Below are 57671 nucleotides of genomic sequence, written 5' to 3' on the forward strand. Positions count from 1 at the left end.
GTTGGCACTGTTGGCACTGTTGGCGCTGTCGGGTGCGGCCTCCGCGCTGGCCGACACTTCAGGCTGGCGTGCCGTGCCTGATTTCACCCAGTCGGCTACGTGCTTCCAGGCCTCCACGGGCACATCCGCGAACTCGGTCGAACGCATCATCTCCGGATACTCGGCGAACGGCGCCACGTCGACGTCAACGCCAGCCTCCCCAAGTTGCCGAGCCATTGCCGCGACTGGCGATGCCGCATCTGGCCACGCATCGAGCAGCAGCACGCGACGGGCGGGCACGACGTCATCGAGCCGCATCGCCTGGATGGCGGCGATGGTCGCGGCGGACAGGCGGAAGCTGAGCACGTCCTGCTCGCCGGCAGGCGTGGGAGGTACCTCGAGTTCGGGAATCGTGCTGTTGCGCCAGCCCGCATGCAACGCGCGAAGCTCCCGCAGATACAAGCGGCCGTTGACGACAGGGGCCAGCATGACCACGCCGCTGACTTCCGGCCCGCGCGCGGCGGCAAGCGCGGCGAGCGACGCCCCCAGGCGAAGCCCGCATAGCACCACCCGGGTGACGTGCGTCTGCCTGCGTAGGGCCGCGACGGCCGCCGCGATATCCGCCAGCGCGCCGCCGAACATGTCCGCGCCGGGCTCCAGATCGGCGGAATCTCCTGTGCCACGGTAGTCAAAGCGCAGCACCGGCACACCAGACGCCGCCAGCGCATCGGCCAGATGCCGCCACGCGCGATGGGACCACAGCATCTCGTGGCCCTGCGGCGCGCACATCACCACACCCGTGTCGCCCCCAGCCTCATGCAACCACCCCGCGCAGCCTTCGAACACGACCCTTCTCATGGGTCCTCCCGTTGCAATGGACGGGGTGCCCACGCCAGCCCGCCTCCGCGATGTCGCCCAGACCGGCGTCCGCAGAAACGGGTACGCACCCCGCCGGGCCAGGCCCGTCAGCTCGTTGTTGTCTTGTCTTCCACGGCAGGGACGTGGGCAATCTGCCGGACCGCTGGCATGACCGTAGGCATGCCGAGATAGGGATTCATGGTGCCGAAGCCGACGCGGTTGCTGCGCTTCGGCATCACGCCGTTGAGAATGCCGCCCGAGAGACTGGCCCCGGCGCGGGTCAGGCGCTTGATGGTTTCCTCGACCTGCGACGGCAGCGTCGAATCGGCGCGCAGCACGAGCAACGTCGCGCCCACGACATTGGCGACGAGCATGGCATCCGCCACGGCCAGAACGGGCGGGGTATCGATCAGGACGAGATCGAAGCGCTCCGCACCGGCACGCAGGCAATCGGCAAAGGCAGGACGCATGAGCAGTTCCGACGGGTTCGTAGGCGGCGCGCCGGCAGGCAGGATCGACAGCCCATTGACGACGGTTGGCCGTGCCGCGTCGACCAGCGTGGCGCGGCCGGCCAGCACTTCGGCCATTCCCGGACCCACCGGCTGGCCGAACCAGCTCGACACCCGCCCGCGGCGCAGGTCCGCATCGACGAGCAACACGCGCTGGCCCGCTTCGGCGAACAGCACAGCCAGGTTGACCGAGACAAACGTCTTGCCCGCCCCTGCGGTGGGGCTGGTCACGGCCACCACCTTGTTGCTGCCCTCGCGACGCAGGAAATGCAGTGCCGCGCGCACGCTGCGCAGGCCCTCCACGGCCATCGAATGCGGCGCGTTGCGGGCCAGCAGGTATTGATCATGCAAACCCCAATGGCCCGGCTCGGCATCGCTGGCCCCATGCGGCAACGCCTGCGCGACCTGGCGCCCGGGCTCCGGCGCCTGCAGCGCCAGCATTGTCCCGATATCCTGGTCCTTCGCCGTCAGCAGCCGCTCCAGTTCCACCTGTTCGCGGCTGTACGCGACATCGCCGAGCATGGCCAGGCCAAGCGTCTCCTCGGCATCATTGGCGGTGGCCACGGCCGGCTTCATGCGCTGGCGCACCGAGACCACGCACATCGCCAGGCAGATGCCCAGCAACCCGCCGCCCATCGTGAGCGGCGCGGTGCCCACGCCGATTGGCGAGACCGGTGTCAGCGCGATGTCGACCACGCGGGTCTGCCGGGTGCTGTCGAGCTTGGCCAGCGAGAGCTGTTCGAGCCGGTTGCGCAAGGACATGTACATGTCCTCGGCCACCTTGACGTCACGCGTCAGGGCCACGGATTCGCGCTCGGAGACCGACAGCGTCTGCATCCGGGTATCCAGCTCCTTGCGGTCCCGCGTGAGCTGCTGGATCTGACTGTCCATCGTCCGTACTTCGTTCGACTCTTCCGTGAAGCGCTGCAGCAGCTTGGTGCGGTCGAGCTTGAGCTGGGCGATCTGCTTCTGGTAGTCGATGCTGCTGTTCAGATACGACTGGGCGTCCTGGCTCGGCTGCATCGATCCCGTGCGCGAGCGGTAGCGCGTGAGCGCCGCCTCGGCGCGTTCGAGCTCGTCCTTGACGCGCGGCAGTTCGCCGCTCAGGAAGGCCAGCGTGGAGGCGGCTTCGTCGCGGCGCGTCTCGGCCTGCCCGGTAATGTAGGAATCGGCGATGCCGTTGATCAGCGCGGCTACCGCGGTACGGTCACTGCTCTGCCACGCGATGCGTACCGTGCTGGTATCGCTGCCGTCGCTGCCGATGCGAAGTTCCCGCGCCACGGTATCGATCGTCTGCGCCGTGTCGTGCCGTGTGATAGTGAATCGCGTGCCCGCGCGCGCGTCGATGCGCGACACCAGAATGGACACGCCATTCTCTTCGACACGGCTGCCGATCTTGCCATCGGTCACGAGCTCGCCGTCGAGCGTCAGGCGATAGGCATCCCCAGGCAGCACTTCGAGCGTCATTGGTACGTTGAGCAGGCGCTCCGGCACGTCCAGGGTGCGGATGTCGACCCGCTCGCCACCCCACGCGTAACCGAGCCGCTCTGGCCACGGTCCCCGGAGCTTGCCCGCCTGCGCGAAATGCGCGGCCACGCCGCCCAGCAATGGCGCGCGCAGCGGCTCGACGGAGATGTACAGGCGCAGGCGCTCCACCACCGGGCCGACCACCGCGCGGCTGCGCAGCATCCCCACGTCGAACGGTTCGGTGTGCTGCGTGGTTCCCGAGCCGTCACCCTTCTGATAGATCTGCACGAGCGTGTGGGCATCGTAGAGATTGGGACGGGAAATACCGATCATCGCGGCAATCGTGGCGCCAATGACGCCAGCCGCGACAATCCAGCCGGCATGGTCCATCCATGCGCGCAAATGGCGCCCCCCCTTGCGCGTGGTGCTGCTCCCTGGCGCCGGCATTGCGCCGGCAGATGACATGGTGCTCACGAAATACTCCCCTGACGCCTGGCTGGCTCCCGGTGGCCATCGCGCACCGGGGGCTGCGGGACTACTTGCGTCCGTAGTTGTCCTCGACTCTGACGATGTCGTCCTCCCCCAGATACGCGCCCGACTGCACCTCGATGATTTCCAGCGGCGTCTTGCCGGGATTTTCGAGTCGATGCAGCGTGCCGATCGGGATATAGGTCGACTGGTTTTCGGTAAGAATGCTGGTGGTCTCACCGCAGGTCACCCGTGCGGTGCCGCGCACGACGACCCAATGCTCCGCGCGGTGGTAGTGCATCTGCAGGGAAAGGCTCGCACCAGGCTCGACGACGATCCGCTTGACCTGGAAACGGTCGCCATGGTCGATGGAGTCGTAGCATCCCCACGGCCGGTGTACCTTGCGGTGATTGACGATCTCCGCGCCATGCTCCTGCCGCAGCCGCTGCACCACGTTCTTGACGTCCTGCACGTGGTGCTTGTCGACCACAAGCACCGCATCGGCGGTTTCCACCACTACCACGTCCTGCACGCCCACGCACGCGATCAGCCGGCCCTCCGAATGGGCCAGGCACGAACTCGCGCCGTCGAACAACACGCGGCCACGGCCGGCATTGCCGGCGTTGTCCTTCGTGGCGATATCCCAGATGGCCGCCCACGAGCCCACGTCCGACCATCCGGCATCCATTGGCACGAGCATGCCGGGGATACCGCGCAGCCCGTCGAGCTTTTCCATCACCGCGTAGTCGATCGAATCAGACGGACAGGTGTCGAACGCCTCTTGTCCGATCCGGAACACATCGTCCTTGCCGCTATCACTGGGCTGGCCCGTCTCGTAGGCCGCGCAGCAACGGGCGTGCATCTCTGGCTGGAGTTGCATCACGGCCTTGAGCCACACCGATGCCAGCACGACAAAGATGCCGCAGTTCCACCAGTACTCGCCCGAGTCGACGTAGTGCTGCGCCAGCTCCAAGTGTGGCTTCTCGACGAACCGCTCGATCAGGAAGCCACCCGGCGGCACCGGCACGGCGGCGCGGATGTAGCCGAAGCCTGTTTCCGGCGCGGTGGGACGCACGCCCAGCGTGACGATCGCACCGCGCTCCGCGTGCAGCACAGCGGCGGCGATGGCATCACGGAAGGCATCGCTATCGGTCACGCTGTGATCGGCCGGCGTGGCCACCAGCACAGCATCGCCACCTTCGCCAGCCGAAGCCATCGCGTGCAGCGCAGCCATGGTCAGCGCGGGCGCGGTATTGCGGCCGCACGGCTCCGAAACGATGCGCGCGCGCTTGCCCTTGCGCTTGAGCATGTCGGCGACCATGAAGCGATGCTCCTCGCCGCATACGACGATCTGCGGCGCCTCGACACCCGCCGGACGGCCAGTGCGCGCGGCGACGCCTTCCAGGCGGGCCGCCGTGGCTTCCAGCAGCGTATCGTTGGCCACCAGGTTGAGCAACTGCTTGGGATACTGTTCGCGCGACAGCGGCCAGAGCCGCGTGCCGGCACCACCCGCAAGGATGACCGGCTGAATCACCGGCCGCTTCACAGGCTGGATCACAGGCATGGAGGTTGCCCGTCCTGGCGCCAACACCGCTGGCGCCTCTACCTGCGCCTGCACCATGACAGGTGGCAGGATCTTCCTCTCCCGGCTTCGCACTCTCATCATGCCCCCGCCTCTACGCAGATATAGGTTCGCAAGTTAGTTCCGGACCGCTGTCCGGACGGATGCCGCCAGTGTAGAAATTCAGCCCGCGCCATCTCTGTTCGATTCCGCACACGCTCGCCGGCGGGGCCGTGCGGCACGGCCGCGCATCTCGCCGTTCTGTGGCCCAGCGTACCGATGCGCGCGCGCGTTGTCGCTGCAATAGCGCTGATTGCGCCCTTGCCGGCCACGGCGGGCAAAGCACAACAGGCATTCGAACCTTGCGGAGAATCGACATGGAGCGCGGTACTGAAACTGTCCTGGGGACGCTCGCGGGTTGCGGCGGAGCGGACTCTCCGGCAGCCATCGCCCCCGCGAACACGCGGCCGGGCGGCCTGCACGGCGAAGACGCGATCTGGCAGGAAACCAACTGCTACATGGACCTGTGGATCGAACTGCTCTACGGCTGGGGACTGGACCCGCGCGCCGCGCTGGCGTTCACGGTCACCCAGGACTTCGAAGGCGACCACTTCACGTTCTTCAAGTATCCGCAGGCCGATATCGAGCAGCTTTATGGCACTGTCGTGCAGGAGATGGCCGTCTACGACACGCTGGAGGCACACGTCGCCGAGCAGGTCGGTCGTGGCCATACCGTGCTGGTCGAAGTCGACAGCTACTACCTGCCCGATACACGCGCCACGGCGTACCGTCGCGGGCACGTAAAGACCACGATCGCCGTCGACCAGATCGACACGGCGGCCCAGCGGCTCTCGTACTACCACAGCGTGGGTTACTACACCGCCGAAGGCGAGGACTATCGCGGATTGCTGCGGCTCGATCCTGCCCTGCGCGACAACGGGGACGTGCTGTTTCCGTACGCCGAATGCGCCAAGCGCGTGCGGACGCCGCTGCAGGGCGCGGCACTGGCGAACGCCGTGGCCGTGCAGATGCGCCGGCATCTGGGCCGGCGTCCCGCGCACAACCCCGTATCGCGCTGGCGCGAGGCGTTCGGCGATCAGGTCGGCAACGTACTGGCGCGTGGCGATGCGTACTTTCATCACTATGGATTCAACCTGCCGCGCCAGCTCGGCGCGAACTTCGAGATGCTGGGCCACTGTCTGACCTGGCTCGGCGAGCACGGCTATCGCGTGCCGGCATCGGCGACCCGTGGCGCGGCGACGATCGCGTCGGAGTGCAAGGTATTGCAGTTCCGGCTCGCGCGCGCCGTGGCGCGTGGGCGCCCCGACCTGTGCGCAGAGACACTGGACACGCTGGAGGCGGCCTACTCGGAGGTCATCGAAGGGTTGCTGCAATCGTTCGGCAGCATCGATCCGGCGCATTCCTGAACCCCTCGTCGTGAAAGAGGGCCGACACGCCTGGCGCGCCGGCCCTCTCCCCTGCTCCATCCCCATCCCGAGGCGATGTATCAGGCGTGCACGTCGGCCAGCGCTGGCAGCAGGCGGTCGTACTCGCGCTTGACCAGCTTGTAGCACTCGCATGAATGCTTCTCCAGGCCGCAGCGATCCAGCACGGTGATATGGCCGCGGCTATGGTGGATCAGTCCAAGGTCCTCGAGCTTGCCGGCGGCTTCGGTCACACCTTCGCGGCGCACGCCGAGCATGTTGGCGATGACCTGCTGCGTGATCACCAGTTCATTGGTGCTCATGCGGTCGATGGCCAGCAGCAACCAGCGGCAAAGCTGCTTGTTGAGCGAGTGGTGGCGGTTGCAGGCGGCGGTCTGCGCGATCTGCGTCAGCACGGCCTGCACATAGAGCAGCGTCACGCGCTGCAGCGCGGGCAGCTGACCCAGCTCGGAACGCAGCACACGGGCCGGAATCCGGTATGCGAAGCCCGGGCTGCGCACTTCCACGCGACTCGGCATCGTGTCGCCACCGGTCACCACGGGAATGCCCACCAGCCCCTCGTTGCCGACGGCCGCGAATTCGACGGTAGCGCCGTCTTCCAGCAGTGACAGCAGCGAGACCACCGACGTGGTCGGAAAATAGACGTGGACGATACGCTGACCCGAGTCGGTCAGCAGTTCGCCGGCACGCAGGCGAACCAGCTCGAAGTGCCTCGACAACGCTTCCCATTCATGGCGCGGCAATGCGTTGAGCAAGTGATTGACATGCAAGTCCGACCGATGCGTGATCATTTTTAATTCCTCCTTCTGATCCCGAAGCGGCTTCGGAACGCATCCCGCGCCAATCCAAGCGCCCAGGATACGTGACCCGGTTTCGCCGCTCCACCCGTATTCGATTGATGGCGCAAGCCGGCAGCCCTGAGGCCGCCACCCGTTTTCTCCGCCGGGGTTCGGCCCCGACTGGCTGTGTTGTTGCTGGCTCTATTAAGTGCTATGCCGCACAGAACCGACAGTAGGCGAACGGTTGGGTCGGCCAGTCATGCTTTGGTAGGTTGGATGGAGGAAAACGGTGGAGGTGCATGGTGTACGCATAGGCGGCACCCGCGCGGGGCGCACCCGGTGACAGATGCGCCCGCCGCGCCAGCGTTGGGCTGGCGGGAAAGGTTGAAGTGGGATGAAGGAGGTTGAGATCAGCCGTCGTAGCTGACCGGGCGGGAAGCATTGAGTGCCGAAACTTCGCCCGAAGGGATGGCGCTGGCGCCGCTGGTGACGCCGGCGTCATGCATCAGGCGGATGCGCCGCGTTTCACCCGGGCCAAGGTGGAACCAGTCGGTCTCCGGCTGCAAGGCATGGTCCACGATATGGACCCACCGCGCGAAGCGCCGCGTTCCCACCGTGAGCCACCATTCGTCGCCTTCGCGCGCCACGCTGGCCTGCAGTTCCGGCTCGCGCAGCGCAGCGGCGCGGCGATCCGGGAGATACACCGACTGACTGAGTGGCGAACCGAGCGGCGAACCAAGCGGTGAACCGGGTGGCTGATTGAGCAACCCGTTGTCCTCATCCATTGGGTGTAGCGTGGCGATGACCACGTCGTGCGCGGGCGGGCCAAACCGGTAGGCGTAGGTGAAATCGAAGAAATGATCGAACATCTCCGCCGCGGCCAGCCTGCGTGTCTCGCGTGGTGCCAGCGTGAGCGTCTGCTCGGCCCGTGCCGCCACCGCCTCGCCATCGCGCAGGCAGCGCAGCGTCAGACATACGGTGCGTGGCGTGGCGGATTCGTTGATCACGTGCGCGTGCAGGCCATTCAACCCTTCATCCGTCAGGATGACCTGCAGCGGCTGCCATACCTGGCGCAACGCATGCCATGCGGACTTCGGCCGCGCGCGGGCATCGACGATGCCCCATCCGGCGCCTGGCATCAGATCCTGCAACTGCCAGACCAGTCCGCCCTGGCACGTGGACCCCGCACGGCGCCATTCACCGAAGACCTCCGTCATGATCTCGGCCACGACCGCGCGCGACAGCGCCAGGTATCGTTCCGGCTGCTCGTAGCGCAGCCGGGGCGGATCAACATCGAACAGATCCCGCAGATAGAAATCGCGGATGTCCTCGAAGTCCCAAGCCGCGCCTGCGTCACGCGGCACACGCGCCTTCCAGCGCGGATCATGCAGCGGTTGGGACAGGCCCGCCTCGGAAAGCGTGCGCGCGCACGGCACGTTCGCAAAGGCCAGGCATTCCGAGGTGAAACGGACGTTTGCCATCCGCGCATCGGACAACGGGCGCTGATAGGCGCCCACGCCGTAGTAGTGACTGACGCCCGTATCGGGCTGGAACGGCCACGCGCCCTCGCTCGGCGAATTGCGCACGTAGATCACGTCGGGCCGATGCTCGCGCACGAGCGACGGAATCAGTTCGTCGAACAATGGCTGGCGCCAGACGTTGCGCGGCGTTCCCATCATCGCGGCCTGCTGTTCCGACTCGCTGCCACCGCACAGCACCGCAAGGCTGGCGTGCGCCCGCGTGGACGTCAGCCACTGCGCCACTTCGCCCGCGGCATCGGCCATCAGCGCCGGGCTGGCGCTGGACTCGCTGCCATAGTCGAAGTTGGCGAACATGAAGTCCTGCCAGACCATCAGGCCGAGCGCATCGCACTGGCGATAGAACGCCTCTCCCGGATAGCAGGTGACGCCACTGACGCGAACCATATTGGCCCCGGCATCGCGCGCGAGTTGCAGCCAGCGTGCCACGGACGCGTCCGTATCCGCCAGCCCCGGGAGATCGTGACTCGACACACAGGCGCCACGGCAGAACACGCGCTCGCCATTGACGCGCAGCGCGAACGCGCCTTCGTCGCCGGAGCGGTCCTCGGTGATCGTGCGGAAGCCAGTATGCCCACACGCGATTCCATGCGCGCCGATAGTCGCCTCGACGCGGTACAAGGCGGGTTCACCATGCGTATGCGGCCACCAGCGCTGCGCCTGCGCCACGCGCAGCGTGCCGGCAAGCGAATGCCCGCCGACGCGGCGCAATTCGCCCTGCCACACTGTGTGGTCGGGGCCGATGGCCGCGAACGTTCCGTGCTCTGGCGCCGGCCCCGGAAAGTGCAACTGAAGCACCACGACGCCGTCATCACCATCCAGATGACTCGACAACTCGGCGCGCACGCCGTGTGTGACGTCTGCGCCCGTCGGATCGAGCAGTTCGATGTCGCGCCACGGCCCTACCGCATGAACGGGCGGGCACCAGCCAGGCATATGACCAAGCAGCGTGGTGCGCACCGCGCGCAGCGTCGGCGGCACGATCATGCGCGGCTTCCAACGTACCGGCCCGCGCTGCGTGCGCAGCCACGGGTGCATCGCGCGGAAGCAAAGGTGCAGCACGTTGTCGCCGGCCAGTTCCACCTCCACCTGATGTGCGGTGAACATGTGCCGCGCGGTCAGCACCTTCGTGCCGTTGAGCCAGACCTCTGCCAATGTCGCCAGACCATTGAAGCGCAGCAGCCGGCGTCCGTCGCCCTGAAATCGAAGCTTGTACCAGTAGTCGTGCTGATGCAGTGGCGGCGGCGCAGCCTCGTCCCAGCGGCCTGCGGCACGCAAGGCGCTAGCGACGGTACCCGGTACCGGTGCCGGCAGCCAGTGTCCGCCATCGCCGAGTTCGCCCGGATGCGCGACCGCGTTCGCGAACGTTTCCAGCAGGGTCCAGTCGCCTTCAAGCCGTGCATCGGCCACGGCTACGCCTGGGCGCAGTATCGGCAGCAGAGCCGGCTCCGGATCGCGCGCAGTCATGAGACGGTCTCCCCGAAGCACGCGGCCAGTGCCGGCACGGTGCCCTGGTAAGCGGCCTCGAGCTGCGCCAGGCAATCCTGGCATCCGTCGGGCTTGTGGCTGATCACGGCACGCATCAGGCGGAACTGCATCACCATGGCTTCCGACGCCATCGTGTAGCAGGCTTCGGCCACCGTATCCGGCACCACCTTTCCGTTCATCACCAGCCAGCGCACGTAGCGGCCCATCAACTCGAAATTGGCGCCGAGCTGGCGCAACACGCTCGCGGCGTAGATCTGGAAGTTGGGCTCGCCGCGCGACATCAGTTGCTCGAGGTGTGCCGGAAATGCCTCGCGGAAAGCCTTGATCGGATTCTGGCGCGGACGGCGGGCCAGATGGCTGCGCAGCAGGTCCATTGACGCCCGCAGCAAGGCATCCTCCGCCTGCGCGGCAAAGCGGCGGCGCACGACCTCCGCCTGCGGAAACGACGCGGCGCCCCAGGACGACTCACCATCGGGGCTCCGAAAGATCGACGCGTAGTCGTCGCCGCTCGCGGTGTGATACCCGTCGTGATGGTAGTAGCCCACGGCCGTGGCCTCGGGCACCAGCACGTCGATCGCAATGCAGGACCGCGCGTGCTGCCGCCGATACGCGCCGGTCGGCTGCGGCAATTGATAGTTATCGACCTCGAGCAGCACCACGTTGCCGCGATTGGTCTGCGCGGCCACATGCGTTTCGAGTCTGCCGTAGGTCGACAACTCGTCCTTGACGATGCCGTAGAGCAGTTCGAGGTCCGCTGATGGAATATTCAGCGATGTGAACTGGTCACCCTCGAAATCGAGGGTGACCGTAAATGGCAATGCGGCGATGGGCTCAAGCTCCCATCCATGCAACAACTCGATCCAGAGATCGATATGGCGGTTGGCATGCGACCACACGGGGTTGCCCCCGTGCAGCGCATAGGCTCCGCCGCGCGTGCGCACCTTGCCATCACCGTACATTTAGACGCCTCCCAGCGTTTCCCTTACTGCCTGAGGCCACTTGGCTGGGTCCAGTCCATGGTGCTTCAGAAGCGCCAGCACCAGCCGTTCGATACCGAAACCGACGCAGCCCGTGTGGGCGACGCCACCGTCGTGCAGTCCGATATGCCAGAGCGCGCCGAAGTGATCCATGTGGTAGTTGAAGCTCATGCAGGCCGTCGGCGGCGCGCCGTCGTTCACCGGGATCAGCAGTTCGAACTTGAGTTTCAGTTCGCGCTGGCTGTCGGCCACGATCTTGCCGCCGCGCCCGAAGAACGGGTCATTGGCCACGTCGACTTCCACCGGAAGCTGCAAGGCCCGGCCGAACGCCAGCCCGCGCTCCATCCACAGCTCGCGGAACGCCACGATCCGCTCGGGGGACCCCAGGCAGACGTACTCGCGCTGCCGGAACAACTGCATCCGGGTAGGCTCCAGCGACGGTTCGTGCCGATAGCAGTACGACATCACGTCGACGATCTTGCCCTCGGCGGGCAGCGGGCCACGCTTGCCGATGACGGGATAGATCGGGTAGCAGGCGGCGGGCGTCATCACCACGCCCGTGAACTGCTGCTGATCGGTCCAGTCCTGCTTGTCCTCGAGCCGCGCCAGCAGTTGTCGATGCCCGCGATCGTCGCCGCAGAAGCTGTGGATCGTGCCGGCAAGCTGCGGAAAGCTCTTGAGGTACTCGCTGGTTTCAAAATCATCCTTGCCGATCGCTGGCGGGAAGCGCAGCACTTCGGCGTTCTGGTCCGCGCCAATCCGCGTGAACGCGGCATTCAGGCCGTCGGCGATGCCTTCGAACACCGCGCTGCGGCCGTAGAGGCCACGCACGCCAGTCTGGATTAGCAACCCCGCTGCCAGCAGCGATTCGAGGAACGTTGGCGGTTGCGCGGCCATTGGGTCCGCGCCACCGGCCGGACGTGCCTCGGTGAGAGTGTGTGCATCCATGGATGCCTCCTTCAGGAACGATCGGCCAGCAGCAGGTTCGCTGTGTTGGTCTGAATGCGATCGTTGTTGATCATCAGCGGCGCCGACCACAGATCGCGCAGGTGGCGTCCCAGGCTGAACGGCGTGCCGTGCTTGTAGCCCGCCATGCCGCACACCAGCAGCGCCTGCTGCACGACTTCCAGTGCCATCGTCGACATCGCCGTCTTCAGACCGTTCATCTCGGCCGCCAGCGCGAATGCGGCGGAAACCGAAGCGCCCGCATGGCGGCTGCGCTGATGCGCCAGCGCCAGATCCACGCGGCCTTCCATCATCTGCAGCAGGCTCACGGCTTCTGACACACGCGATGCGGACGGCGGCAACTGGCCCGGACGCGCGCGCGCCTGTCCCTGGAAGAAGGTCTTGGCGCGTGATACGGCATCGCTGGCGATGCCGAGCCACAGCGAGCTCCAGAGGATGTGGGAGACCGGCGTCATGGTGGCGTCGGCGATCTCGCCGAACGGCACCGGCAGCACCTGGTCCACCTGGCCGGTGGCTTCCAGCCGGAAGCCATTGCTGCAGGTGCCGCGCATGCCGAGCGTGTCCCACGCATTCAGGCCTTGCAGCGTGTAGTCGGACTTCAGTGCGCACACCAGCACCTGATCGGACGGCGAGGCATCCGCATTGCGACGCGCGGTAATCAGGATGCCGTCGGCGTGGGCGCCATAGGAAATCGTCGGCGCCATCTTCAGCAGGTGGAAACGATCGCCATCCACGTTGACGGCGCAGCCGCTGCTACGCAGCGCGCCACCAATCGCCTCTTCGGACGTGGCGGACGCCAGCAGCAATTGCTCGCCGGCGATGCGTGCCAGCAGGTGTTGATGCCATGGGCTGCCGGTGCCGTGATCGAGCAGGCACGCCACCTGGATCTGGTGCATCGCATAGATCATGCCGGTGGACGCGCAGGTCTCGCCCAGCACCTTGCAGATCGCGGCCACCGTAGCCAGCGACGCGCCGCTGCCGCCGAGCACGGCCGGCACCATCGCGCCGAGCAGGCCCTGGTCGCGCAGGACTTCGAACGCTTCGTGCGGAAAGCGCGCTTCCTGATCCACGGCGTCGGCAAAGCGCTGCGCGACCGTTGCGGCCTCGCGCGCGGCGGCCAGCAATGCATCGCTGGCCATCACGCCGCCCGCGTCGGGGTTGGCGTGCGCCAGCGTAACCTTCGCTCCGGTGTTCATGCTGCCTCCTGCTGCTGGCGAATGGCTTCCACCGCGGCCGCCAGCGAGTCAACGCTGCGGAATAGCTGGCGCGTCAGCATCTGATCCGGGATCTCGATATCGAACGCGTTTTCCAGCGCCAGCATCACATGCACGGTGGCCAGGGACGAGAGTCCCGCCGCGTAGAGATCGTCGTTGTCAGCCAGGGTGGCCAGCGGTACATCTAGCCGGGCCACTTCGCCCAGAATATTGCGGATGGTTGCTTTCATTCGTAGTCTCCGATTGCGTTGACGGGCTCCATTCCATGGGTTTTGCGTGGTCGTTTCGGTGCGATTTCGCACCAAACCGCTCACGCGGCGGCGTCTACCCCTCTGTGGGTCTCTTTATTGTTGGTTCAGTAAGCCGTGGTGCCGGTCCAGCCATGCAGCGCGGTGCGCAGGATGATCCGAAGGTCGAGCTGGAACGACCAGTGCTGGATGTAGTAGATGTCGAACTCGATGCGCTTGCGCATCTTCTCGATCGTGTCCGTCTGGCCACGCAGACCGTTGATCTGGGCCCAGCCGGTGATGCCGGGCTTCACACGGTGGCGCAGCATGTAGCGGTCGATCAGTTCCTTGTAGAGCTCGTTGTGCTCCATCGCGTGCGGGCGCGGGCCGACCACCGACATCTCGCCGCGCAGCACGTTGATGAACTGCGGCAACTCGTCGAGGCTGGTGCGGCGCAGGAACGCGCCGACGCGGGTCACGCGCGGATCACCGCGCACGGCCTGGGTCACGCCACCGCCGTCCTGATGCGGGCGCATGGTGCGGAACTTGAACACGTTGAAAGGCTGGCCGTCGATGCCCAGCCGCTGCTGCCGGAACAGCACGGGACCGGGCGACGACAGCTTGACCATCGCGGCGATCAGCAACAGCAGCGGGCTCAGGCAGACCAGCACGCCGAGCGAGAACACGCGATCGAAGCTGGCCTTGACCACGCCCGTGATGCCCGAGACGGGCGGACTGTTCAGGTCGATGACGGGCAGACCCATGAACTCGCTGAAGCGGTGACCCAGCAGTTCGACGGACGACACGTCTGGCACCCAGCGGATATCGATCATTTCATTGCGGAACTGGCGCACCACGCCGGACAGATCGCGGCAAGCGGCCATCGGCAGCGTCAGCCAGATCTCGCGCACGCCATGGTCGCGCACGAAGCTGCTGACTTCCTCGATCTGGCGCAGCGGGGTCACGTCGTACGGAATCACATCGGACTCCTCGTCATACACGCCCACGACGCGATAGCCGGCATCGCGGAAGTGCTGTACGCGGTCGTACATTTCGCGGCCCAGTGGGCCGTAGCCGAAGATCAGCACGCGCTTGGCGTTGATGCCCTGCTGGCGCACGTTGGCCAGCATCCGGAACATCACGACCCGCGACAGCGCCAGCATCACGCCGGTGCCGATGAACCAGCCCATCGACCAGACGCGTGAGACCGCCCCGATCTGGTGGATCAGGAATGCACCAAGCAGGCCGGAGATGAACACCACGGTCCATGCGGCGGCAATGCGCAACCCCAGCACGGCGCGACTGCGGCCGCGCCATGATTCGTAGATGCCGAAGGCAGGAAAGATCAGCAGCGCGCCGAGCGCGCACAGCATCGTCAGGAACCCGTTGACGGGTGCCGCGCTCCTGATGCCGTCATGGAAATACAGCGCGCCCATGGCGATGCCGCATACCGCGATCAGTACCGCATCGCCGAGCCGATAGAGATAGTGAAGTGCAGAGTGCCGCTCGGCGGCAACATTCCATTCCGACGCCATGACCGCCCCAAAGCCCTCGCGGGAAACCAAGTGCGGTCATGGTTGCGCACGCATGGCGCGTCGTCTGTTGGCAGGCGCACAAATCCTTCGAACGCCTGCGACCTGGGTGGCGTCAGCAGGCGCAATGCCGGGTCGCGCAAGCCGGCCGTGCGGCGACGTTGATCTGGCAGACGCGGCAGTCCGCTTGCCAGGCCCACTCGCCACGCTCGTAGGGGCGGTCACGGCCGGAAAGAAAGGTGGCGATACCCTGCACCCAGATATGCGTCACGCCCGCCACGCCACTCACCGGCAACACGAGCACCGTGGCCAGCACACCGGATGCCAGCAGCATCGCAACCGGGCCGTGCGGCACTTCGTGACGCATGATGAATGGCAGGCTGACGCAGAATCCGAGCGCCAGTCCGCTCACCACCTCGGACATCGAATGCGCGTGCAACGCCAGCCGGGACATGCCGACGGCAAGTGCCAGCAACACGCCGGCCACGGCGGCCAGCAAGCTCAGGGTTCGATAGCGCGACGGCACGGCGAGGCACGCGAACACGGGCAGGATCGACGCAGCCATCATCGCGTGGCCGGAGAAGCCCGTGAAGTTGAGCGCGGCGCTGCCGATGCCCCAGCCCATGAAGGCCAGCTTCGACACCAGCACGAGGCAGGCCGTCAGCGAGAACGCGATCAGCCAGTGCCGCGCGACGGCGTTGGCGCCATGCCAGCGCAGCCACGCATACAGGAACACGGCACACGGCAGCAGGAATGCCGATTCGCCGAAGAAGGAAACGAGTTGCCAACGACTCATGACACGCGGACCTCGTACGGTTCAACGTACGGATTGCCAATTGCTTGGGATGCCGCAGCGTAGCAGTCCATATCCATCCCCTCTGTGCGCAAGGGCACGCCAGGTCTCCATCCCGAAGCATGAGATGGGCGGCGCTCTCCGCCCCCGAGGATGAGATGCCGCGCAGGCGCGCGCGTCACCCTGAGTCTTCTGGTTGATGGAGTGTCGCCGCGCGATTCGATATGTTCGTGAGTAATGGGCGTTCGCGCACGCGAGCGTCCATTTCAAAGCCCGCATGGTCCCCCGGTCGGCGGGCTTCTTTTTTGGCGCGCCGATCGGAGTGACCGTGAGGCGTAGCGCCCCGCGACCAGGTTCAGGTCATTTCGTGGTGAGCGCCGTCGGAGACGCGCGCCAGCGCGACGATCATGGCGTGCGCGGCATCGATGTGCCGGCCGGCCTCGCGCTCGCCGATTTCGACTGCGGCGATGATGGCAGCCTCCTCGGTGGCAAAGCTCCGTCCGTGCAGCTCTCCCCGATACAACAACGGCCCGCCTACGATGGCGAGCCGTATCTCATAACAACATGCCCACTTGCCCCGGCCCTCGCGCACGGCGAAACCATGCACGGCCAGGATATCCAGACTGCGATCCATACGACCCCCTTCTTCCCCCGTGCGGCCGGCCTGTCATCTCACCGGCTTCTGATCACGAGCACATCCAGCATAGTCGTAGCGACGCACGCCTGCCTTCATCCGATCGCAGGAGATCCCTTGGGATATACCCTTGCGTGGGGTGGTAGTACCGGCGAGGACGAGATATCCGCCATGGTTGCTGGCGGCGGCACGGGCCTCGCGCGCGGCATCGTCAACGCTTCGCGCGGAAAACAATGCCCGCCCGCCCATACCAGCGCGGCGGCAGCGCACACAAGGTCCACCGGCGCGGGCACGGCCTGGCAACCGCCAGCGCCGAGCTTCGCGGCGTGGCCGATCAGCGCGGCATCGAGCGCATCGGACAGGACGAGCCAGCGGCGCGGTGCCAGCTGCGCGTGCACGCGATCGAGCAGTTCGTGGGGGTCATCCTCGGCGCTGCAATCGACCACGACCAGATCCACGCCGCCAGGTGGCAGGGGCTCGGCTTCATCGGGATTGTCGATCGTGTGCAGCGACACGCGCGCTGTGGCGCCGTTGGGCAACCATTCCGGGCAATGCCATCGCACCGGCTGCGGTACGTCCTGCGATTCCATGCGCCGCGCGAGGATGCGGCACATCATTTCGTTTCTGGCGATCAGGTAGGTCGTCATCGAAGTACTAATGAGCATCTCGTCGACATCGTCGCGCAGCATGTTGCGCTGGCGAGATGCCCGGTATGCGGTGGTCGGCTCATTTCAAGGTAGCAACGACCACCTGCGGCCGCCTCATGCTTTTGGATGAGGGCAGGCCGGCGAAAGGCGGAAACTGGACGATCCGAGGGCGCGCGCGCCCGGTGCGGGCAACCGATGCTCAGGCTGCCTCGCAGGCGTGCTGCGCGCTCAGGGATGACATCGGGATATGGGTCGGCCGGGCCGGCGTCGGGCCGGGCCAGTTCAGCGATGCGCCGCGCTGGAGCGCGACGTACACGGCCTCGCCCTTGTTGCGCACGTGCAGGCGCTGATAGAGCGTGCAGGCATGCGTCTTCGCCGTGGCCACCGAGATATTGAGCAGACGGCTGACCGTCTTGATCGGATAGCCACGCGCCAGCAGGGCCAGCACTTCGTACTGGCGCTCGGTGATGTTGAGCAGGTGCGCGCCCGCTGTCGGCGTTTCCGTCGGCACCGCGTGGGTGTCCGCGTGCGCCGGCGCTGCGGCGTCGGCGCCGTGCAGCGGCACCACGACCGGCGTGGCGACGAGTCTCGACAAGTCCACAGGCAAGGCGTCCGCGAGCGGTTCGTGGACACGATGGGCAGGTGCATGCGACGGGAAACACTCGCCACCGGCCAGCACGAGCCGGATCGCGGCTTCCAGCGCCTCGGAAGAACAAGTCTTGGCCAGCAGACCACGCACCTTTTCGGGCAGGCCGCCTTCCGGCATCGGCGCCAGCAGATGATCGGCCAGCAGCAGCACGCGCAGCGGCTGCAGACGCAGACACAATTCAGCCAGTATCGGCCAGCCCGCGCCACTGTCGGCGGGCATCCCGATAATCAGCAGATCGGCATGGTGAACCCAGGGTTCGGGGGCGTGCAGCGTGGTGGGATCGAGGTCGACCAGATCGCCGGGGACGTGCGCCTGAGACAAAAGGTGGTGCAGTCCGAGACGCAACAAGGGGTGTGGCTCGAACAAGAGGATGGTGGCCATGACCGCTCACTTCTTCTTGGCGCGCCGCAGGCAGAGTTCGCTTCTGCAACGCGCTGATTGGAGGCGCTCCACTTGTAACGTGGCTGCACTTCCATACGATCAGGTATAGCCTCCTGAGCCAATAGCAGCTTCCCGTCCTGGCCCGCCGCCGTCATACCGGCCCTCCCTTGGAGGATGCCTGACCGCCCCGTTTGCGCATGTAGCGCATTAGATCCTTCTCAATACTGATTCAAATTAAATCTAATTCTGATGTTCAGCATAGGAAGGGCACTGAGTGAATGCAAGGTGATGGTGCGGCGCAGCGGGTTTCTCCGTAGGAGGACGCAGGGAGCCATTGCAGGATCTGTAGCGACGATCTGCGCACAAAGCGATGGGCGCGTGAATCCCGGCTGTGCGGCGCACAACAGCCCGGCTGCGACGGCGGCAAGTAGCGCTGCGGCAACGCCCGGGCTCAGGCCGGAGGCCATAATGGCGGCCTCGAATATCGGACACGGTTCGCACGCCATCCATTGTCCCGACTCACCAACTACAGGGGGCTCCTTGGCCACTACCGAAAATACTGGCTCGCAACCTCAATCGCATGCTGGCCTCACGGCTCTGCCCGACAACCCGGACCTGGTCCCGGGTATGCCATATCGCCACTACAAGGGTGGCGCCTATCTCGTGACCGGGGTTGGCCGTTTCGAAGCCGACATGACACCGGTTGTGGTGTACGAATCCATGCGTGACCGCTCGCTGCTCTGGGTGCGACATGCCGACGTGTTCACCGAACCCGTCTCGACCGCGACGGGCGACGTCGCCAGATTCGCACCGCACTGGGCACCGGCCTTGTCGTGTCTGGACTTCCTGCCACGCAAGACGGTCCTTCAGGTGCTGGCCTTGTACGATGCGCCGTACCGCAAATACCATGACCGGCGACACGTGCTGGAGATGTTCGAGCAGGCCCACGCACTCGGCATCGCACTCAATCCTGCACAAGCGCTCGCCGTCCTGTTTCATGACGCCGTGTACGTCCCGGGCTTCGAGCACAACGAAGCCGCCTCGGCAGCCTTGCTCGACACCATGGTCGAGGACGTGAATGCCGACGTGATTCACGTGGCGAGGCAGATCATTCTCGACACCCACACGCATGAAGCAAGCGTGCCGGATGCCGCAACGGTCCTGGATCTCGATCTCCTCCGACTGGCCGCCGACGACGATGTCTTCGACGCGCATGGGCTGGCCGTATTCGATGAAAACCGCGGCTTGCTGGCTAGCAGGGTCCAACTTTCCGGCGAGGCGTTGTATCACGCATTCATGGTTCGTCGCGCGGCATTTCTCGGCACACTGGCGCAACGGCCGAAGCTGTTTTTGACGACTGCATTCGCCGATTTCGAAGGTCCGGCTCGTCGCAATATCGCAAGGGTTCTGGCAAGCGTCGGGCAAGCGGAAGCCAACTGATTCAGGGCTGCGAAGACCATCTCTGGACCCGCCCCGGAGATGTGTCCGAAATATGACTGTCATCTAAATCGCACCAAACTCGCCCCAGATGATAGATATCATGCAAACGTCCGGCCATCTGCTAACCTCAATCTCCAGAAGCCGGTTTCGTGCAGCCTGAAGAAGGACCAATAATCATGGGCAGACACATCGCGGCGCTGGCGCTGCTATTCGCCGCGGTCAGTGCATTTGCCGGAGATGTCACTGGAGCTGGTTCCACATTCGTCTATCCGCTGATGGCGAAATGGGCGGCCACGTATTACGCCAGGACCGGCCAGCAGATCGACTACCAACCCATCGGCTCCGGCAACGGCATCCGGCAGATCAAGGCGGCCAGCATCACGTTCGGCACTACGGACATGCCGCTCAAACCCGAAGAACTCGAACGCGCAGGACTGGTCCAGTTTCCCATCGCGGTAGGCGGCGTCGTGCCGGTGATCAACCTGCAGGGCATTGGCGCGGGGCAGATCCACATGACGGGCGCGCTGCTGGCCGATATCTACCGCGGCAAGATCGCCAACTGGAACGATGCGGCCATTGCGTCGGCCAATCCCGGCGTGCGGCTTCCCGACCTGAAGATCACGGTGGTCCATCGCAGCGACGGCTCGGGCACCACGTTCAACTGGACCGACTACCTTTCAAAGGTCAGCCCCGAATGGAAAGCGGCGGTCGGGGCAGGCACCACGGTGCGTTGGCCCGTCGGGATGAACGCGAGCGGCAATGAGGGCGTGTCGCTCTATATTCACAATATTCGCGGTGCGATCGGCTATGTGGAACTGACCTACGCGCTGCAGAAGAGCCTGCCCTATGCGTTGGTCCAGAACCGCGATGGTCTCTACGTGAAGCCTTCGCGCGAATCGTTCAGCGCCGCGGTGACAGCCGTGGAATGGAACCCGCGACTCGACTTCTATCAGGTGTTGACCAATGCGCCGGGTCCGAATGCGTGGCCGATCACGGGCACGGTCTTCGTGCTGATGCAGCGTTCCGCCGCGCACCCGTCGAATACGAAGGATGCGCTGGCGTTCTTTCAGTGGGCGCTTGCCGAAGGGCAATCCGATGCATCGGCCGAGCACTACGTGGCACTGCCGCCGGAACTGGTGAAGCAGGTGATTGCGTACTGGGCGGAGACCTTCAAGTAGCGTCGATCCGAACACGTACGCGGCGGACAGATACAAGAAGTTGGTATCGTGACCGCCGACCCTGCCGAGCGCCTTTGCCACAGCGACGTGCACCACGCCCGGAACCTTCCTTGAGCTTGCTTTGAACCTGGCCTGAGGCACGATGCCGGCATGACCGCGATGGCCATGCCATGCCATGCCGTGCCAATCAACCGATCAACCGATCAACGCGAGGAATCCAGCGCCTCGCCGTTCTTCTGCACGTCTTGCGCCTTCAGGTAGCTCTCGATCAGCAGTTGATACGCGGGGAAGATCTTCGTGTAGATCTCGGCCCACTGCTGGGCATCGTCGCGGTTCCAGGTGCGTTGCAGTTCGGACGCCACCGCCGCGGTATCCATCGGCACCACGCCTGCCTGCACCACGCGGGCCAGCGTGATTTCCTGCGCCATCTTCGAGTACGTGCCCGAGGCATCGACCACGGCAAAGACCTTGTAGCCGTCGGCAACCGCGCTGATGGACGGGAACGCCATGCACACGCTGGTGATGGTGCCGGCGATGATCAGCGTCTTCTTGCCGGTGGCCTTCACGGCGGCGACGAACTCGGGGTTGTCCCACGCATTGATCTCGCCCTTGCGCGCGACGTACTTCGCGTGCGGCGCATTCTCGTGGATTTCGGGGATCAGCGGACCATTGGGGCCTTGCGGCACCGAAGCCGTGGTAATCACGGGCAGCTTGCTCAGCGTGGCCATTTTCGCCAGCGCGGCGGCACGTTGGCGCAGTTCGGGCATCGGCATGTCGCCGACAGTCTGGAACAGGCCGCTCTGGTGGTCGATCAGCAGCATGGCGGTATCAGCCGGATCGATCACGGGACGGGCGCCGTTGAAGTTGGCGGGTTGGGTCATGGTGAAGCTCCTTCTTCATAAGGCGGTGGCACGCCACCGTAAGGGGAGAGGCCTGCCGCCGGGATGATGGCGGGTCGATGGAGACAGCTTAGTTTTGGAACGCTGGCGGCGGTAGAGTGCTAGATTGCGCATCAGAGTCCTATTTCACGAACACTGATGGCCGGGAAAGGCCTGCAGGAACAGAGAAGGGGTGATGGCGTGCAGGATCTGAACGACCTTTACTACTACGCGCAGGCGGTGGAGCACGGCGGCTTTTCGCCGGCTGGGCGGGCGCTCGGGATGCCGAAATCGAAGCTGAGCCGGCGGATCGCGCTGCTCGAAGAGCGCCTGGGCGTGCGTCTTATCCAGCGCTCGACGCGGCGCTTCAGCGTCACGGAGATTGGCCGCACCTACTACGAGCATTGCAAGGCGATGCTGACGGAGGCGGACGCGGCGCAGGAAGCGATCGAACTGACGCGCGCCGAGCCGCGCGGCATTGTCAGGGTGACCTGTCCGGTTGCGCTACTTCATGCGCACGTGGGCAGAATGCTTGCCGATTTCATGGCGGCGCATCCGCATGTGACGCTGAACCTTGAAGCCACCAACCGGCGCGTCGATCCGGTGGGCGAGGCGATCGACGTGGCGATCCGCGTACGGCCCGCCCCGTTGCAGGACAGCGACCTCGTCGTGCGCGTGCTGGCCGAACGCAAGCAGTGCATGGTGGCCAGTCCGGCGCTGGTGGCGCGGCACGGTACCCTGCCGCGCGTGCCGGCAGATCTGGCCGACTGGCCGAGCCTCGCGCTCGGCGCACCGATGGCGGACCATGGCTGGACGCTGTTTGGCCCCGATGGCGGGCAGGTCGTCCTGCGACATCGGCCCCGTTTCATCATCGACGACATGATCGCGATGCGCGATACGGCGCTGGCCGGCGTCGGCATTTGCCACCTGCCCCTGATGATGGTGCAGGACCAACTGGCCGCCGGGACACTGGTCCGCCTGATGCCGGAATGGGCCCCGCGCGCGGAGATCCTGCACGCGGTGTTTCCGTCGCGACGCGGCATGTTGCCCGCCGTGCGCGCGCTGATCGAATATCTGGCCCAGCGCTTCGGCGCAATGCAGGAGGAGTAGACCCGGCATCGCGCCGGAGGGCGTGTAGTTCGAACGAACTACACGCGCAGGGGGACGAGATTCCTCCCTTCGACGGTCGCCCGTGGGCGACATGCTCTCTACAGTCGGTCTCATCAACAGGCGCGGCCTTCGCCGCCCGATATCGAGACCGATTGCAAGCCGGAGACAGCATGTACCTGACCCAGGGCCTACACCGTCGTATGCAGCAGACGCCCGACCACGTTGCCACGATATTCAGAGGCCGCCGGCGTACCTATCGCGAATTCTCCGAGCGTGTCTCGCGCCTCGCCGGCGCCTTGCAGCAACTCGGCATGAACCCGGGCGACCGCGTCAGCATGCTGGCCCTGAACTCGGATCGCTATCTCGAATACGCAATGGGCGTGTGGTGGGGCGGTGGCGTGCTCAATCCGGTCAACACGCGCTGGAGCGTGCCGGAAATCGTTTATTCGCTCGATGACTGTGATACCGGCATCCTGATCGTCGACGATCACTTTCTGTCCATGGCCGAGCCAATCCACGCCACGGCGAAGCGGGCGCCGATTCTGATTCATGCGGGCGACGGCGCGCCGCCGGCAGGAATGCTGGGATTCGAGGCCCTGCTCGCAGACTCGCCCTCCGTACCGGACGCCATGCGTGGCGGCGAGGATCTGGCCTCGATCATGTACACGGGCGGCACCACTGGCAAACCGAAGGGTGTCATGCAGTCGCACCTGAACCTGTGGTCGTCGTCGATCTCGCGTCTCGCCCAGTTCCCGCTGGACGAAGCGACGATCACGCTCCACGCGGCCCCACTGTTCCATACGGCGGCGATGGCCAAGGCAGTGGGTGTGTTCGTCATCGGCGGCACGCACACGATGGTGCCGACGTTCGATCCGGCCGAGGTGCTGGAAACGCTCGAACGCGAGCGCGTCAACGACATCATGCTGGTACCCACGATGCTGCAGGCGATCCTGGCGTGCCCGGACTTCGCCAGACGCGATGTCAGCAGCCTGAAGCGCATCAACTATGGCGCATCACCGATTAACGGCGCGGTGCTCGATGCGGCGCTGGCCGCCATGCCGAATGTCGAGTTCTCGCACGCCTATGGGCTGACCGAAGCATCGCCGGTGGTATCGGTCAATCCGCCTGCCAACCACGGCCCGGAGGGCCGCGCCAGCGGGCTGTACCGGTCGGCGGGCCGCCCAGGCTTCGGTGTGTTCGTCAAAGTCGTCGACCCGAACGGCGATGAAGTCCCACGCAACACGATCGGCGAGATCGTCGTGCGCGGCCCCAACATCATGCAGGGATACTGGAACAAGCCAGAGGAAACGCGGCAGGCACTGCGCAACGGCTGGCTGCATACGGGCGACGGCGCATACATGGACGATGCCGGCTACCTGTTCATCGTCGATCGCATCAAGGACATGATCGTCACCGGCGGTGAGAACGTCTATTCGGCCGAGGTCGAGAACGCGCTGGCCCAACATCCGGCAGTCCATTCCTGCGCGGTCATCGGCGTGCCGCACGAACGCTGGGGCGAAGCGGTTCACGCGGTGGTGGTGCTCAGACCCGGCCTGCAGGCCGGCGAGGACGAGCTGCGCACACATTGCCGCGCGCTCATCGCCAGCTACAAGTGCCCCAAGAGCGTGGAGTTCCGCACCGAGATGCCACTCTCCGCAGCGGGCAAGATCCTCAAGCGCGAACTGCGCACGCACTACTGGCAGGACCAGCCGCGGCAGGTCAGCTGAATCAATCGGGTCGACAGCGAACGACCCCGCATCTATCTCCTCGTCACAAGAAAAGAAGGAAAGCGCAATGACCAACAAAGTGGTGGTGGCCGGTGTCGGCATGATTCCCTTTACCAAGCCGGGCGCGAGCGACGACTACGGCGTGATGGGCGCGCGCGCCGCGAAAGCCGCGCTCGCCGACGCGGGTATCGACTACGCGCTGGTGCAGCAGGCCTACGTAGGCTACGTGTTCGGCGATTCGACATCGGGACAGACGGCGATCTACGGTGTCGGCCTGACCGGCATTCCGGTCATCAACGTCAACAACAACTGCGCCACGGGATCGACAGCGTTGTATCTGGCGCGGCAGGCCGTGGAGAGTGGCGCGGTGGAATGCGCGATCGCGCTCGGCTTCGAGCAGATGGTGCCCGGCGCGCTGAAGGGCGCCTACACGGACCGCCCCGGCCCGATGGAACGCTTCGCCCGTGTGATGAACGACGTACAGGGCTTCGACGAACAGGCGCCGCGCGCGGCGCAGTTCTTCGGCGGTGCCGGCCGTGCCTACATGAAGGAGTTCGGCATTCGGCCCGAGACCTTCGCGCGTATCTCCGTGAAAGCCCGCCAGCACGCAGCGCGCAATCCGTTCGCCGTATTCCGCAACACCGTCACGCTGGAAGACGTGATGGCCTCCCCGAAGGTGTTCGATCCGCTGACGCGTCTGCAGTGCTGCCCACCCACCTGCGGCGCGGCCGCCGCGATCCTGTGCACCGAGGCGTTCGCGCGCAAGCATGGGCTCGACACGCGCGTGGCCATCGCGGCGCAGGCCATGACCACCGACCGCAACAGTACCTTCGATGAAGGCGACATGCGCAAGGTTGTCGGTTACGACATGACGCACGCGGCAGCCACCCAGGTCTACGAACGCGCAGGCATCGGGCCCGGCGACGTCGACGTAGTGGAACTGCACGACTGCTTCACCGCGAACGAACTGATCACCTACGAAGGGCTGGGCCTGACGCCCGAAGGCACCGCCGAGAAGTTCATCCTCGACGGCGACAACACGTACGGTGGCCGTGTGGTGACCAACCCCTCGGGCGGCCTGCTGTCCAAGGGCCACCCGCTCGGCGCCACGGGACTCGCGCAGTGCGCGGAACTTGTCTGGCAACTGCGCGGCGAAGCAGGCGACCGGCAGGTAGCCGGCGCACGCCTGGCGCTGCAACACAACCTGGGGCTGGGCGGCGCGTGCGTGGTCACGCTGTACCAGCGCCAGTGACGGCTCGCCGAGCATCGACGGACAGCACTGAAAAAGACGACTAAAACGAAGGAGACACGAAGCATGAGCAAACTGACCAACAAGGTGGCGATCGTATCGGGCTCCGGCCGGGGCATCGGCCGCGAGATCGCGCTGAAGCTGGCAAGCGAAGGGGCGGCGGTTGTCGTCAACGATCTTGACGCCGAACCGGCCGAGGCCGTGGTCCGCGAGATCACCGCGATGGGCGGCCGGGCCGTAGCTTGCGTAGGCAGCGTGACCGAGGCCGACTTCGGCACGCGCTTCGTGGGTACCGCATTGCAGACTTTTGGCGGGCTCGACATCATCGTCAACAACGCCGGCTATACGTGGGACAACGTGATCCAGAAGATGACCGACGACCAGTGGTCGGCCATCATGGATGTGCACGTCACAGCGCCGTTCCGCATCCTGCGCGCTGCGGCGGACTACTTCCGCGAGACCTCGAAGCAGGAAGCCGAGCAAGGCCGCGAAGTGTTCCGCAAGGTGGTGAACATCTCCTCGGTCTCGGGCGTGATGGGCAATGCCGGCCAGGCCAACTATTCGGCGGGCAAGGCTGCCATCAACGGCCTGACCAAGGCGCTGGCCAAGGAGTGGGGACGCTACAAGGTCAACGTCAACAGCGTCGCGTTCGGCCTGATCAAGACGCGCCTGACCGAGGCCGTGGCGGGCGAAGGCAATGCCACCATCGACATCGCTGGCAATGAAATCAAGGTGGGCGTGAATCCGCAGCTTATGAAGAACATCGAGGCCATGATTCCGCTAGGCCGTGGCGGCACGCCCGTCGAAGCCGCCGGCTCGGTCTACCTGCTTTGCATTCCCGAATCCAACTACATCACGGGTCAGGTGCTCGTGGTGGGTGGCGGCCGTCCCTGAACGGAAGGAGACCAAGATGGATAACGCAAGACGCCGCGCGCTGCGCCGGCTTGGCTGGGGCATGGCAGGCGTGGCCGGCATGCAGATAGCGCTGCCCGGCCGTGCAACCCCGACATACCCCTCCCGCGCCGTGCGCCTGATCATGCCGTACGCAGCCGGGGGTACCGGCGATGTGGTGGCGCGTCTGATCGCCGAAGGGCTGGCCAAGACCTGGCAGCGCCCTGTGCTGGTGGACAACAAGCCTGGCGCGGGCGGCATGATCGGCGCCGATCTGGTCGCCAAGTCCGAGCCAGACGGCTACACGCTGCTGATGGCGCTGACCGGGCTCGTGCAGGCGCCATCGCTGTATGGCAAGGCCGCCTACAACCCGGTGCGCGATTTTGCGCCGATCTCGGAACTGGCTACGTCCCATCTGGCACTGGTCGTGCAGCAGGATTTCCCGGCACGCAACGCGAAGGAGTTCGCGGAGCACGTGGCGCGCCAGGGACAGCCGCTCCCCTATGGCACCTATGGCCTCGGTTCGAGCGGTCATCTGCAGATGGAGATCTTCGCTCGCGCCACTGGCATCTCGCTGGTGCACGTGCCGTACAAGGGCGAGGGTCCGCTGGTCAACGATCTGCTCGGCCGGCAGATCCCCGCTGGCGTGGTTGGCGCGGTCACGGCGCGTCAGTACGCGCAGGCTGGCAAGTTGCGCCCGCTTGCCGTGGCCGGCGGGAGCCGTTCGCCACTGCTGCCCGACGTGCCGACGTTCCGGGAGTCCGGCTACGCCGGGCTGGAGCGACAGGGCTGGATCGGCCTTTTCGCGCCGGCAAGTACGCCCCGCGATGTGGTCGACAAGATCAGTCGCGATGTGAATCGCGTGATCGTGTCCGATGCGCTGCGCGCCCGGCTGGTGGACATGGGCATCATCGTCAAGGGCAGCACGCCATCGGCATTCGCAGACGTCGTCAGGGCCGAGCAGGAATACTGGGCCGACGCGATCCGCGCGGCCAACATCCGGCTCGAGTAAGCCGGTGTCGCCGAACGCTCCACTCACTCAACCACCGGAGACAGCATGAACGCTCGCGAGCAAACGGCTGCCAAACAGATCGTAGCCCCGTTCTCGATCACCCCCGTGACGCCCGTCATCGGCGCGGAGATCGGTGATATCGATCTGCGCGAAACGCTGGACGATTCCACCTATCAGGCACTGCGCCAGGCACTGGTGCGCCACAAGGTCCTGTTCTTCCGCGATCAGGACATTACGCCCGCGCAGCACGTGGCGCTTGCCCGGCGCTTTGGCGAACTGGAGATCCATCCGGTCTTTCCGCATCACCCCGACCATCCCGAGCTGGTGCTGCTGGGCGGGAACAAGGATGCGAAGGGGCGCGAGAACATCTATCACTCGGACGTCTCATGGCGTGCCGTGCCGTCGATGGGATCGATGTTGCGCTGCGTGGAATGTCCGCCGATGGGCGGCGACACGATCTGGGTCAATATGGCCCAGGCGTATGCCGGACTGCCGGACGATGTAAAGGCGCGCATCGAGGGCCTCGAGGCGGTGCATGACCTGATGCCGGGGTTCGGCGCGCGCATGTCGGCCGAGGAGCGCCTTGTCAACCGCGAGAAGTTCCCGCCCGCCACGCATCCGGTGGTGCGCACGCATCCTGAAAGCGGCGAGAAGATCCTCTACGTCAACGAAGGCTTTGTGACGCACCTGGCCAACTATGGCGCACACATCCAGTATCGCGTGGGCGCCGATTTCCGCCTGGGCGAGCTCGACCTGCTGCAGTACCTCTATCGGCAGGCCACGGTGCCCGAGTATCAGGTCCGGATGAAGTGGCGACCCAACACCATCGCGTTCTGGGACAACCGCTCCACCCAGCACTACGCGGTGCAGGACTACTTCCCCGCTGTGCGTCGCATGATGCGTGCGACGATCATAGGCGAGCGTCCGGTCTGACCCCGCGCTCACGGGCACGGCGTGTCCGTGAGCGCATCGTGGTGGCGCAGCATCGCCGGTGGCTATCGAAGCAGTCCAAGACTGCGCCCGATGGCGACGGCTTCCGTGCGGCTCTGCGCGCCGAGCTTGGCGTTGATCTTGCGCAGGTGAGACTTGATCGTCAGCTCCGACACGAACATTTTCTCGGCGATCACGCGATTGCGATGGCCTGCGGCAAGCATCTGCAGGACTTCCTGCTCGCGGGTCGTCAACGGTTCCGTGATGGCAACGCCGCGCGCCTGGTTCACTTCCACACCGGCTGCGGCCAATGGCGCCGGAATCTGCGCAAGCACTGTGCGGACGAACTGATGGTCGATGCCGGCGCGGACGAATTCCGCTTCACGCGCATCGGCCCATCGCCTTAGCAGATCCGCCAGACGGTCCCCTTCGTCCAGGAACGTCCGCGCGAGGCCTTCATGGCTGGCGAGCCGCAGGGCCTCGGTCAACTGCTCGAACGCTTCGGACTGCTTGCCCGCGCCATCGAGCCCCATGGCCAGCAGAAGCCGGAGTTTCAGTGCGCGCCAGTGCCGCTGGCGTTGGATGGCAACCGCAATGGCATCGGCCAGTTCTGACGCGGTCTGTTCATGCTCGCCATGCGCGATCGCGAGTCTCCAGCGGATCGAGTCAGGGAAGTCGATGTCGTTCGCATGGCCATAGCTGTCACTCGCGGCCCAGTCGGCGTGCAGTTCGGCGCTGCGCAACGCCTGATCGGCGGCATCGAGCCGGCCTTCGATCGTGGCAACGCGCGCGCGCTCCAGCCAGGCCGAACAGATGGCGCGCGGCAACTGAATGCCGCGGCCGATCTCCTCAAGCTCCGCCAGCATACGCAGCCATCGGTCGCGGTCGCCGCCCAGCAGCGCCAAGCGCGCCGAGAGAATGAACCCGGCAATCATGGCGTCCGGCGGCGCGTAGCCCTTGCAGTAGGGCATCGCTTCGGCCAGCACGCGTGCGCAATCCTCGAGAGCGTTCGCCTCATAGAGGGCCGTGGCCCATGCCGGAAGGAAGGCGTGTCTGAGGCTGCTCACCTCGCTAGGGCTCCAGCCGCGCTCGGCGACGGCGCGGAACCGCGCAAGTGCATTGCTGAGTCGGCCCTGCACCAGATCGATGATGCCTTCGAGAGAATCCGCGATGCTGCGCTGGAATCCTGTCCGCACATCGTTCGCGCCCTGCATCAGGCGCGACAGCACACGGCGCGCGTCCTCGTACCGATGACTGGCCACCAGCGAGAACGCCAGGGAGTTGGCCACGCTGGCGTACCGGAAGCGCGCGTCCGGCGGAATCCGCTCCAGATGCGCAAGGCCTGCGGCCAGACACGTTTCGATCTGGTCGGTCATCGCCAGCAGCACACAACGCAGCGTCTCGACCTCCAAGGCAATCCACGCCTGCTGGTCGGCGGGAACATCCGCCGCAAGCAACGCCGCCATCGTCTGCATCGCTTCCGCATAGCGGCGATTGAGCAACAGGACCCAGGCATAGGCCAGACCCATGCGATGGGGGTCCGCGAGCAAGCGCTTGCGGTCGATGCGGTCGAGCCATCGCGCCAGCAGTCGCACGCGGCCAGCCTGGAACAGGGCTGGGGTATGGATGGCGATCAGCGGCAGCGCCTCATCGTCAAGCCCGGCTTGCAGCAGGTGCTCGATCGCTGGGACGGGACGATCCTCCGACAGGTACCAGCGCGATGCCGCCACATGCAGCGCGCGCGCCTTGTCCGGATAGGTCACTTGCAGCCGATGCTGCAGGAAGCTGGCGAAGAGGCTGTGATAGCGATACCACTGATGCTCGCCATCAAGCGGCGTAATGAACAGGTTGTTCCGCTCCAGGAAGCTGAGCATTTCGCGGCTGTCGTGCCGTCCGGTCACGGCATCGCACAGTGGCGCCGACAGTTGGCCAAGCAGACTGGTCTGCAGCAGGAAGTCGCGGCAGGATTCGCTTTGCCCCATCAGGATGTCTTCCGCCAGATACTCGGCCAGCTCGATATTGGTACCCGAGAACGAGCGGACGAACGCCGCATGATTGGGATGTCCGCGCAGCGAGAGCGTGGCCAGGTAGACGGCCGCCGCCCAGCCCTCGGTGCAGCGCCATAGCGTGGCGATCTCGCCGTCCTGCAGCGGCAGCTCGCAGTTGTCCCGTATGAAGCTGGCGGCCTCTTCCGCGCTGAAGCGCAATGCGGCCGGGTTGATATCCAGAAGCTGGCCCCTTGCGCGAAGTCCACCAAGGCCGAGGTCTGGCGTGGCGCGCGTGCCGATGACCAGCACACCCTGCGGCGACAGCACTCTGACCAGTTGCTGCAGGTATTCGGTGATTGCGTCGTTCTGGATGACTTCGAGATCGTCGAGCAGGATGGCGAAGGGTTGCGCATAGGAAGCCGCGATCTCGATGATCTCGTGCGCGATGGTTTCGCCAGCAATGGTGTCGGAGCGTTCGTCGCGCTGATGGCGGGTCAGGCCCGGCAGCCTGAGCAAGCCCGTGTGGAGGTGCAGTAGAAAACGCTGCAGATCATTGTCGGCGGCATCGCATCGCAACCACACGCAGGCTCGCTGGCCGGCCTGGCATCGTTCCAGATACTGCTGCATCAGGGTGGTCTTGCCGAAGCCGGCTGCGGCGCGGACCAGGATCAGGCGGGCCGAGGCGGCGTCCACCATCACGTCGACAAGGCGCGAGCGGACCAGATGGTTCGGCAAGGCGCGGGGCGGCACAAGCTTGGAGGCAACCAGTCCCCGCCGCTGCGTGTCACTGTCACCGGGCTTGCGGCTGATCGCTGCGCTCATTGCTCCTTCCCTCACCATGCGTGGCGTGGGGCGTTCGCCATGGGTTATCTCCGTTTGATCTTTTCGGGCGGCTCTTGCGGCACGCCTGTGTCCCGCGGCTGTGATCCGGTCGTCGCCAATTGAAAAGCTGCCGCAGATTCTGCCATGTCGACGGCACGACCGAGAGTTTCCCATCGCGGAACGAGACTGTCGTGGTTCTTTCGAACTAGCTGGACCGATGACATGCGGCTGACAGCCAGACCATTCGAGGCGCTGATAATGTTTGGCAGGCCGCAGGCGACTATGCGCCGCAATGATTGCGATCTTCTGGTATTGCGCTCTGGAATTTCTTCCAGTGAATATCGCCAATTTTTGCTGTTTTCCTCAAATGCGCGGGCAACGACCTCTGCGGTATACGCATGGCACGTATACACCATATATGGTGGCCGGGTGCCGCGTAAACCGTACCAATGGGGCGTCCGCGCACGAAGCGTACCCAACGCTGCGTATGTTTTTCTTTAATAATCAATGCCAAATTGAATTACATGATTTTTGGAAATTCCGCCCGTTCGGGGGCTTGAGAACCCGGATCGCGGTGGGTGTGGCGACGCGGAATCCACCCATTGGCCGTCATCAGGGTGCGTGCGACACGACAAGAAGCAGCTTCGGGGCGTGGAGAACAACATCGGGCGGTTTGATTTGGTGATGTTTCTGGAGAGACCCATCATTCCTTCTATGAATTTTGAAAATGATGCTTCTTCGGCGACATGCAGTCGGCGGACTCGGGGCATCGAGGTGCCGATGCCGTGACCGCAGCGTTTGGCCCTGCGCGGGCGTAGACGTCTTGGGGTGCGTTGCCCTGCCCTGGCCGCCGGGGCGTCTCGTCCAGGCTAACGCCGGCAATCACCAAGAGGGCCCCGGACCAGCGTGACGTCACTGTCCTGTGCTCGATCTGCCGACAGGTGCACCAGACATCGGTGTTCATCCGCCACCCAGCAAGATCAGGCGCATCACTATGCTTCTGGCAAAAAATAATTTACATTGCACTTTGTGATGCAGAACAGGCCGGATGAAACAGGAGACTGAATAATCCTGTTGTAATTCAGTCACTTATGCGCGGATGGCCAATGTCGGCGTTCGCGCACGCCGGACGAAATCCCAAGCGCACAAAGTGCATTCAGAGGCCAAATACCCCCATGCCTGACGATCGAGATACGCTGGCCGCCACGAAACTGACGCGAACGGAGTTCGCCGTCGTGCGGGCGTATGCCCAGGGTATGAAGCCCCTGGAGATCGCCAACCGGTACCTGCAAGACCCCGACGACGACGACGATCTGACCGAGCATCAGGCTATACAGCGCATCCTGGCGCTGCGCGACCGGTTGGTTCAGTTCGCTTTGCAGCATGATCGCCCCGATATCGCGGAGATGTTCGAGGCGCTGCGCGGGCGCTCCGACGCCGGCATGACTCGCCGGGTGGATGCGCTGACTTCGATCGAACAATTGGGCCAGGGGCGCCCACTGCCAGGGCATCAGGTCTCCCTCTGGTTCGGCCCCAGCCTGTCTCGACGTCTGATGGCGGCGGGCATCCGGACGATCGCCGACATGACCGACCTGGCCAATCGAAAAGGCAGCGGCTGGTGGCGCCACGTGCCGCGTATCGGGCGCCATTCGGCCGAGATCATCGTCCGTTGGCTTGGCACGCAATCCGCACAGACGGCGCTCAAGGTCAGTCCTCATGTGCTCGTATCGGCACAAATTGTGGATCGTAAAGCACTTTATGCGCAACCGCTGGGGCGAGGTATGGCATTCCCTGTTCCGCTGGAACTGATGCGCGCACCGGAAACATCTGCGGCCTGGGCGATGGCGCTCGGGGATGAACTCAAGGACGTTCAAGGGTGGGTGGCCGCACGGGCACGCTCTCCAAACACCTGGAAGAGCTATCGTCGCGAAGCCGAGCGGTTTCTGCTCTGGGCTGCAGGGCAAGGCAAGTCATTGCGTGCCATGGCTGCCGAAGACGTGGATGCGTATCGAGCGTTTCTTGCCAATCCGGAGCCTTCATCATTCTGGTGTGGCCCGGCGGGCCCGCGTGACAAGGCGCACTGGCGGCCGTTCGAAGGGCCATTGCGTACCAGTTCCTGCGAGGCTGCAATACGGGTGATCAGCGCGCTGTTGCGGGCATTGCGCAAGGGAGATTCAGCCAGCTTGGCGCGGAGCGGCGTAGTCGATGATGGGATTGCCACCGTGCAGGCATCCTCCAAACCGGCGGCGTTACCCCGCGAGACGATCGAATCGTTCCTGGCCTGGCTGGGTGCCAGCCCGTCTTCGCCACGGCAGCGTGCTGCGCTGGCGGCAGCGCTACTGCTTGCCCGTCACGGTATCCGGATCGTCGAACTGGCTTCGTTTCGCCTGGTTCATGTTTCCTGCTCACCGTCTGCGGCGCCCCCTATGGGCCGGCTGCTGCTCGAAGCAAAGAGTACGGCCAGGCGTGGCGAGATCGTCCTCGATGGGGAGGCGTGGTCCGCCCTGTCGGCCCATTGGACGGACCGGCAGCTGACTTGGGATGCGTTGAGTGAGGGATGGGATCCGGATGCCGCGTTGCTGGCGCCGATCGAGTACCCGTCGACTTCACGGGGGCGAGCCAAGCAATCGATAGCGACTGCGGGTTACTCGGCCAGTGGCTTGGATCAGTTGCTCCGGGCGAGCTGGAGACGTTTTGCCGAGGTACACGACGTCGACGTGGAAGCCTTCACGCCGAGGCAGTTGCGGTTGGGGTGATTGCAATCCAATAGGGCAATTTCCTCACCCGATTGGATCGCGATAGATAGTGATGGTTGGAAGATGCTCAGATCAGCGTCTTGTCCAGGCCGAATCGGGCCTTGAGGACGTCCAGCAAATCTTCCCGGGCACTGCGGTCGGTGAGCTGAACATCGAGCATGACACGGCCGGAGTCCCACTCTTTGATCGTCCCGAGTAGCTGGCCCGTTTCAGTCCGAATCTTGTACTGTCGGCTGATCTCCTTGACCTTGCGGGACTTCCCTTCTTGGGCCTGCTTGCGAATCGCTTCAACCTCGCGACTGGACATGCCGTCGTTCATGATTCGCGTGGCCAGATCGCGCGTGCGGTCTTCGCCGGCAACCTTGCAGTACAGCGTCAGTTCGTAGCCGGTAGCAATGCCGATCGCGCTCGGACGTTCGCGCATGACCGCCAAAACGGACTCGGGCAGCTTGAGCAAGGCCAGCGTCTTGTTGACGGTGCCGGCCGACATGCCGGTCAGTTCGCAGATTTCGTCTTCCTTCTGAACCTTGCCTTCATCGAGCAACTGGCGCCAGGCGATCGCGTTGTCGAGTGCGGACTGGTCCGATCGCTGCTCGTTGAGCAGGAAGGACAGGCGATAGAAATCGAGATCGCTCAGGTCGGTCTCGATGAAGCATTCCATCTCGAGCTTGCCCGCCGACGCCAGTGCGCGCTTGCGGTAGTGACCGTCGATCAGGATGTAGTGGCCGGGACGGGTCGGGTCGGACGCAGCCAGGCCCGGCGTCTTTTGACCATGCGTGGCGATCGACGCCGCGCGCTCCTGCACGACCGCCGGATCGTAGATGCGGCGGGCATTGAAGGGGTTGTCGTGCAGCTGGGCGATTGGGATTTTTATCAGCGTCCGCCCTTCGATCACGCTCTCTTCACTTTCGGCGCTGAAAGTCGAATGCGGCGGCACTGCGCGTGCCGACTGCAACAGCCCGTTTGGATGCTGGGAGATAGCCGCCTCCGCACGCGCGAACCGGTCGATCGCGTCGCTGCGGGTCTTTTCCGCGGCCATGCCGGCGAGCATCCCCGCCTTGAGACTCTTCAATTTCGTTGCCATAGGTATTACTCAATCAGGGACAAGATTTCGTCCACCATCATGTCGACTTCCTGCACGGCCTCGCGTGCGCCCGGCACGCCGTGGACTGTGCAGCCAATGGCTTGGCACTCTCGAAAGGCCGATCGTGAACCGACCATTGCGTTCAACAGAGGAACATCGCCGTCATCACCGAGGATCTCGATGGCCTGGCGCGCAATAGACACGCGGCGCTGGACCATGTTCGCCATCACACGGATCTGAAGCGTTTCGTTCTGTACCTGGGCGTGCTGCGCCAATGTTTTGGCGGCAACGGCTGCCCAGAGATCTGGCGGCGACGGCACGACCGGGATGATTGCCAGATCGGAGATCAGCAATGCGCTCGACGGTGCTGCCGAGTGGACGGCTGGCGGGCAATCGACAAGGATGTAGTCGTAATCGTTGACGAACTTGCGCACTTCCCGGTGCATGGCGCCTCCCGAAGGCGCCAATCCAATCACTGAGGCCGGAAATGGACGTTCGTCACTGGCTTGCGCAGCCCAGCGCGTAGCGGTGCCTTGTTCATCCATATCCACCAAGAGCGACCGGGCACCACGGAGTCCAAGCGTGCCAGCGATATGCATACTGACTGTGGTCTTGCCGCAGCCGCCCTTTTGGTTGAAAACGGTGATGATCTTTGCTGCCACTACGGCCTCACTTTCAGCGCTGAAAGCGCGAATGATGGTATTCAGTTAAGGCGTCACTTTAGCCAAATCGACATTCCACTACAACCCGTTTTTCAAAAATTGAAATTTTGAAATCTGATCGAGAGCGTAAGGGCGTTACAACGCAATGGAAAGCGAGTGATAGCCTGCCAAGCAACGGAAATCCGCTTGAATTGCCTGCGCAGATCGCTTCTTCTTGAAAAGCGGTACGGAATCCGCCTAAAGTAGGGGTAGTGCGCTCTACGGCGCACATGACACCGCAACACATTGTGGTTATGATGCCTGCTACAGTCGAGTCAAGTCGTGTCAACCTCGTCGGCTTCCGTTCGGTTTCTACGAGAATTCAACATGCTTGAGCGGTTGTTTGCGCTGTGTAACGAACTTGCTTCGAAAGGAAATTCTTATGGCAACCGGTACGGTCAAGTGGTTCAACGAGACCAAGGGTTTCGGCTTCATTACTCCGGATGACGGTGGTGCAGATCTGTTTGCTCACTTCTCGGAAATCCAGGGCAGCGGCTTCAAGACGCTGAAGGACGGTCAACGCGTGACGTTCGAAGTGAAGCAGGGCCCGAAGGGTCTGCAGGCATCTGCAATCAAGCCTGCGTAAGCTGGACCACCACCAGCGTCGGCGTATCGCGTCAGTGACTCGTCCGGCAGCAAAAAAGGCAAGCGTAACGCTTGCCTTTTTTGTTTTGCCCGCCAAGGGGCTCAGGAAAGCTTGCGGACGCTCGTTCGAGACGGTTGCAAGATCAGCGCCTTCGAAGAGTCGGCATCCACCTTCGCCCCGGGATAGACCACGAGCACGTCCTTGAGCGCCTTACGGAACAGCGCCCGGAACTTGCGCTCGCTCTCCGTTTCCGTGCCGAACTGCATCTGCAAGGCTTCCCAGGGAATCTCGGTGCGCCGCTGAATCGTGAAGAAACGATACGTCAGCCAGGAATACACATCCAACGCGAAGGGCGATTGCTTGAGTGCCTTGAGCGCGCGCATATCCACGGGTACCGGGCGGTTGACCAGCTCGTTGAAAAACGGCTCGGACAGCACAACGAAGCTCTCGAACATCGAGCCTTGCCCTGGCTGCATCGGATCCCACCATGTCGACAGCTGATCCGCCAGCAAGTAGCCAACGCGATCGATCGATAGCGGTTCATGATTCGGCGCCTGATTCGGCACAGGCACCGACTTGTTCTGCACGATCGCAATCGTCGCGGAGAACAACCGAATCATCTGCTGGCGTACCAGCGTCATCGTCCCACGCTTGCCCCCGGTGGCCATCGGAATGCCGAGGTTGTACATGAACTCGGACAGCGAGTTGCCAAGGGAAATACGTCGATCCTCGACGGTTCCAGTGAACTCGCCCCGCTTCTTCTTGGCCATGATCTCCTTGCCGATCCATGCCAGCATCAGGCGGGGGTAGGACCCGTAGGGGTAGCCAAGGGATACAGTTTCCGAGACGAGCTTCTGCCGGCCGTTCGTAGCCCGCTCGGAGCGCTGCTGCGTGAAATAGCCAGGCTGGATCATCAGCGAGATGTTGCCACTTGTGCGCGTCCACACCGGCGGCGCACCTTTGGGCGCGCGATAGGGCAGCGTTACCTGAACGCTGGCACGGCTCAGAAAACCTACTTCACCGCTTTGCCATGCGTCCTCGCGCTCCATGGCCTGAGCCTCGTCGAACAGGCGCTGGAATTTTTCGGATGGGACAAGGCCGTTCTCGTTTCCGGGAACGATGATACGGGATGGCTCGTTGTCCCCTACCAGGACGGAGCGATCCTCGTCGACGGCCATTGAGCGTTTGATCGGCATATTGACGGGCTTCGAATTACCCGCCTTTGTACGCGATCACGTAAACGTTGTCACGCAGAAACGGGTACGTATACGTATTTCCCATGTCTTGGTGCTGGCTAACGGGTTTCAGGTGCCGGGTATCCGGCTAGTGGTGAGATGGCAGGTCGACGGTGGGCAATCCCGAAGGGTTGTCCACGGTTGCCTGCTCATCCACTACAAGTAAACGATACCGATACGGGTTAACTACTCGTAAACCGTATACGGGGTGACTCGAGCCCTGATTACAAAGGAGAAATTGACCCCACTTGTACCCGTTTCTGCGTGTAAACGTACCCGATTCTGCGAACGGCCGAACCCGAATCTGCGACAAACCGAACCCGTTTCAGCGCAATCGCCGAACCGGATTCTGCGTGGATAAGTCACTGATCCCACAGGGTTTTCCACAGCAGGAAAGCATAAAAGCGTACCTGTTTCTGCGCGAAAGCCTCGGGGGCCGTCGATATGACATGCACCCGAGGGCCAGAAAGGGTGTTGTCCACGCAGAATCGGGTACGCAAACGGCTTGTCAGCATCGAGGAACTGGTCTGGGCGTACCCGATTCTGCGCATGTATCGACTGTTAACGAACCCGTTTCTGCGCTGAACCCCAATCGGCACGCAAAACCTCCAAAGCGTACCTATTTCTGCGGCGTACCCAATTCTGCGCATGGAGCCGAGACCACCCTCGGAAACGCGTCGCGTACCCATTTCTGCGTACTCCAACGCCATACGTAAAGACGCAAGCGTACCTACTTCTGCGAGCCGACACGACCTGGACGACCGGCGGCACCGGCGCCCGGTACGTATACGTCGTCTCTCAAAAAAAGCTAGTACCCACTTAGTACGTATACGTCCAAGTTGGCTCGTTCCGTTGCGTACCAGTTTCTGCGGCGCACTTGCGTATACATGCGGGGCTAGAGCCCGACAACGCAGGGGGGGAAACAACAAGGCCGTACCCGTTTCTGCGTACGAACGCCGCAAAACTGCGTACCTGTTTCTGCGAGCACCCTTCGGCATGGGACATCAACGCCGTGGTGGCGAGCGCGCTGTACCCGTTTCTGCGTGGATAACCCGATTGCCTCTTTGATAAGCAGGAAAAGTCGACCAGCGTCTGTGACGCTGGGCGCTTAGGCTCGTTGGATCGGCGCGACATGAAGGCGGGCCGGCTTAACCTACATGCGTACCCATTTCTGCGGAGCAATTGGAGGCATCCGTCGGTTGCGCGCGAAAAGCGTACCCATTTCTGCGTGCCCAAGCGATTGGGCTAGGAGGAGTGGACCGCGCACACCAGCTTCGACGGGAAAAAGCGTACCCGATTCTGCGAGTGGATCAGGAGTGGGTCAGGGTTCTGCCAGGGGAACACCAGGCGCGATGCTTGGCTTGGGGAGCTACGAAAGCAACGGGCGTAAAAAAACCCGCCATAAAGGCGGGTTTTCGCGATCAAGCGCACCGCAAGGTGCGCTTTGAATCACAACGCTTACAGCGGGGTGATGTTCGCAGCTTGCAGACCCTTCGGGCCGTTCTTGACTTCGAACGACACGCGTTGGTTTTCCTGCAGCGACTTGAAGCCGTCAGCACGGACTTCCGAGAAGTGAGCGAACAGATCGTCACCGCCAGCGTCCGGCTTGATGAAGCCGAAGCCCTTGGCGTCGTTGAACCACTTTACGATACCGGTTTGCATGGTATTGCTTTCCAAAAAAAATATAAAAGAAACCGATGGTGCACACACCACCGTACAGCGAACTCAAGGAAAGGACACCATGGACAACCGAAGTACCAAGACGGTGGCTAACGAATGAACTGTTGCCTCGTCGCTTGAATCTGGCGGAGATTTATACGGGGGATTGTCGCTCCCGTCAAGGCAGGGGATTACCCGAACCTAAGCTGGATCAACAAACCCAGCATATGGGATCATCTCGCCTTTTTGCATATTGTCGATGAAGTGCCCGCTGGCAGACAGCGCTGGCGCCGCAATGAGCACTTCGTCAACAGTCAGGAGACCAGTGATGTCCACGTCGGACCAGAGACCACGGCCAGGCAGCGAATCCACTCTCGCACAGCCATCGACCGGTGTGTTCGAGCGCCTCTTCAAGCTCGGTGAACACAAGACCGACGCCCGCACCGAAATTCTCGCGGGCGTGACCACTTTTCTTACCATGGCGTACATCATCTTCGTCAACCCGAGCATCCTTGGCGATGCCGGTGTGCCGAAAGATGCAGTGTTCGTGGCCACGTGCCTGGCTGCTGCCATCGGCACGTTGATCATGGGGTTCTACGCGAACTATCCGATCGCGATGGCGCCTGGCATGGGGCTGAACGCCTACTTTGCCTACACCGTCGTCAAAGGCATGGGCTTGCCGTGGGAAGCCGCGCTTGGCGCGGTCTTTATTTCAGGCTGCCTCTTCTTGCTGGTGACGCTGTTTCGTGTGCGCGAGATGATCGTCAACGGGATTCCGCACGCGCTGCGCGTAGCGATCACCGCCGGCATCGGCCTGTTCCTCGCAATCGTCGCGCTGAAGAATGCGGGCATCATCACCGCCAGCCCGGCCACCCTTGTCACCATCGGCGACCTGCACCAGACGTCCGCGATCCTGGCGGTGATTGGCTTCTTCGCCATCGTCGCGCTGGACCATCTCAAGGTGAAAGGTGCCATCCTGATCGGCATTCTCGGCACCACGATCCTGAGTTTCGTTTTCGGTGGGAACACGTTCCACGGCGTATTTTCCGCGCCGCCGTCCATCGCCCCCACGCTGTTCAAGCTTGATATTTCCGCTGCGCTGTCGATCGGCATCGTCAATGTCGTGCTGGTGTTCTTCCTGGTGGAGCTGTTCGATGCCACGGGCACGCTGATGGGCGTGGCCAATCGCGCCGGGCTGCTGAAGGCAGGTCGGATGGACCGTCTGAACAAGGCGTTGATGGCGGACAGCACTGCGATCATGGCTGGCTCGTTGCTCGGCACGTCGTCTACCACGGCCTATATCGAAAGCGCTTCGGGCGTGCAGGCCGGCGGCCGCACGGGCCTGACAGCGGTAACCGTGGCGGTATTGTTCCTGGCGTGCCTGTTCATTGCGCCGCTGGCTGGCACCGTTCCCGCCTATGCAACGGCGCCCGCGCTGCTCTATGTCTCCTGCCTGATGCTGCGCGAACTGGTCGATGTGGACTGGAGCGACGCGACCGAGGTCGTGCCCGCGGTGCTGACGGCGCTTGGCATGCCGTTCACGTACTCGGTGGCCAATGGCGTGGCGTTCGGTTTCATCGCCTACGCCGGCCTCAAGCTCCTGACCGGCCGTGCGCGCGAGGTGCCGGTGATGGCATGGGTCATCGCGGCCGTCTTCCTGTTCAAGTTCTACTACCTGCCGGGGCACTGAGCACGGCGGCTTGGCCATTTGCAGGGAAAACAGGGCGGCCTCGGCCGTCCTTTTTCTTTCCGTGAGCGTTGTAACGTCATCGTCAAAATGAAAACGATGACATTCGGCGGAAGCAAATGCTGCAGTGCGTACCTATTTCTGCGTATGAAACGCGAGGTTCCGACGCCAACCGTACCCGTTTCTGCGATGAATGTGAGTGCTTATTTACCTTGCGGCCTCCACATAAAGCCGCGTACACGCCTCATACAAAAGTATGAGAGTAGGAGGAAGGGGACTACGCCGGGCTGGACAAAAGAGGACAAATGCACTGAACTATAGGCGTGGCAAAAATTTGAGGGCGCAAGAGCGCCCTTTCTTGACTCCGGGTTTCGGAGGACGCCGGCGATGACCGGCAAGCGTTTCCGACAAAGCGCCAGGTCCGGCAAGTTTCAGCCAATACAAGGACCGGCCGACAATGAGACCGTTCGCTTTTGCGCCAACGGCTTCGCCACCACGAAATAAAGAGCGCGCGAACCAGATACGCGTCATATAAAGACAGATCCAATCCAGAACAGAGATAGTGGTAACAAGCGAACGTGTAGTGCCGGGGGATGTTGTGCAACGGGGAACAGATCATGACCGCAGGAGAAATCCGGCGTCCCGCCATCGGGCCCATCAGCGAATCCGCCAAGCCGTCCGCCCACCGTGCGTGGACTGTCCTGGGTGAATCGTCAGCAGGCATCGCGCTGTCAGACTGGCACGAGGATTACGCCATTGCCGAAGTCGCCGCCGTGCTTGCCGATGACCAGGAAATATCGCCGCGCACCCGCGCCGCGGTAGAGGCGCTACTGCACCGGCACCGCCTGCTGGCCGAAGAGCTTTCGCGACAGCGAAAGCTGCTCCAGGAATGGATTCTCAGCCAGCAGACCTACAAGACGCTGTACTTCCAGTACTCCGGCCAGTCGCCCGACGCACCGAACATCGAACTGATGCTCGAAAAGGACATGGTGCGCCGACGAATCCGCGACCAGCTGAGCGCCGGACGCGACGATGTCAGCGTCGTGGAAGAACCCCCACACAGTTTGTCCAGACCGTGATTCCCACGTTGCGCGCGGCACCGACCGCGCAGCCAGCGGACCCCGAACGGGCCATGCGGCTCGCCGCCACACCTGCGGGCTCGGGTTCCGCCACTAACAAGAAGTTCAACGTCCGGGAGAACGTCATGGACCGACTGTGCAAGGCGCCGACACGGACCGCACAGATCGTGCTCGTGTCGCGCTATGAAGATTTTGGATTTAACGCGAACCAGTTTGGCTCCGGATGGGAAATCCGCCGGGTGCAGCAGGTTCGCGACCTCGAGCGCCTGGTGCGTGCGAGTTCGCCCATGGCTGGCGTGCTCGACCTGCAGGCGCCTTACACCGATGCCGAGCTGAGCCAGCTCGAACAGGCGCTGCAGCACCTGCACGTGATGTGGGTCGCGATTACATCCACGGCGATGCTGGAGGACGAGCGTATCCGTCGTCTGATCCGGGACTATTGCGTCGACTACGTGCGCACGCCATTCTCGTTCGACGAGTTGCTTTACACGCTGAAGCACGCGCATGGCATGGCCTGTCTGCACGGCGCTCGCTCGCCCGAACTGGTGGCGCGCGGGCCGATGATCGGAGAATGCGCGCCCATGCGCAACATGTTCCGCTCGCTGGCGAAGGTCGCGCACAACGACGCGCCGGTGTTCATCTCCGGCGAATCGGGCACGGGCAAGGAACTCGCGGCCCAGGCCATCCACGAAGCATCGAGCCGCCGCAAGGGGCCGTTCGTGGCGATCAACTGCGGCGCGATTCCATCGCACCTCGTGCAATCGGAACTGTTCGGCTACGAGAAGGGCGCGTTCACCGGCGCGAACCAGCGCAAGATCGGCTGGATCGAGCAGGCCCAGGGCGGCACGCTGTTCCTCGATGAAATCGGTGACCTGCCGCTGGAAAGCCAGGTTGCCCTGCTGCGATTCCTGCAGCAAGGCATGATCACGCGCCTGGGCGGGCACCAGTCGATTCCGCTCGACCTGCGCATCATCTCCGCCACGCACGTGGACCTTGTAGCGGCACAAAGCGACGGCCGGTTCCGCTCCGATCTGTTCCACCGGCTCTGCGTGCTGACACTGACCATTCCGCCGCTGCGCGAGCGTGGCGAGGACATCCTGCTACTCGCGAATACGGTGCTGGCAGAACACGGCCACGAGGCGCACCGGCGTATCCGTGGCTTTTCCACCTGCGCGACGCAGGCCATGATGCAGTACATGTGGCCGGGCAATGTGCGCGAACTGATCAACCGCGTGCGTCGCGCCATCGTGATGACCGACAACCGGAAAATCACGGCCGAGGATCTGCAATTGCACGGTGGGGTGGAGGTGCCACGCAAGACGCTGGACGCGATTCGCGAGGAGGCAGAACGCGAGGCGATCCGCTCCGTCATGGCCAGCCATGGCTTTCACGTGGTGCCGGCAGCGCGCGAACTCAACGTGTCGCGCGTGACGCTATACCGGTTGATGCACAAACACAACATCCGTATCGACACGCAGCCCAGCGCGTCCGCGGAGTAGCGACCTCGACACAGGAAGTGCAGAAACAGCACGCGCAGCAAGTGCCAAGGGAGACCCGGCGACGTCCGCTCGCCAGGTCTCCTTTGTCCTGCCGCCCGGACAGCGGTGGCAGGCTAGCGCGGCTTGGCCCGCGCAATGCCGAACGATTCCTCTTCCCGGAGTGATCAGCTCATGCTGATCTTGCCGCGCCGTCCGCGCGGCGGCGTGGTGCCATCGTGGTTGCGATCGGGCAGCGCCTCGTGCGGATCGATCGCGTTATCGCGAGCCTGCCGCTCATCGGATTTCGCCGGCTGGTCCGGCTTGAAGCGCACGTCTCCCCAGGCCCAGCCGAAGGTGCGTACATAGGTGTCGTTGCTGACGGCCGCATGGCTGTTCAAGTTCATGTCGTCGGGCCGGTCGAAGTATGCGTAGTTGCCTGCCAGGGCCGGCGTCGCAATGCTCGAGAGCAAGGCCAGCGCGAGGGCGGCAAGGACTCTTGCGTGCATGGGTGGCTCCCTCCCTCACTAAAAAAGGTGCCCGCCGGGGGACGGAGCACGTAAACCGGTGTAGATCCGCGCGCGACAAAAAGCAACGACCAATCACCCGCCCGCGCGAGAAAGAGGCCCGTCAGTAACCGGGCGGCCCGCTGCGGGATCGGCTGGCGCAGGCAGCCACGCCACAGCCGGCGGCCGCGCAATAGGACGTGGCGGGCCGTCTGGGCGCTCGCGGCGACGGAAGCAGGGGCGGCGACAGCAGATCCTGGACGCTTGGCGCGGGGCCCGCTAGTCGATAGGCGCGTCTGCGCGCCGTCATGCGCGCTGGTGGATGACGCATGGCTGTTTCCTCTCCCGGGGTTACTTTCGTATTGTTGTCACTGGCTCGTGTTCTTCTGGCACTGACTCTCCAGAGCGACAAGCGTGCCAATGTCATGCTTTCTCTTGTGCCGCAAGGCCTGCAGGCCGTTGACGTGCCAAGCGTTCCCGGCGGGATGGCATGCTTCGATGCCATTCGGTTTCGCGGCTGTAACCGAAGGCGTGAAAGTCCGCTGCTAGCGCGTGCACGCGCGCAACAAGCTGGCAAACCGTGGGCGCGTCAGCGGGCTGGCCTGGTCGGCGGCCCGGGTCGGATTCGGGGGGGAAACGGAAGATGAGCGGTGGATTAACGGCCTGCGCATCCACTGGAAGGGCGGCCATGCGAGTCCACGCCACGAGGTGAGCGGTTCGGCGTCCACATGGCATGTCAGTCTTATCAGACAACGATGCCTGTGCACCTTGTTGCAACGCTGAAACAGGCGGTCAGGCGATCCGCTGCCGCAGAAATGGGTACGCTCGGCGCTGGCCGAACCTGACCGTACCACGCTCGGTGCGGTGTTCTAGCGGGGCGTGCCAGACGGTGACGATGCGCTGGTGCCTGCGGCCTGCGATCCGTTGCTGGAGATGGGTTTGGGGCCCGGCCCCGGCGCCTGATTCCGATCGCATCCTGCAAGCGCGCCCAGGCAGAACGTCAGGCAGAGCGTCAGCCCGATGCCGCGCACAACAGGGGACCGGCCAAGCATGGTGCGAATCACGATTGCCTCCTGATATCCCGGCGAGTGGATGGCCCGGCCGGTTGTTGTGCCTTGATCTACTCTAGCAGGCGTGTCCGCGCGGCGCTTGACCGCGCGCACTATGATGAACTCAAGCCCGGGCGCCGATAACGGCGGTCGTATTCATCGTGGCGCGGCCGCACGACTTTGACGGTGCCGATCCCTGCACTTATGCTTGGCGAAGTTACCCAAGGATGAACGCCATGCCCCCTGAACACGCCCCAAACAACCCGGAGCACGCTTCCTCGCAACGGGCGCCCAGGCGCTGGCTTCCAGACCGGCACACCGGCGGGCGCACCGTGCGCGTGGTGTCGGCCTCGATCAATTCGTGGCTGGACCATCGCGCCGCCAGCAAGGGCGCGGCGCTGTCCTTCTACATGCTGTTCTCGCTGGCGCCTATCCTGGTGCTGGTCATCTCCATCGCCGGACTGTTCTTCGGTGCCGAGGCGGCGCGCGGTGAGATTTTCGCGCAGATTCAGGATCTGGTCGGTGCCAAGGGCGCCGCCGCGATCGAGGGCATTCTGGCCGCCACGCATCGCGCCGGCGGCAGCGGCGTGGCGGCAATCATTGCCACCGGCATCCTGTTCGTCGGCGCCACCAGTGCGTTCGCCGAGCTCAAGAGCAGCCTGGACGACATCTGGCATGCGCCGCCGCCGGCCGGCGCTGGCTGGCAGAAGCTGCTGCGGGCCCGGCTGCTGTCGTTCAGCATCGTTCTGGTTCTGGCTTTCATGTTGCTGGTGTCGCTGATCGTGAATGCCGCGCTGGCCGTGATCGACCGTTTCTGGGGGCAGCTCTGGACGGCCACATGGTTCGCGCCGGTGGCTGAAGGCATCTCGACGCTGTTTTCGTTCGCCGTCGTTACCGCGCTGTTCGCGGTGATCTTCAAGATGCTGCCGAATGCGCGCATCGCGTGGCGCGACGTGATGATGGGCTCCGTCATCACGGCCCTGTTGTTTGCCGTGGGCAAGCGCCTGATCGGCCTGTACCTGGGCAACAGTGCGGTGGCATCGTCGTACGGGGCAGCCGGATCGGTCGTGGCGCTGATGCTCTGGATCTATTATTCGGCACAAATCTTCTTCTTCGGTGCCGAGCTGACGCGCCAATACGCACTGCAATTCGGTAGTCTGCGCGGTCATGATCCCGCGCAGGAGCGCGAAACGGTAGAATAGCGCCCCTGTCCGCCCTCGGGCCAGCCGCGCCCCGGCGCCGCTGCGCCGTTCGGGCCTTTGCCATCACCAGATATCACCTGCCAGGTTCCCCCAGCCGTGAGTTCGCTCGTTTCCGAAATTGCGCGTCGGCGCACATTTGCCATCATCTCCCACCCGGACGCGGGTAAGACCACACTGACCGAGAAGCTGCTCTGGTTCGGCGGCGCAATTCAGGTGGCCGGCGAGGTGCGCGCGCGCAAGGCCGATCGCCACGCCACCTCGGACTGGATGGAGCTGGAAAAGCAGCGCGGCATCTCGGTGACGTCGTCGGTGATGCAGTTCCCGTATCAGGCGCGTCCGGAGTTGCCCGAGAACATCGTGAACCTGCTCGACACCCCGGGCCACGAGGACTTCTCCGAAGACACGTACCGCACGCTGACCGCCGTGGATTCGGCCGTGATGGTGATCGACTCGGTCAACGGCGTGGAAGCGCAGACGATCAAGTTGCTCAACGTCTGCCGTTTGCGCGCCACGCCGATCCTCACGTTCATCAACAAGCTGGACCGAGAAGGCCGCTCGCCGATCGAACTGCTCGATGAAATCGAGGACGTGCTCCAGATTCAGTGCGCGCCGATGACCTGGCCGATCGGTATGGGCAAGGCGTTCCGTGGCGTGTATCACCTGATCGACGACAAGGTGCAACTGTTCGACCCGAAGGGAGAGAAGGGCACGGCGGCGATCATCGACGGCATCGACAACCCGGAACTCGACCGCATCCTGGGCTCGCAGGCCGAGGAGCTTCGCATCGAGGTGGAACTGGTGCGCGGCGCGTCGCACACGTTCGACAAGGAAGCGTTCCTGGCCGGCAAGCAGTCGCCGGTCTACTTCGGCTCGGCCATCAACAACTTCGGTGTGCAGTCGCTGCTCGACGCGCTGTGCGAGCTGTCGCCCCCGCCGCTGGCGCGCCAGACCGAAAGCCGCACCGTGGAGCCCGAGGAGGCCAAGTTCACCGGCTTCGTGTTCAAGATCCAGGCGAACATGGACCCGCGTCACCGCGACCGCATTGCGTTCGTGCGCGTCTGCTCGGGCCGTTTCGATCGCGGCATGAAGCTGCTGCACGTGTCGCAGGGCAAGACTGTCGCGATCAACAACGCCATCACCTTCATGGCGCAGGACCGTAACACGACTGAGGAAGCCTTCGCGGGCGACATCATCGGCGTGCCGAACCACGGCACGATCCGTCTCGGCGACGTGTTCACGGAAGGCGAGCCGCTGCGTTTCACGGGCATCCCGTCGTTCGCGCCCGAGTTCTTCCGCCGCGCGCGACTGAACAACCCGCTCAAGGTCAAGCAGTTGCAGAAGGGTTTGCAGCAGCTTGCCGAAGAAGGCGCGACGCAGATGTTCCGTCCGCTGGCTTCGAACGATCTGGTGTTGGGCGCGGTCGGTATGCTGCAGTTCGATGTGGTGGCGCACCGCCTGGAGCACGAGTACGGTGTGGATGCGATCTTCGAATCGCACGAATGCGCCACGGCCCGCTGGCTGAAGGGCGATCCGGCCGAAATCGAGAAGCTGATCGACAAGGCCGGGCACAACGTCGCGCTCGACGGTGCGGGTGACCATGTCTACCTTGCCCCGAGCATGGTCAACCTGCGCTTGACGCAGGAGCGCTTCCCGAACATCAGGTTCCTGGAAACGCGCGAGATCGTCTGATCCCCAGCGCAGTTCGATAACGGAAACGGCCCGCATCTGCGGGCCGTTTCCGTTGGTGCGTGCGGCGTGACCCGTCAGTACGCCAGCGATGCCTGGATATAGAACGTGCGCGGCATGCCGACGTACATCCCACGGTTGTTATCGGTGGAACGCGTGAAGTAGCGGCGGTCGAACAGGTTCTTGATGCCGACTGCCAGCTTCAGGTTCTGCGCGGCCTTGCCGAAGTCGTAGCCCATGCGCATGTTCAGCAGCGCGTAGCCGGGAATGTCGCCAAGCGAGCCATCCGCCGATTGCTGCGTCTGGTACACGGGGTTGTCGCCGGCCGGGTCGCCTGGCGAGTGTTGCTTCGACTGCGCGTAGCCATCGACGTTGATGGACCACCGGTCACGCGCGTAGCGCATCCCCAGCGTGGCTACGTGGCGCGAGTAGAAGGGCAGGTCGCGGCCCGCGAACGCGCCTTGCTGGTAGGTGGCGTCCGTGAACGTGTACGTGGCGTAGGCGGTCAGGCCGGCCAGCGTTTTCGTCAGCGAACCGAAGTCGAAGCGCAGCCCCGATTCGATACCGCGGTGCTTCGTCGCGCCAAGGTTCGTCCATGCATCCTGCGAGCCGTTCCGGCCGGCACGCAGCTGCAGTTCGTCATCGAAGTTGATGTTGAACAGCGTCAGCTCACCGCCCCAGCCGTGCACGTCATTGAAGTGCGTGCCGATTTCGTAAGTCTTGGCCTTCTCGGGCGTCAGACCGTTAGTGGTGCGGTTGATCTGGAAGTACTGGACGGGCCCGAACGAAACGCCCGCATTGGCGAAGGCGGTCCAGTTGTCGGTGACGTGGTACATCACCGAGACCGACGGCAGCGGCTCGTTCGCCGAGTTGTCGGTTCGCTTGCCGGTCACGTTGTCCGTGATGTTCGAGCGGATGAATTCGTAGCGCAGGCCCGGCGTGATCGTCCACTTGCCCCAGTTGATGGTGTCATCGATGTAGATCGCGTTGGCCGTGGTGCCGCCGTCGCTGGACTGGTACAGGCTGGCAGGCAGGTCGGGCGCGTACACGCTGCCCGGCGTGTAGAGGGCCGTGCGCGTCGCCCGTTCGGAACTGGCCTCGCGCAGATAGCGATAGCCGACGCTGATCTCGTTGCTGACGCTGCCGGTGCGGAACAACTGCGAGTAGCGCGGCTCGATCGCGAACACGTGATAGTTGCGCGGTGATTTGGTCAGCCGCATCTGGCTGCCGTTGGGCTGCTCGAGCGTGCTGCCACGGAAGCTGTCGGTGTAGTACGTCAGGACTTCGAACTTGCGGTTGTTGTCGTTGTGCGCGTACTTGAGCGAGAAGTCCGTGCGGCGGCCCGAGAAATCGTCAAACGGGCGCGTGGACTGGAACGGGTTGGCCGCAAATTGCTCCGGCGTGAGGCCCCCAGGCATGCCTGCGTGCGCTTCGTAGTAGTGGAACGCGGCCGAGAGCTCGTCGGTCTTGGAGATCCGATAGGCGCCCTTGAGCATCAGGTCGTCGATATCGACGTTGTCATTGCTCTCGCGGTAGCCATTGCCATGCACGCCGGAGTAGAGCAGGGCGCCACCGAGGCCGTTGTCGTTGGTGCCGCCGATGAAGGCGGTGGGGTTGGCCTTGGCATTGCCACCGTGGCTGTAGATGTCGGTGGAGACCGACGCGTCTGCCGCGAAAGTCTGCGGGATCGGGCGCGTCACGAAGTTGATGATGCCGCCCACGTTCTGCGGGCCGTATCGTACCGAACCCGCGCCACGCACCACGTCGACTGCCGCGAGGTTGCCCAGCGAGGTAGGAGCCATCGACAGTTGCGGCTGTCCATAGGGCGCCACGGCCAAGGGCACGCCATCCATCAGGATCGTCGAACGTGGGGAGAGCCGCGAGGTCAGCCCGCGCACGCCCACGTTCAGCGAGATATCGCTGCCGCCCGTGCCATTGTTGTCCTGCACCTGCACGCCGGGCACGCGCTTCAGCACGTCGCGCACGTTATTGGCGCCCGTCTCGACAATGGCCTCCCGGTCGACGATGGTCCGTGCGCCGGGATGCTCCAGCACCTTTTCCTCGTTGGGGGCCTCGAGCCAATTGCCCACCACGGTCACGGTGTTGAGCGTGGTCTCTTTGGCCGGGGTGGCGGCCGGTGCGGTCTGGGAGCGGGAGGCGAGAGGAAGGGCGAGCAGGGCGACGCCGGTGGCGCAAAGGGTCAGGCGAAAAGCTGGCAGCACGGTGAACATCCGAGGTAGGCAAATACAAGTGCCTGATGGTGCGCAACACGTCGCGAAAAGCGTGTGCTGCGTCACAAGGCCTCGAAAGTATAAATAGGAATGATTCGCAGCTACATTGTTAACGGTAAATTTTGTCGGACATGTGGCATAAATGCATCAACGTTGATACATGAAAGCGCCAGCACCTCCCGACCGCCTCGTTTAGAATCACCACCTTTGTGTCCAAGTGCACGCATTCGTGCGCTTCCCGCCTCGCAGTACACAAAATGTGCTGCTGAAGCATCTCCGACGCGTTCCTTCGAGCGCCGATACACCCCATGTCCACCGCCCCCGCACAAGCGGCCGACGAGCCGCAAACCGTCTTTCGTGATCCTGCTTTCCGGCATTTCTGGTTCGCCCGGCTTTGCACCACCATCGCCTATCAAATCTTCACTGTCGCCGTCGGCTGGCAGATGTATGACCTGACGCGCGATCCGTTCATGCTCGGCATGGTCGGGCTGGTGCAGTTCCTGCCGTCGATCGTCCTGCTGCTGATGTCGGGTCATGTGGCCGACCGGTTCGATCGCCGCATCGTGGTGCGTACCTGTCAGGTGCTGGAAGCACTGATCGCGGCATCGATGGCCGCGGCGAGTTTCTCGGGCTGGGTCACGAGCGAGCACATCTTCCTGTTCGTTGCCGCGATCGGCGGGTGCCGCGCCTTTGAAACCCCCACGCTCCAGGCATTGCTGCCCAGCGTGGTGACGTCACGCCAGTTGCCACGCGCGGTGGCGTTGTCGAGTTCGGCGGGGCAGACCGCGATCATCATCGGGCCAGCGCTGGGCGGCTTTGCCTACGTAGCGGGGCCCGGTGTGGTCTATTCGATCAGCGCCGCGCTGTTCGCGATTGCCGCGGTTCTGGTCACAACGCTGAAGCTCCGGCAGGCCGCGCAGCGGATGACCGCGCAGGCCAGCCTCAAGACGCTGTTCGCCGGATTTGCCTATATCCGAAGCCATCAGGTGCTGCTGGGCGCGGTGTCGCTGGACCTGTTCGCGGTACTGCTCGGCGGCGCCACGGCGCTGCTGCCGATCTACGCGCGCGACATCCTGCATACCGGTCCGTGGGGTCTTGGCCTGCTGCGCTCGGCGCCCGCGATCGGTGCGTTGACCACCGCGCTCTGGCTGGCCCGCAACCCGCTCAACCGTCGCGTCGGGCGCGTGATGTTCACGGCCGTGGCGATCTTTGGTCTGGCGACGATGGTGTTCGGCGTCTCCAAATGGCTGCCGCTGTCGATGGCGGCGCTCGTGGTGCTCGGTGCGTCAGACATGATCAGCGTTGTGGTGCGCCAGACGCTGGTACAGCTCGACACCCCCGATGACATGCGCGGACGCGTGGGCGCGGTGAATTCGGTGTTCATCGGCGCTTCCAACCAGCTTGGCGAGTTCGAATCCGGGGTGACCGCCGCGCTGCTTGGGCCGGTTGGCGCGGTCCTGCTGGGTGGTGTCGGCACGCTGATCGTGGTGGTGACGTGGATGCGCCTGTTCCCGAATCTCACCGAGCGCGATCGCCTGCACGATCATCATCCGGCCAAGGCAAGCTGAGCGGCATGGCCGCTCGCCGGCAGAAAAGCGTACCCGTTTCTGCGCGCCGGTGATCGCGCTATAGTCGCCCAATGTCCGTCCCCTCCACACCCCTCCATGACAACGCGGTGTTCTCCGCGCTCACGCAGTCGCGTGCGTCGCTGGAGCGCGCCTGCGCGCTGGGTGACGGGTTTGGCCTCGCGCTCTGGCGCAACCGGATGGACGACACCGCGTATGCGCGGCCCGGCCATCACACGATGTCGGTCTATCTCGAGGGCGGCTTCTCGACGTACCGGCGCGACGCACCCGACCGCAAGGGCGCGCCCGACCGCCTGTGCCTGCTGCCTGCCGACCATGAGTCTCGCTGGCACGTCGGCGGCACGCAGCGCTTCATGCATCTCTACTTCCAGCCCGAGCATCTGGCCTGGCACTGCGTGCGTGTGCTGGACATGGAGCCACGCGCGCTGCAGTTGCAGGACCGCTTGTTTGCCGAAGACGATGCGCTGGTGGCGCTGACCCGCCACATGGTTGCGCTCGACTGGGAAGCGCCCGACATGCGCATGGCCGCCAATGCGATGGCGCACGAGGCAGTGACGCGGATGCTGCTGTCGCACGGTACGCGCCAGCCTTCGGTCGACTGGCGCGGCGGTCTTTCCGCCGCCGCGCGTCGGCGTGTGACGGAGTGGGTTCATGCCCATCCGGCCGCCAATCCCACGCTCGGAGACCTGGCCGCGCTGGCGGATCTGTCCGAGTACCACTTCGCCCGCATGTTCCGCATTTCATTCGGAATGCCCGCGCATGTCTGGATCATGCGCGCGCGGCTGTCACGGGCGTGCGGGCTGCTGGGCGACCGGCGGCTCTCGTTGCAACAGGTAGCCGACCAAGCTGGCTTTGCCTCCGCCAGCCATTTCAATAACAGGTTCCGCGCCGCCTATGGGGTGACGCCGGGACAAGCGCGTGCGTCCGGAATGGGCGCACTACCGTCTATTTCGGCCTCTCAGGCATCGTAAGGCGCACATTTAGGCCGTTTCGCTGCACTGCGTCACGCAGAAATGGGTACGCTTTTGCTGAAGACCGATCCGGAACGTCTCGGTCCGACGGGTGTCTACGAGCTTTGCCCTGAAAGGAAGGAGCCGACGGATGGACCTGAAATTCATTGATCCCGCCAAAGTCGAGGCCACCTGGACCTATCTCGCGCAATTCGCGGTTAGCCAGGGGCTGAACCTGCTGGCCGCGCTGGCGATTCTGGTTACCGGGTGGTGGTTGTCCAGCCGCGTCAGCCGGGCGTTGACGCGGGCGCTGCAGCGCACGTACATCGACGACACCCTGAGGCCGATGCTGACCGCGGTGGCGCAATGGATCATCCGGATCCTGACCATCGTGCTGGTGCTGTCGCAGTTTGGCGTGCAGACCGCCAGCATCATCGCGATGCTGGGTGCCGCCGGCCTGGCGATCGGGCTGGCGTTGCAGGGCACGCTGCAGAACATCGCGGCCGGCATCATGCTGGTGCTGCTGCGACCGTTCCGCGTCGGGCAGTACATCGACGCGCAGGGCGTGGCGGGCACGGTGCGCGAAACCGGCCTCTTCATGACCGAGCTGACGACGGCCGATGGCGTGTGCATGCGCGTGCCGAACGGCAAGATCTGGGGCAGCGCCATCACCAACTACAGCGAGAACCCGACGCGCCGCCTGGACATCGAGGCCATCGTCACGTTCGACAGCGACATTCAGGCGGGCCTCGATGCGCTCAAGGCCATGATGACCGAGGAGTCGCGCCTGCTGCCCGAGCCGAAGCCCGAAGTCATGGTGACCCGCTACACCGACCGGGGCATCACGCTGAACGCGCGCTACTGGACGAACAGCGGCGACTTCTGGAGCGTCCAGTATGGCTTCTTCGGCCGGCTGCAACAGCGGCTGGAGGATGCCGGTTGCCGCCTGGCCGTGCCCGTGCAGGAAGTACGCAGGCCAGAAAGCGGCGACGCCGCCCGCGCGTAACCCACACGCACGTAAAACGCGTGCAAGAAGCGCGCGAAAATCGTACGCAGAAACGGGTACGCTTTCGCGGCCGCCATCCCGGCGGCCGCCCCCCCAATTCCCCTAATTCCCTTAATGCTCTTCCGCGAACAGCGAGCACGCGCCGGCTTCGGCCGTGCTCACGTGCGCGCGAAAGCCGCCGAAGAGGTCGCGGCCCACGCCATGCCGATTGCGTGTCAGATCGGGCGTGTCCATGGGGCGGGACGCCCATTCTGCCTCGTCGACCCTGACCGTGAGCACGCCTGCGGGGGCATCCACGCGCACGATATCGCCCGTGCGGACCTTGCCGATCTCTCCGCCCGCATGCGCTTCGGGGCAGACGTGGATGGCAGCCGGTACTTTGCCCGATGCGCCCGACATGCGGCCATCCGTCACCAGCGCCACGTGGAAGCCGCGATCCTGCAGCAATGTCAGTGTCGGCGTGAGCTTGTGCAGCTCGGGCATTCCGCAAGCCGATGGGCCTTGCCACGGGAGCACGGCCACGAAGTCACGCTCCAGCTCGCCACGCTTGAAGGCAGCCAGCAGATCGTCCTGGCGATGGAACACGATGGCGGGTGCTTCCACGACCTGATGCTCGGGTTTGACGGCCGATGTCTTGATAACGCAGCGGCCGAGCTTGCCATCGAGCAGCTTGATACCGCCGTCGGGCGCGAACGGGCTGTCGGCGGTGCGCACGATGGTGTCGTCCAGGGACTTCACCGGGCCGTCAATCCAGCTCAGCTTGCCATCTCGCAGTACCGGCTCGCGCGTGTAATCGGCCAGACCGGTGCCGGCGATCGTATTGACGTCGTCATGGAGCAGCCCCAGCGACAGCAGCCCGCGTATCACCACCGGCAACCCGCCGGCCGCCTGGAACTGGTTCACGTCGGCCTTGCCGTTCGGGTACACACGCGCCAGCAAGGGCACAGCGGCGGACAGTTCGTCGAAATCGTCCCAGGTCAGCAGAATGCCGGCCACGCGGGCCATGGCGATCAGGTGCAGCGTGTGGTTGGTGGACCCACCCGTGGCCAGCAACCCGACGATACCGTTCACAAAGGCGCGTTCGTCCAGGACTTCGGCAATCGGCATGTAGCGCGTGCCGCCGTGAACGAGCCGCAGCGCCTGGCGCGCGGATTCGCGGGTCAGGGCCTCGCGGAGCGGCGTGTTCGGATTGATGAAGGCCGTGCCCGGCAGATGGAGGCCCATGATCTCCATGAGCATCTGGTTCGAATTGGCGGTGCCGTAGAACGTGCAGGTGCCCGGGCCGTGGTACGACCGTGTCTCGGCTTCCAGCAGTTCCTCGCGCCCGATCTTGCCTTCCGCGTAGAGTTGCCGGATGTGCGCCTTTTCCTCATTGCCCATGCCGGTCGTCATCGGGCCACCCGGCACGAACACGGCGGGCAGGTGTCCGAACGACAGCGCGCCCATCACCAGGCCTGGCACGATCTTGTCGCACACGCCGAGGCAGAGCACGCCGTCGAACATCTGGTGCGATAGCGCGACCGCGGTGGCCATCGCGATCACGTCACGCGAGAACAGCGACAGGTCCATGCCGTCCTGGCCCTGCGTGACTCCATCGCACATGGCCGGCGTGCCACCGGCGAACTGCGCGGTACCGCCGGCGTCCAGAGCGGCTTCCTTGATCCACTGCGGAAAGGCGTTCAGCGGCTGGTGTGCGGACAGCATCTCGTTGTAGGCCGACACGATCGCGAGATTCGGCCGCTCCTGCGCCTTGAGCCGGATCTTCGCATCATCGGGCATCGCCGCCACGCCGTGTGCGAGATTGGTGCACGACAGGTTGGCGCGTTCGACCTTCTGGCCCGCCATGGCGCGGGTGCGCTCCAGGTAGGCCTGGCGGGTAGGGGCACTGCGGGCCACGATGCGGGCCGTGACCGCATCCAGTACGGGGTGGCGGGGCATGGAAGTCTCCTGTAGGGCGCTATCAGCGTAGTCGAAATTCATGGGCATCATCGGAATGCCGTCCGGATCGGCGACCTGCCCGTTTGCGAGGGCGTCTGCATGTGGGATTGAAGCGGCTCACGGTTGTTCCGCCACGGTGATCCGGGCCACGCAGAAACGGGTACGCTTTGGGTCCGATGTGCGGCGCGGGTCATGCTCGTGGCCACTTCCCCCTGCCCAAGCGGCGGCGAGTGACGTACCATGGCCGGAACCAATGCGCCGCGCGGCGGACTCAATAGTTGCCGGGGCGCCCCATCCCCCGCAAGGAGCCCAGGGTGAGCTTGCCCGATTTCGACATGGTGCTGTTCGGCGGCACCGGAGACCTGGCGCGGCGCAAGCTGCTGCCAGCCCTTTTCGACGCGCACCGCACGGGGTGTCTCCACCCGTCCTCGCGCATTCTCGCTACCGGAAGTCATCCGCACACCACCGAGCAATACAAGGCGATGCTCGAGGAAAGCGTGCGTCCTGGCCTCGAACATGCGCCACCCGAAGCGTGGACCTCGTTCATGGATCGTATCGGCTACGTGCAGGCCGACGCGCGCCAGCCGGCGCACTTCGACGCGCTGGCCGAGCAGGTGCTGGCCCGAAAGCCCGAAGTGGTCGTGTGCTATCTGGCCACGGCGCCACATATCTTCGTGCCGATCTGCGAGCAACTGGGGCGAACCGGCCTCAATGCGCCCAACGTGCGCGTGGTGCTCGAGAAGCCGCTCGGCCATGATCTCGACTCGTCGGAGGCGATCAACAACGCCGTGTCGCGGTATTTCGGCGAGGAACAGATCTACCGGATCGACCATTACCTGGGCAAGGAATCGGTCCAGAACCTGATGGCGATCCGCTTCGCCAACGCGCTGTTCGAGCCGCTGTGGCGGCGCGAGTGGGTGCAGGACGTGCAGATCACCATCGCCGAGGAACTGGGCGTGGAGACACGCGGTGATTTCTACGATCGTACCGGCGCGCTGCGAGACATGGTGCAGAACCACCTGGTGCAACTGCTGTGCATGGTGGCGATGGAACCGCCGGCCAGCCTGTCCGAAGACGCGATCCGCGACGAGAAGATCAAGATCCTCAAGGCGCTCAAGCCCATCCTGCCGCAGGACGTTGCCGAGAAGACCGTGCGCGGCCAGTATCGCGCCGGCGCCGTCGGCGGCAAGCCCGTGGTCAGCTACGTCGACGAGCAGGGTATCGCCGCCGACAGCACGACCGAGACCTTTGTTGCCATCAAGGCCGAAATCGCCAACTGGCGCTGGGAAGGGGTGCCGTTCTACCTGCGCACGGGCAAGCGGATGCAATCGCGCGTGGCCGAGATCGTGGTCCATTTCCGCGACGTGCCCCATGCGATCTTTCCCAGGCCGCTGACCCTGTCGCCGCAGAACCGGCTCGTGATACGGCTACAGCCCGAAGAGAGCATCCGCTTGTATTTCCTGGTCAAGCAACCGGGCGATACCGTGGAGCTGACGCCGACCTCGCTCGATCTCGACTTCGCCAACTCGTTCAAGATGCGCCGTGCGGGCGCATACGAGCGGCTGTTGCTCGACGTGATCCGCGGCAAGCTTGGCCTGTTCGTGCGACGCGACGAGCAGGTGCAGGCGTGGCGCTGGGTCGAGCCGATTCTGGATACGTGGGACCAGAGCACCGTGCCGCCCAAACCGTACACGGCCGGCACCTGGGGACCGGCGGCATCGTCGGCCCTGATGTCGCGCGACGGCGCGTTGTGGCACGAGGAGGCCTGACGCGCCACAGAAGGATCGGAAACATCGGAAGCATCGGATTCACCACGACACGCGAACCATAAGGAGTAGAAGGAGCAGCCCATGCGCCAATTCGAACATGCGACGTTGATGGACCAGGCTGAATCGCTGGCCATCTCGATCGGTCACGC

At 64.2% G+C, this 57671-nt stretch carries 45 protein-coding genes (1 of these 45 running past the window's edge); 21 read left to right on the plus strand and 24 right to left on the minus strand.

Features of this window, described 5'->3' with window-relative positions; genetic code table 11:
* From B2246_RS13065 to B2246_RS13075, 3 genes are all read right to left on the minus strand, one after another.
* Positions 1-837, minus strand: an 837-nt coding sequence (locus tag B2246_RS13065; RefSeq protein ID WP_286882443.1) for an alpha/beta fold hydrolase, incomplete at its 3' end; no start/stop codon positions are given.
* 107 nt (positions 838-944) lie between these two features.
* Complete coding sequence (locus B2246_RS13070) at positions 945-3278, minus strand: polysaccharide biosynthesis tyrosine autokinase (RefSeq protein ID WP_286882471.1); 2334 nt, start codon at positions 3276-3278, stop codon at positions 945-947.
* A 70-nt stretch (positions 3279-3348) separates the two neighbouring features.
* The gene (locus B2246_RS13075; RefSeq protein WP_224444899.1) at positions 3349-4845 is read right to left on the minus strand and encodes a mannose-1-phosphate guanylyltransferase/mannose-6-phosphate isomerase; all 1497 of its coding nucleotides are present in this window, start codon (positions 4843-4845) and stop codon (positions 3349-3351) included.
* A gap of 374 nt (positions 4846-5219) precedes the next feature.
* Between B2246_RS13075 and B2246_RS13080 the strand changes: the two genes are divergently transcribed.
* Positions 5220-6269 (plus strand): DUF1839 family protein, encoded by a 1050-nt coding sequence (locus tag B2246_RS13080; RefSeq protein WP_286882442.1) that lies wholly within the window; start codon positions 5220-5222, stop codon positions 6267-6269.
* A gap of 80 nt (positions 6270-6349) precedes the next feature.
* On the opposite strand, the gene B2246_RS13085 is transcribed toward B2246_RS13080, so the two are convergent.
* From B2246_RS13085 to B2246_RS13135, 11 genes are all read right to left on the minus strand, one after another.
* Positions 6350-7078 carry a Crp/Fnr family transcriptional regulator gene (locus tag B2246_RS13085; protein WP_008650019.1) on the minus strand — a complete coding sequence of 243 codons (729 nt, stop codon included), beginning with the start codon at positions 7076-7078 and terminating at the stop codon, positions 6350-6352.
* Between the two features lie 398 nt (positions 7079-7476).
* A complete protein-coding gene (locus tag B2246_RS13090) occupies positions 7477-10071 on the minus strand; it encodes a glycoside hydrolase family 2 protein (RefSeq protein ID WP_035882952.1) in 2595 nt (864 codons plus the stop codon).
* Positions 10068-11051 carry a DUF1839 family protein gene (locus B2246_RS13095; protein ID WP_035882951.1) on the minus strand — a complete coding sequence of 328 codons (984 nt, stop codon included), beginning with the start codon at positions 11049-11051 and terminating at the stop codon, positions 10068-10070. Before B2246_RS13095 ends, B2246_RS13090 begins: the two co-directional genes overlap by 4 nt.
* A complete protein-coding gene (locus B2246_RS13100) occupies positions 11052-12017 on the minus strand; it encodes an amino acid--[acyl-carrier-protein] ligase (RefSeq protein ID WP_186425776.1) in 966 nt (321 codons plus the stop codon).
* 11 nt (positions 12018-12028) lie between these two features.
* Positions 12029-13231 (minus strand): acyl-CoA dehydrogenase family protein, encoded by a 1203-nt coding sequence (locus tag B2246_RS13105; RefSeq protein ID WP_008650025.1) that lies wholly within the window; start codon positions 13229-13231, stop codon positions 12029-12031.
* Positions 13228-13479: an acyl carrier protein gene (locus tag B2246_RS13110; protein WP_008650026.1), complete on the minus strand. Its 252-nt coding sequence runs from the start codon at positions 13477-13479 to the stop codon at positions 13228-13230. The genes B2246_RS13105 and B2246_RS13110 overlap by 4 nt, the downstream gene beginning before the upstream one ends.
* 125 nt (positions 13480-13604) lie before the next feature.
* Positions 13605-15011 (minus strand): undecaprenyl-phosphate glucose phosphotransferase, encoded by a 1407-nt coding sequence (locus B2246_RS13115; protein ID WP_286882441.1) that lies wholly within the window; start codon positions 15009-15011, stop codon positions 13605-13607.
* 112 nt (positions 15012-15123) lie between these two features.
* Positions 15124-15804 carry a phosphatase PAP2 family protein gene (locus B2246_RS13120; protein ID WP_008650028.1) on the minus strand — a complete coding sequence of 227 codons (681 nt, stop codon included), beginning with the start codon at positions 15802-15804 and terminating at the stop codon, positions 15124-15126.
* 352 nt (positions 15805-16156) lie between these two features.
* Complete coding sequence (locus B2246_RS13125; protein WP_008650029.1) at positions 16157-16435, minus strand: hypothetical protein; 279 nt, start codon at positions 16433-16435, stop codon at positions 16157-16159.
* Positions 16436-16530: 95 nt separating this feature from the next.
* Positions 16531-17124 (minus strand): response regulator transcription factor, encoded by a 594-nt coding sequence (locus B2246_RS13130; protein ID WP_080709742.1) that lies wholly within the window; start codon positions 17122-17124, stop codon positions 16531-16533.
* A 157-nt stretch (positions 17125-17281) separates the two neighbouring features.
* Positions 17282-18112, minus strand: a complete 831-nt coding sequence (locus B2246_RS13135) for a helix-turn-helix transcriptional regulator (protein WP_286882440.1) — start codon at positions 18110-18112, stop codon at positions 17282-17284.
* A gap of 540 nt (positions 18113-18652) precedes the next feature.
* On the opposite strand from B2246_RS13135, the gene B2246_RS13140 reads away from it, so the two are divergent.
* Positions 18653-19552, plus strand: coding sequence for a DUF1653 domain-containing protein (locus B2246_RS13140; protein WP_411431795.1), 900 nt, complete (start codon positions 18653-18655; stop codon positions 19550-19552).
* Between the two features lie 176 nt (positions 19553-19728).
* Entirely contained in the window at positions 19729-20730 is a 1002-nt protein-coding gene (pstS, locus tag B2246_RS13145; protein ID WP_008646398.1) for a phosphate ABC transporter substrate-binding protein PstS, read from the plus strand.
* A gap of 203 nt (positions 20731-20933) precedes the next feature.
* Here pstS and B2246_RS13150 read toward each other — a convergent pair whose 3' ends face one another.
* Positions 20934-21611 carry a hydrolase gene (locus B2246_RS13150; protein WP_008646397.1) on the minus strand — a complete coding sequence of 226 codons (678 nt, stop codon included), beginning with the start codon at positions 21609-21611 and terminating at the stop codon, positions 20934-20936.
* Between the two features lie 198 nt (positions 21612-21809).
* Between B2246_RS13150 and B2246_RS13155 the strand changes: the two genes are divergently transcribed.
* The 6 genes from B2246_RS13155 to B2246_RS13180 all read left to right on the plus strand — a co-directional run bounded on the left by B2246_RS13155 (position 21810) and on the right by B2246_RS13180 (position 28530).
* Positions 21810-22718: a LysR family transcriptional regulator gene (locus B2246_RS13155; protein WP_286882470.1), complete on the plus strand. Its 909-nt coding sequence runs from the start codon at positions 21810-21812 to the stop codon at positions 22716-22718.
* A 170-nt stretch (positions 22719-22888) separates the two neighbouring features.
* Positions 22889-24445, plus strand: coding sequence for an acyl-CoA synthetase (locus tag B2246_RS13160; RefSeq protein WP_008646394.1), 1557 nt, complete (start codon positions 22889-22891; stop codon positions 24443-24445).
* Between the two features lie 67 nt (positions 24446-24512).
* Positions 24513-25697, plus strand: coding sequence for a lipid-transfer protein (locus B2246_RS13165; protein WP_286882439.1), 1185 nt, complete (start codon positions 24513-24515; stop codon positions 25695-25697).
* A gap of 63 nt (positions 25698-25760) precedes the next feature.
* A complete protein-coding gene (locus tag B2246_RS13170) occupies positions 25761-26588 on the plus strand; it encodes an SDR family NAD(P)-dependent oxidoreductase (RefSeq protein WP_286882438.1) in 828 nt (275 codons plus the stop codon).
* Positions 26589-26604: 16 nt separating this feature from the next.
* Positions 26605-27597: a Bug family tripartite tricarboxylate transporter substrate binding protein gene (locus B2246_RS13175; protein WP_286882437.1), complete on the plus strand. Its 993-nt coding sequence runs from the start codon at positions 26605-26607 to the stop codon at positions 27595-27597.
* 45 nt (positions 27598-27642) lie between these two features.
* On the plus strand, positions 27643-28530 hold the full coding sequence (locus tag B2246_RS13180; protein WP_286882436.1) for a TauD/TfdA dioxygenase family protein: 888 nt from the start codon (positions 27643-27645) through the stop codon (positions 28528-28530).
* A gap of 62 nt (positions 28531-28592) precedes the next feature.
* On the opposite strand, the gene B2246_RS13185 is transcribed toward B2246_RS13180, so the two are convergent.
* A complete protein-coding gene (locus tag B2246_RS13185) occupies positions 28593-31337 on the minus strand; it encodes a LuxR C-terminal-related transcriptional regulator (RefSeq protein ID WP_286882435.1) in 2745 nt (914 codons plus the stop codon).
* A 1175-nt stretch (positions 31338-32512) separates the two neighbouring features.
* Between B2246_RS13185 and B2246_RS13190 the strand changes: the two genes are divergently transcribed.
* Positions 32513-34093, plus strand: coding sequence for a phage integrase family protein (locus B2246_RS13190; protein ID WP_286882434.1), 1581 nt, complete (start codon positions 32513-32515; stop codon positions 34091-34093).
* A 67-nt stretch (positions 34094-34160) separates the two neighbouring features.
* On the opposite strand, the gene B2246_RS13195 is transcribed toward B2246_RS13190, so the two are convergent.
* Together B2246_RS13195 and B2246_RS13200 are read right to left on the minus strand one after the other, a co-directional pair.
* On the minus strand, positions 34161-35177 hold the full coding sequence (locus B2246_RS13195) for a ParB/RepB/Spo0J family partition protein (protein WP_008646381.1): 1017 nt from the start codon (positions 35175-35177) through the stop codon (positions 34161-34163).
* Positions 35178-35182: 5 nt separating this feature from the next.
* Positions 35183-35839, minus strand: coding sequence for an AAA family ATPase (locus B2246_RS13200; RefSeq protein ID WP_008646379.1), 657 nt, complete (start codon positions 35837-35839; stop codon positions 35183-35185).
* 421 nt (positions 35840-36260) lie between these two features.
* Between B2246_RS13200 and B2246_RS13205 the strand changes: the two genes are divergently transcribed.
* On the plus strand, positions 36261-36464 hold the full coding sequence (locus tag B2246_RS13205; protein WP_006159056.1) for a cold-shock protein: 204 nt from the start codon (positions 36261-36263) through the stop codon (positions 36462-36464).
* Positions 36465-36565: 101 nt separating this feature from the next.
* On the opposite strand, the gene B2246_RS13210 is transcribed toward B2246_RS13205, so the two are convergent.
* Positions 36566-37660 carry a replication protein RepA gene (locus B2246_RS13210; RefSeq protein WP_008646367.1) on the minus strand — a complete coding sequence of 365 codons (1095 nt, stop codon included), beginning with the start codon at positions 37658-37660 and terminating at the stop codon, positions 36566-36568.
* Between the two features lie 1497 nt (positions 37661-39157).
* A complete protein-coding gene (locus B2246_RS13215; RefSeq protein WP_008646365.1) occupies positions 39158-39361 on the minus strand; it encodes a cold-shock protein in 204 nt (67 codons plus the stop codon).
* A gap of 325 nt (positions 39362-39686) precedes the next feature.
* Here B2246_RS13215 and B2246_RS13220 point away from each other — a divergent pair, with 325 nt between their 5' ends.
* From B2246_RS13220 to B2246_RS13230, 3 genes are all read left to right on the plus strand, one after another.
* Positions 39687-41048, plus strand: coding sequence for an NCS2 family permease (locus B2246_RS13220; RefSeq protein ID WP_035882941.1), 1362 nt, complete (start codon positions 39687-39689; stop codon positions 41046-41048).
* Between the two features lie 614 nt (positions 41049-41662).
* On the plus strand, positions 41663-42124 hold the full coding sequence (locus B2246_RS13225) for a hypothetical protein (protein WP_186425770.1): 462 nt from the start codon (positions 41663-41665) through the stop codon (positions 42122-42124).
* A gap of 125 nt (positions 42125-42249) precedes the next feature.
* Positions 42250-43623, plus strand: coding sequence for a sigma-54-dependent transcriptional regulator (locus tag B2246_RS13230; RefSeq protein WP_035882937.1), 1374 nt, complete (start codon positions 42250-42252; stop codon positions 43621-43623).
* Positions 43624-43787: 164 nt separating this feature from the next.
* Here the strand turns inward: B2246_RS13230 and B2246_RS13235 are convergent, their stop codons facing one another.
* Both B2246_RS13235 and B2246_RS13240 read right to left on the minus strand, forming a co-directional pair.
* The gene (locus B2246_RS13235; protein ID WP_035882936.1) at positions 43788-44108 is read right to left on the minus strand and encodes a hypothetical protein; all 321 of its coding nucleotides are present in this window, start codon (positions 44106-44108) and stop codon (positions 43788-43790) included.
* 866 nt (positions 44109-44974) lie between these two features.
* Positions 44975-45169 carry a hypothetical protein gene (locus B2246_RS13240; RefSeq protein WP_234707009.1) on the minus strand — a complete coding sequence of 65 codons (195 nt, stop codon included), beginning with the start codon at positions 45167-45169 and terminating at the stop codon, positions 44975-44977.
* Between the two features lie 221 nt (positions 45170-45390).
* Here B2246_RS13240 and B2246_RS13245 point away from each other — a divergent pair, with 221 nt between their 5' ends.
* Together B2246_RS13245 and B2246_RS13250 are read left to right on the plus strand one after the other, a co-directional pair.
* Positions 45391-46356 carry a YihY/virulence factor BrkB family protein gene (locus tag B2246_RS13245; RefSeq protein WP_286882431.1) on the plus strand — a complete coding sequence of 322 codons (966 nt, stop codon included), beginning with the start codon at positions 45391-45393 and terminating at the stop codon, positions 46354-46356.
* Positions 46357-46452: 96 nt separating this feature from the next.
* Positions 46453-48045, plus strand: a complete 1593-nt coding sequence (locus B2246_RS13250) for a peptide chain release factor 3 (protein ID WP_286882430.1) — start codon at positions 46453-46455, stop codon at positions 48043-48045.
* A 74-nt stretch (positions 48046-48119) separates the two neighbouring features.
* Here B2246_RS13250 and B2246_RS13255 read toward each other — a convergent pair whose 3' ends face one another.
* Positions 48120-50264, minus strand: coding sequence for a TonB-dependent receptor family protein (locus tag B2246_RS13255; protein WP_411860097.1), 2145 nt, complete (start codon positions 50262-50264; stop codon positions 48120-48122).
* A 317-nt stretch (positions 50265-50581) separates the two neighbouring features.
* Between B2246_RS13255 and B2246_RS13260 the strand changes: the two genes are divergently transcribed.
* The 3 genes from B2246_RS13260 (at position 50582) to B2246_RS13270 (ending at position 53815) form a co-directional block, all read left to right on the plus strand.
* Entirely contained in the window at positions 50582-51841 is a 1260-nt protein-coding gene (locus B2246_RS13260) for an MFS transporter (protein WP_286882428.1), read from the plus strand.
* A 71-nt stretch (positions 51842-51912) separates the two neighbouring features.
* The gene (locus tag B2246_RS13265) at positions 51913-52830 is read left to right on the plus strand and encodes a helix-turn-helix domain-containing protein (RefSeq protein ID WP_286882427.1); all 918 of its coding nucleotides are present in this window, start codon (positions 51913-51915) and stop codon (positions 52828-52830) included.
* Positions 52831-52960: 130 nt separating this feature from the next.
* Positions 52961-53815: a mechanosensitive ion channel family protein gene (locus B2246_RS13270; RefSeq protein WP_286882426.1), complete on the plus strand. Its 855-nt coding sequence runs from the start codon at positions 52961-52963 to the stop codon at positions 53813-53815.
* Between the two features lie 111 nt (positions 53816-53926).
* Here the strand turns inward: B2246_RS13270 and edd are convergent, their stop codons facing one another.
* The gene (edd, locus tag B2246_RS13275; protein WP_008646344.1) at positions 53927-55753 is read right to left on the minus strand and encodes a phosphogluconate dehydratase; all 1827 of its coding nucleotides are present in this window, start codon (positions 55751-55753) and stop codon (positions 53927-53929) included.
* A 320-nt stretch (positions 55754-56073) separates the two neighbouring features.
* Between edd and zwf the strand changes: the two genes are divergently transcribed.
* Together zwf and pgl are read left to right on the plus strand one after the other, a co-directional pair.
* Positions 56074-57522: a glucose-6-phosphate dehydrogenase gene (gene zwf, locus B2246_RS13280; protein ID WP_024570298.1), complete on the plus strand. Its 1449-nt coding sequence runs from the start codon at positions 56074-56076 to the stop codon at positions 57520-57522.
* An 81-nt stretch (positions 57523-57603) separates the two neighbouring features.
* Positions 57604-57671 carry the beginning of a 6-phosphogluconolactonase gene (pgl, locus tag B2246_RS13285; protein WP_286882425.1) on the plus strand. Its footprint extends 613 nt past the window's final position, so 68 of the gene's 681 nt are visible here — the first part of the coding sequence; its start codon is at positions 57604-57606; the stop codon falls past the right edge of the window.

The sequence above is a fragment of the Cupriavidus sp. UBA2010 genome (genome assembly GCF_002335265.1).
Classification (GTDB): Bacteria; Pseudomonadota; Gammaproteobacteria; order Burkholderiales; family Burkholderiaceae; genus Cupriavidus; species Cupriavidus metallidurans.

Coding starts and splice junctions, on each gene's coding strand:
- pstS (WP_008646398.1), top strand. CDS start 19,729: ATGGGCAGACACATCGCGGCGCTGGCGCTGCTATTCGCCGCGGTCAGT.
- B2246_RS13110 (WP_008650026.1), bottom strand. CDS start 13,479: ATGAAAGCAACCATCCGCAATATTCTGGGCGAAGTGGCCCGGCTAGAT.
- B2246_RS13180 (WP_286882436.1), top strand. CDS start 27,643: ATGAACGCTCGCGAGCAAACGGCTGCCAAACAGATCGTAGCCCCGTTC.
- B2246_RS13185 (WP_286882435.1), bottom strand. CDS start 31,337: ATGAGCGCAGCGATCAGCCGCAAGCCCGGTGACAGTGACACGCAGCGG.
- B2246_RS13205 (WP_006159056.1), top strand. CDS start 36,261: ATGGCAACCGGTACGGTCAAGTGGTTCAACGAGACCAAGGGTTTCGGC.
- edd (WP_008646344.1), bottom strand. CDS start 55,753: ATGCCCCGCCACCCCGTACTGGATGCGGTCACGGCCCGCATCGTGGCC.
- B2246_RS13115 (WP_286882441.1), bottom strand. CDS start 15,011: ATGGCGTCGGAATGGAATGTTGCCGCCGAGCGGCACTCTGCACTTCAC.
- B2246_RS13225 (WP_186425770.1), top strand. CDS start 41,663: ATGACCGCAGGAGAAATCCGGCGTCCCGCCATCGGGCCCATCAGCGAA.
- B2246_RS13135 (WP_286882440.1), bottom strand. CDS start 18,112: ATGGCCACCATCCTCTTGTTCGAGCCACACCCCTTGTTGCGTCTCGGA.
- B2246_RS13160 (WP_008646394.1), top strand. CDS start 22,889: ATGTACCTGACCCAGGGCCTACACCGTCGTATGCAGCAGACGCCCGAC.
- B2246_RS13105 (WP_008650025.1), bottom strand. CDS start 13,231: ATGAACACCGGAGCGAAGGTTACGCTGGCGCACGCCAACCCCGACGCG.
- B2246_RS13270 (WP_286882426.1), top strand. CDS start 52,961: ATGGACCTGAAATTCATTGATCCCGCCAAAGTCGAGGCCACCTGGACC.
- B2246_RS13080 (WP_286882442.1), top strand. CDS start 5,220: ATGGAGCGCGGTACTGAAACTGTCCTGGGGACGCTCGCGGGTTGCGGC.
- B2246_RS13075 (WP_224444899.1), bottom strand. CDS start 4,845: ATGCCTGTGATCCAGCCTGTGAAGCGGCCGGTGATTCAGCCGGTCATC.
- B2246_RS13260 (WP_286882428.1), top strand. CDS start 50,582: ATGTCCACCGCCCCCGCACAAGCGGCCGACGAGCCGCAAACCGTCTTT.
- B2246_RS13230 (WP_035882937.1), top strand. CDS start 42,250: ATGGACCGACTGTGCAAGGCGCCGACACGGACCGCACAGATCGTGCTC.
- B2246_RS13070 (WP_286882471.1), bottom strand. CDS start 3,278: ATGTCATCTGCCGGCGCAATGCCGGCGCCAGGGAGCAGCACCACGCGC.
- B2246_RS13125 (WP_008650029.1), bottom strand. CDS start 16,435: ATGGATCGCAGTCTGGATATCCTGGCCGTGCATGGTTTCGCCGTGCGC.
- B2246_RS13170 (WP_286882438.1), top strand. CDS start 25,761: ATGAGCAAACTGACCAACAAGGTGGCGATCGTATCGGGCTCCGGCCGG.
- B2246_RS13220 (WP_035882941.1), top strand. CDS start 39,687: ATGTCCACGTCGGACCAGAGACCACGGCCAGGCAGCGAATCCACTCTC.
- B2246_RS13095 (WP_035882951.1), bottom strand. CDS start 11,051: ATGTACGGTGATGGCAAGGTGCGCACGCGCGGCGGAGCCTATGCGCTG.
- B2246_RS13165 (WP_286882439.1), top strand. CDS start 24,513: ATGACCAACAAAGTGGTGGTGGCCGGTGTCGGCATGATTCCCTTTACC.
- B2246_RS13120 (WP_008650028.1), bottom strand. CDS start 15,804: ATGAGTCGTTGGCAACTCGTTTCCTTCTTCGGCGAATCGGCATTCCTG.
- B2246_RS13265 (WP_286882427.1), top strand. CDS start 51,913: ATGTCCGTCCCCTCCACACCCCTCCATGACAACGCGGTGTTCTCCGCG.
- B2246_RS13100 (WP_186425776.1), bottom strand. CDS start 12,017: ATGGATGCACACACTCTCACCGAGGCACGTCCGGCCGGTGGCGCGGAC.
- B2246_RS13130 (WP_080709742.1), bottom strand. CDS start 17,124: ATGCTGCGCGACGATGTCGACGAGATGCTCATTAGTACTTCGATGACG.
- B2246_RS13195 (WP_008646381.1), bottom strand. CDS start 35,177: ATGGCAACGAAATTGAAGAGTCTCAAGGCGGGGATGCTCGCCGGCATG.
- B2246_RS13235 (WP_035882936.1), bottom strand. CDS start 44,108: ATGCACGCAAGAGTCCTTGCCGCCCTCGCGCTGGCCTTGCTCTCGAGC.
- B2246_RS13190 (WP_286882434.1), top strand. CDS start 32,513: ATGCCTGACGATCGAGATACGCTGGCCGCCACGAAACTGACGCGAACG.
- B2246_RS13085 (WP_008650019.1), bottom strand. CDS start 7,078: ATGATCACGCATCGGTCGGACTTGCATGTCAATCACTTGCTCAACGCA.
- B2246_RS13245 (WP_286882431.1), top strand. CDS start 45,391: ATGCCCCCTGAACACGCCCCAAACAACCCGGAGCACGCTTCCTCGCAA.
- B2246_RS13210 (WP_008646367.1), bottom strand. CDS start 37,660: ATGCCGATCAAACGCTCAATGGCCGTCGACGAGGATCGCTCCGTCCTG.
- B2246_RS13175 (WP_286882437.1), top strand. CDS start 26,605: ATGGATAACGCAAGACGCCGCGCGCTGCGCCGGCTTGGCTGGGGCATG.
- B2246_RS13215 (WP_008646365.1), bottom strand. CDS start 39,361: ATGCAAACCGGTATCGTAAAGTGGTTCAACGACGCCAAGGGCTTCGGC.
- B2246_RS13090 (WP_035882952.1), bottom strand. CDS start 10,071: ATGACTGCGCGCGATCCGGAGCCGGCTCTGCTGCCGATACTGCGCCCA.
- B2246_RS13150 (WP_008646397.1), bottom strand. CDS start 21,611: ATGACCCAACCCGCCAACTTCAACGGCGCCCGTCCCGTGATCGATCCG.